This is a genomic window from Limosilactobacillus portuensis (genome assembly GCF_028607025.1).
Lineage (GTDB): Bacteria > Bacillota > Bacilli > Lactobacillales > Lactobacillaceae > Limosilactobacillus > Limosilactobacillus portuensis.
Window position 1 is genome coordinate 1 of record NZ_CP117297.1, and the last position, 57,111, is coordinate 57,111.

Here is a 57,111-nt window from a genome sequence, read left to right on the forward strand (position 1 = left end):
ATGACAAAATCAACAAATTTTAATTACTATGAAGCAGATAACGTATATGGAGCCTTATTTTTCCAGTTTCCTAAGGTATTAATGTATGGCGAGCAATATAAACATTTAAGCAGTGATGCTAAATTGGCTTATATGGTACTGAAAGACCGGCTCGAGTACTCTTTGCGCAACAACTGGGTTGATGAAGAAGGACACGTCTATTTTACTTTTACCAATCAAGAACTCGAAAATTTATTTAATTGCCATAATCAAAAAGTCGTCAAAATAAAAAAAGAACTCGAAACCTCTCATTTGCTGATGCAAAAACAACTGGGCTTTAACCCAAAGACTAAAAAGAATGAACCGAATCGCTTATATCTGTCCAAGCTCGATGTGAAAGCAACCGATGTCTATTTACGCGGTGAAGATAGCCCAAAAGTGTCTCAAACCCTTGCTACAAGCGGAAATGTGAAAATCACACTTCCGCAGGAGACCGCTCAAACCCTTGCTACAAGCGGAAATGTGAAAATCACACTTCCGCATAAGTCCGTTGACGAGACCGCTCAAACCCTTGCTACAAGCGGAAATGTGAAAATCACACACAATCTATATAAAGACTTTAAAAACATAGATACTAATAGATACGACATAGATACTCAAAAGTTGGACTTTTCCACAGCCAATTTTTCACCAGCTGAAATTGAAGCCCAAAATCGGGATTTAGTAAAACATGCTGATGAGTTTTTAACTGACGAAGATAATGGGTTGCCGGTCTTCTTAGAGCCAGAAACAGTGCAACTACTTAGCTTTTGGTGCCGTACCCCACAACAAATGCGGCGCTTTATTGGTATTATCTTAAACGCCAAATATGCTGTTGAAAAAGAACATAAGGATTTAGGCGTATGGATTCTATTAGATGACCCTGATTTAAAAAAAATGATGACCAAAACGTTAAGACGCTATTTTAATGCCCTAAGAAGCGATGAGAAACATATCAAGAATGTTGAGAACTACCTGTACGGCACTATGCAAAACCTATTTGATGTTTGGTGGAACCAACAAGCAGCTAGAGACTATGCGGCCAAGCACCCTAAAGAACAAAATATTGATAACGAGCGTTTTTGGAATTAAACGTCATATTAGCTCATTTAAGCCGTTTTAAGTGCTACATGCATAAATTATATTAAAATCGCTTAGAAGCAAAAATAGGCACCTTGAGTGGCTAAATTGGCGATGACTGAACTAAGGGAATGTGAAAGGAGCTTTTTAAATGACCAAATCCAGCAAAGAAGTCGAAACAATTGATCAATTGTTGGCTGACCCATGGACAGTCGATATTCAAGCCCTTTGGGAGCAAGCAGCCCATAATCCAGATCCTGATAAACGCAAGCTGTTTGACGCGTTACACACTTATGTTTTAGATAAACGCCAAGAAAGAATTATCAACGAAAAGCATTTTGTGAATTAACATGGTCAGGTCAAATAATCAGTGATTGAAATAAAAAGGAGGCACAAAATATGGCTAAGACACGAACATATATGGACAAGTATAAATTCACAGTTGCAGAAAACCAGCGGTTTGCCCGAGCAAATTTTACCAAGTTAGTGCATACTAATGCTCGCTTTGAAGGCGTAAATACCACTTTACCGCAAACACAAACCATTATGGACGGCATGAGTGTGGCGGGTGTTCCTGTTGAGGATATTTTGACAATTGTTAACTTAAAGCGTGGGTGGCAATATATCACTGCTCAAAATGCCCCTTTAACGTTAACCATGGAAAAACAAATCAATAAGATTGTGGCAGCGGAAGACGCCTTAGTACCAGGAGAATTACGGCAAGGGAAAGGGGGAGTTGATTTAGGCAGTGAAGACTTTTTTGAACCGCCTTTAATTAACGAAAAACAAGAACAATCCTTTTTACAAAAAATCTTGGCTGATCCACAAATGACGACCACTGATAAAGCATTGACTGTCATATATCATAATATGCGTCAACAAATTTTTTGGGACGGAAACAAGAGGACGGCAACTTTAAGTGCCAATAAAATTATGATTGACGGTGGTGCTGGCTTAATCAATGTCCCATTAGATAAGTGGGATCAATGGAACGAACTAATTGCCAATTATTATCGGACTAATGACATGACTAAAATTAAACAGTGGACATATGATAATGGTATTCAAGGATTACAAATTCGAGCAAACAAAAAATTAAGTGCTAATGAATTGAACCAGATGTACAAGCAACTAAAAAACGGATAAATTAGAACTTAAATTAGTTGAAGACGAGATTATTAAAAGAACCCAAAACCAGCTCAAAGACTTTGCTAAAAACAATCTATCGGAATGTTGATAACGAGCGCACTTGGGGTTAAAACGCCGTATAAGCTTATTTAAGACACTTTAAGCCAAATTGGCATAGATTATACTAGATTGTATTTTAAATTCGTCTCTGCACGTTTTAGAGGCCAAATATTAGATACTATTGAAAAAGGGTAACTAACATGTAGCTTTCGAAGACTTATACAATTGAAGTGGTACTCAAGAGGTAGTATGATGGTAGTAGTTAAGGGGGAGTGAGACGATCATGGCAGTTAAAGAAAAGAAACGGGTACAAGTTAAAATTGATAAAGACTTGGCTGATAATACGGAAGCAGTTTTAAACGAGTTGGGTCTAAATCCAACCACAGCGATTAACATGTTTTATAAGCGGATCGTAGCGGAAGCAGCGTTACCGTTTAAACCAGCTCTAAGCGAAGCGGAAAGAGCTAATTTACGCTTTTTAAAGGCGACCGAAGGGACGTCACCGAGTTAAAAGACGCTAAAGGAGTCAGCGATTGGCTCAATGATCCAGATGAAGACTAATGGCTTATCAGATTAAATAAATTAATAACTTGGGAGTGTGATTAACATGAAAGACACAATTACAATCAATGACTTTTTTGAAATCGCCAAAAAAATTGATTTGAAAGATTTACTTGATAAATCATTACATGAGCCAGATCCAGAAAAGCGTAAAGTATATGATGCTTTGTATACCTACTTTTTAGATAAAAGGCAAGATGAGGTTATTAAGCGAAAGGACTTTGTCCGTTGATAGATAAACCCCAATATATTATTGTTGCTGGTATTAACGGAGCAGGTAAGAGTACGCTGTACGATACATTTCCCATATTGTTTGATAAAACAATACGGATTAATGCTGATGAGATTTTACGACAAATGGGTGGCGATTGGCATAAAGACAGCGACAATTTAAAAGCCATGCGTGAAGAAATAAAGCAACTACACTATTCCTTAGATAACCGACAAAGTATTCATGTAGAAACGACACTTGCTGGAAGAGGTAAGGCTCAACTAAATTTGATTGATAAAGCGCATGAAAATGGCTTTGAAGTGACTTTATTGTATGTTGCCCTACGAGATGAAAATTTAGCTATTAAGAGAGTAGAGGATCGGGTACAAAAGGGTGGACATGGTGTGCCATCAGAAATAATCAAAAATGATTTGATCCATTTCCCTTGGATAAATCAAAATATTAATTGTTCAGAAAATGTGCAAAAACAGTTAAAAAATTTTGCAGATCATAACCCAGAAGTTAAGCTAAAAAATGATCCTGAAAACAAAAACGATCGGCCTAGTTATTAGGTTGATCGTTTTTGAATTTGTTCGGTTTATGGGCGTTAACGTAATTAGCAAATATTTTTAAAAGTTCTTCGGTTTGTTCGACTGATAAGTTATCAGCCTGAAAGTATTTTTCGAGTAAGGCTCCTTTTTGAATTAGTCGGCGAGAACGGGCTTTACGGGCTTGCCGATTTTCATAGTATTTAGATTGCCGTAATTTAAAATCTTCCCGCTCAATTTTTTGTTTTAAACGCGCTTGCTGCTCGACTAATTTTTCATATTGATTAGACATGGAATTTCCCCATCTCGTATGGCTAATGATCTACGGACTTTACCTTTAAAAATTCAGAAAATTGCTTAGCTAAAAGCTTAATCTGATCGTTAGACAAATTAGCATAATCTAAATTGGCTTGACTGATGATTTGTTTACCTAGCCGTTGTTCAATCTTATTTTTTTCGTCCTTAATTTTTTGATTAAGGGCTTTTAATTTAGCTTCTTGTTTTTCTAAGTTACTTTGAGACATAACGATCTCTCCAATCATATTAGAAATAATCACTGACACTATATCATAAGGGAAACGTTAAGTCAAAGTATAAAATTTGAAATAGCGAAGCGGAAGGCATACACTAAGTTAAAGTTAAGGGAATCAGAAGACCGAGTGAAACGAGGTCAATGCGCACTTACACCCCACTAAATACTTATGGGGTAAATCGTGCTAAAATCTTGTATCAGAAGTCGCCGTTGGCGACAACAAAATCAACCAATAGATCCAAAGAAAGACGGTGACTAGTATGGCAATTTTTCATATGAGTTTTAGTAATATTAGTGCTGGGAAAGGACGAAGTGCCATTGCCAGTGCCGCTTATCGAAGTGGTGAAAAATTATTTGATGATCAAGAAGGTCGCCACTATTTCTATGCTCGGTCAGTTATGCCAGAGAGTTTTATTTTAACTCCTAAAAATGCGCCAGCATGGGCAAGTGATCGAGAAAAATTATGGAACGAAGTAGAAAGAAAAGATCGGCGAGCAAATTCTCGGTATGCAAAAGAGTTTAACGTGGCTTTGCCAGTTGAACTAAGCGAAGATGAACAGAAAGAATTACTGACAAAATACGTGCAAGAGAATTTTGTTGATCAAGGCATGGTGGCTGATGTGGCAATTCATAGAGATCACCCAGACAATCCGCACGCACATGTGATGTTAACTAACCGACCATTTAACCCAGACGGGACATGGGGAATCAAGAGTAAAAAACAATATATTTTAGATGAGAATGGCAATAAAATGTATACCGGAACTAGCAAGTACCCTAAGAGTAGAAAGATACTGATGGTCGATTGGGATAAGAAAGAAAAAATAATTGAATGGCGTCATAATTGGGCAGTTAGCGTCAATCAGGTTTTAGAGCAAAAAAATATTCCGGATCGAATCAGTGAAAAATCCTTTGAAAATCAAGGAATAGATGAAATTCCAACTCAACATGAGGGAATCAATAGTAAGCGGCATGAAAGAAGAAAATTTAATCAACAAGTTAGCGCACAAAGAAGCGCCCAAGCTAAATATCATAATCTTGACGAAAAGATAAGAAATCATGAACATTTTGACGCGTTAACTGACGAGCTATCATTCTCTGAAAAACACACAATTAGTCATCTAAGTCAGCAATTGAAAGCCTATGTCGATTTAGAACATTTAGACGATAAACAGCGCATGCTATTTAATTGGAAAAACAGCTTATTAATTAAACACGCGGTTGGTGAAGATGTGACCAAGCAATTACTCACGATTGACCAGCAGACCACATCACTAGCACAAGCTAACCAGTTGTTAAATAAAGTGGTGGAACGAGTAACGAAACAGCTTTATCCGGAACTTAATTTTAAACAGACAACCGCAGCTGAACGACGGGAACTAATTAAAGAAACTAATAGTGAACAAACGATTTTTAAGGGTAGCGAATTGGCAGAACGGTTAGCGGATATTCGAAGTGACTTATTAACCCAGCAATTATTGACGTTTACCAAGCGGCCATATACCAGCTGGCAGTTAGTTAATCAGCAGGCCCAAACAATTGAGAAGCAATTAACCACGGTACTAGCCAAACATGGTCACCAGTTAGACGATTTGAGGCATACTGATCGGGGCATGCTAGCCGCTTATCAACCTAACGAACTCGAATTCATTTCGAAAGCGGTGAAAAATTTACGGGTCATGCGGGAAGTTAAAGCCGTAGTTCAAACCCAATACAACAGCATTCTAACGACTGCTTTTCCGGACAGTGACCTGGATAAGCTAGAGACGATTGATAAGGAGCAAATCTATACCGCTGTGGTTTACTATGACCCAGAATTAAAGCCATTAAGTGCCGATGATCTTAGGCAATTGCAACAGCAGCCACCGGTCGTCTTTACTAGTCAGCAACACCAAGCCGGTTTAAATTACCTGTTAGGTAAAATGGAATTAAAAGATATTCAGGATCATCGACTGCAACGGGTCTTAAAACATGATGGCACCCGGCAACTATTTATTGGCGAATGTGGCCAAGATCCTAAGTTGGATCACCAACAAATTGAAATGGTGCAAACCCGTTTGAAACAACAGACAATGCGCTTTGATCAATATAAGCAAGCTCAAGTTAAGGACTATCAGGCCATTAATTATTACCCAACTAGCCCGAAAAACTACCTGACTAATATTTTGGACGAAGCCTTAATGACCATTTTATATGCGAAAAATACGGACTATCTAAGAAAACAGCAACTACGCGGTTTAAAAGAGACCGAGTGGGCAATGACGAAAAAGCAGCGGCAACACCAAACCCGGAATCGGCATGAAGATGGGGGTATGCACTTGTAATTTAAATGTAAAATAAAAAAGCTATCAGCCCGAGCGCTTAATCAGTTATATCAAAGCTTGCAACAACAAGTTCAGCAAGCAAGGAACCCACAACAAAAATCAGAACTAAAAAATAAACTAAATGATATACACCATGAAATCAGTAAGCGAACACAAAAACAGCTGCAAGCATTTACTGAACAGAATCCGTCAATCAAACAACCCAAATCCGAACTGGATCAAAGTTTAAAGCGTTAGCCAGTTTTTAAAGGTCATGCTATAATATAAACAGAAAAGGAAGCCCCGCTAGAACAGGACTTCCCGCGCAAGCCGCTTCAAAGGCGGTGGCATTAGTTAACTAAACGATAATGTCGTCCCGTAACTCGCCAAAGTTATGATCGGGGCGGCTTTTTTATTTGTGGTGTTTGTCGATATAGCTGAGTAGCGCGATTAAAAACGTGCCAAACAGCAACATCAACGAGAGTGTCTGGAAGAAGCTCATTGACTGTGAAACCTTCCTGAAGATTATTCCATGTTCCCATGGGCCTCACCTCACAAGGGAAAAGACAGCCACCGCCCTTAAAACTTCTTGCTCAATCCATTATACAGGGAAATTAAAAATCAACCAAGAGCAATAAAACTGCTCTTGACAGCAAAGGAAAGCTACAACACTAGCAAGGTCAGCAAGCAAGGCTAATAGTACTGCTGCAATGGGAAATAACAAGTGTCCAGTAGGGCGGTCCAAGAGCGGGCACAAATCCTACCAGACAGTACGATTACAAAAGTAAAGAAGGTCATAAAATCAGCTACTAGAGGGAACTGTGGTAAAAGACGAATAAGATGGTTAAATGATGACTATAAAGTCAAGTCAGATAAACAGGTATTTGAGCATATAAATTGCTTTTGACATTTTACTTACTTATAATAAGTACAATAATAAATGACTAGTAAAAGGCGGGTAAAACAATGGATAAATTTAAAAATATTATTATTGGATTTGGTAAGGCGGGTAAGACATTAGCTAAGTACTTGGCGCAGCATGATGAGACCGTGCTTCTGATCGAACGGTCTAAACAAATGTACGGAGGAACTTGCATCAATGTTGGCTGCCTACCATCTAAAAATTTAATTTTTAATGGCCAACGTGGCGTGGACTTCACTACAGCAGTTAATAAGCGTGGTGAGATGACTAGACAGTTGCGAAACAAAAACTATCATATGGTGGCTGATGAGCCACTAGCAACGGTTTGGGATGGGTCAGCCCGTTTTATCGACAATTATGTTTTGGCAGTCGTAATGAGTGATGGAACGACTAAGAAGGTGAGAGGTGAACGTATCTTTATTAATACTGGAGCAGTTCCAAATTGGCCATCAATCCCAGGGTTAGAATTTAGTCAGCGGATTTTTACGTCTAAAGAAGCTATGGAATTGAAGAAACAACCGAAACGACTAGCAATTATTGGTGGCGGTTATATTGGCCTTGAATTTGCTGGAATGTTTAATTCCTTTGGTACGCATGTAACGATTTTCGACCAACATACCAGATTGTTAGAGCGCGAAGATCCTGATATTGCGACCGAGGTCGTAGCAGATCTGACTGACGCAGGGATCGAGATTAAACCGGCGACTCAACTAACTCAAGTAAAAGATAATGGTGAGAAGGTTACGTTATATTATCAACAAGGTGGTCAAACTAACACTGCGGAATTTGATGCGGTATTAGTTGCAGTCGGTCGGCGACCTAATATAAGTAGTTTAGGACTAGAAAATACTGATATTGCTTTAACCAATCGCGGTGCTATTCAGGTCGATGATCATTTAAGAACTACAGTACAAAACATTTGGGCTTTAGGTGACGTTAATGGTGGCCCTATGTTTACTTATGTCTCATTGGATGATTTTCGTATTATCATAGATCAATTGTTTGGTAAGGGGAATCGCTCAACGGCTGATCGATCGGTAATACCAACTGCTTCATTCCTAAATCCACCGCTGGCCAACGTTGGCTTAAATGAACGTCAGGCCAAGAGTGCAGGTTATAACTTTCAAACTTTCAAGCTATCAGTTAAGGCGATTCCAAAGGCCCGGGTCTTGGAGGATCAACGCGGGCTTTATAAGGTAATCGTTGATCAAAAAACACACCTTATTTTAGGGGCAACATTATATGCCGCTGAGGCTCATGAAACCACCAATCTAATTGCATTGGCAATGAAGGCCAAATTACCTTACGAAAGATTACGCGACATGATCTATACTCATCCAACAATGTCTGAAGCCTTGAATGATCTTTTTAAGACCCCGGTTGTGAAAAGCTAACTCCCTAGAAACACAAAGCCGACTAGTTAATCGAGGAAACAATCAAGAAATCACTGTTAAAATTATTACGCAATGTGATTAACAATGCCCTTAATCTAAAGGACCGGGTTTACCAGATCTTTGAGCATTGTGATCTACCTTTACACAATAACCACGATGAGCAAAAGATCCACTCTCCCACGCCGGTGCGAAAGAATAAGTCTGTTCACAAGACCAACGGCAGGCGCAAAGGCTAATACGATCTGGTTTGGTATTGTGCAAATGGAAAAAGTAAATAAACTGGACGTCTTTAAGTATTTTTAACCATTACTAACGGTTTACACGCAACGTAACACGCCAGATATTGAGGCTTATTTACCGGGGCCCAGAAATTCAGGCCATGTGTCGTGTTTAATAGAGAAACCAAAGCGGGCGACTAACGCAGAAAACTGCGTTGGTCGCCCGCTATTTTTGTTTGAACCCAGGGATCTGAGATACCATCAATGGTTAAGATTCAACCCGGTTCGTTGTGGAGTGCTTACGATCATTCAATCATGATCAAATAGTAAATCTACTTATAACTACTAAACCTAAGTTTAGCAATAACGTCACTAGTCCGATTAACATCATACCCATTGATGATTCATTACCTGTTTGAGGTAATTTACCTGTTTTTTCGTAGGTTTTACGGTCAAGTCCAAAATGTTGGTGTAAATTAAATTCCGCGAATTTATCATTTCACAAACTTAAGCTTACCGTCTTCTTCTGAGGTGGCATCTTTTTCAATCCTGTCATGACACTTTAGCTCAATGTTCAACTAAATTTAACATACTTTGGAAGGCTTTTCCAATTTACACAAAATTATTGACACTCTCAGAGCTTTCCCCAGCCACTAAAATTTAACTTGTAGCTGTGTTAATTTGATGGAGTTAACCTTCTCAGGATCTCTTTTTGAAAAAAGAAGCTAGCTGAGTGAATCCCAAGAACGAAACCATGGCTAACAAAATCGTCCCCAGCATCCTTTGCTTGGTATCTTTCTCGTCCCCAGTTTGAGGAAGGCGTTTTTCATTAGTTGGTTGGGTTACGGTAGAAGTCTGCCGTATCGCTTTTACAGGGCTAGGTTTTGTTGGCTCTGCTGGCTTGTTTGGTTCAGTTGGCTTATTTGGCTCCGCTGGCTTATCCGGCACCGTCTCTTTAGCAACCTTCACTACTTTGGCTAAATGCCACTCAGCACTTGGGACCTCGGGAGCTTGCGGTTTTTCACCCGGCTTCTCATGGTCAAATTCTGGTTTCGGTGCGGTTGGCGATTTAACAGTTTCCAATTTCGAAACCGTGAGCTGGTTGTATTCAACATTCGCAGTCGGCTTAACAGGTTGTGCCGGTGGATTACCAGGATCTTGCGGAACGGCAATCGATGAATTGATGTTAAACCAGTAAGAGGTGTTAAAGTCTGGCGTATTACCGCTGACATCAAATTCAATAGAGTCCCCGGTTAGCTTCATCGCCCCGGCCCCGTAGTACTTGTTTACCGGCCACTTGCCGTCGTTGACGCTTGGCACATCATCCCATCCAACGGTTTTCGACGCCGCAACCCAATTCTGGGCCCCGCCATGGGCTAAGATATATTTATTATTGGTAATGTCTGAATCAGAAGTGTAGAAGGTTTCGCCCGTCTGCTTGTTTACGTACCCATACATATCATCAGCATCAAACTTTGCACCTTCGGAAACCCTTTGGTTACTATTGACCGAGTAAACCCAGCCGTTCTCATTAAGGGTTACTGACGAACCAGGAATACCCACAAATTCATTATTACCAATGTTAACCCTTTCCAAGTGGTTCATCTGAATGGTTTCTTGCTGCCCACTATCGCTAATGTATGGAATGGTCGTGTAGTGGTTCAAGGATGCTAAGCTCAAAACGGCCTTCCCGTCTGAGGTATCAAACTTATTACCGTCGCTACCATAGAAGGCAATTGTCATCTTAACTCGTAAATGATTATTAGGGTCGGTGGAGTTGCTTCCCACCCAGATGGTTTCGGTTGGGTCGTGCATAATCTGAGCCATGACTTCATCTGTGCCGTCAGATGAGCTCTCCAGTTCATACTTATAAACGACATGATCAATCGGCTTCCCATTGTACGTCGCCCCGGTAAGGTTGTGGTAGGTGACGGTCACCGGCTGGCCCTTTTTTAAGACGATCCAAGTATTCTCGGCTTCTCCATGAGGATTGTTCTGCTGGTAAGCTGTTTTATTGCCACTGGCATCCTGCATGGCATCAAGAGCTGCTTTATCAAAACGGCTAATGACGTCTTTGCTATTAAGCTGATCCGATACTTCCTTCGTCATGTAGATATCGGCCCCTTCAATCGTCATCGTCGCATCCTTTTGCTGTTCAAAAACCAGGCCTTGCGCGGCCACTACTGCCCCGGCCCCTTGCGATTCCGCGGCTTGTTTTTGATATTCCTTAAAGGCCTTGTCCTCTTCATCCCACTTCTTTTTCTGATCAGCGTAGACGGCCATTTGCGCTTCATAGTTACTAAGTGCCTGCTGGTATTCAGTGATTGCCTTGTTGATCGCCTCTGTCATCGTGGCGTACTTGCTCAAAGCATCAGCACTACTATCAGCTTCGGATGAATCGTTCTGGTTAACAGTCATGCCCAGCTGCTGGGCTTCCTTAATAGCCTTCTCCAGTTCGGTTGGTAATTTAACCGTCGCGCTAGTTACCGTTTCTTCATTCCCATTACTGCTCGTAGTGGTTTGGGAAACATCGGTTAAATTACTATCGTTCTTAAAGTCAGCAAGGTTTTGAGCATTTCTTTCTTTGTAGCGCTGGTATTCCGCTTGCTCCTGATTGTACTTTGCTAACGCCTGTTCATATTCTTGCTTAGCAACCTGGTAGCTATTAACCGTATCGTTGTATTTCTTCAGTGAATTCTGGAAGGCTTGAACGGCTTGCTTATAATCACTGGTTGTCTTGTTAAGATTGTTAATTTGGTTAGCGTAGTCATTACCAGCCGCCTGAACATTGTCATACGTTTGGTCGGCGGTCTGGGTCGTCTTTACGCCGGCAGCATTGGCCTTATTAACTTCTGAATTAAGGGACGCCGCTTGATCATTGGTGGATAAATTGGTTTTGGGATCTAACGTTCCGGTCGTTGTCGTGGTGGTCGTTGTCCCCTGGCTATCCTTCGTGGTGGTTGTTGTGGTCGTCTTATCAATTAAGTTACCGTCACTTGCCTGATTACCGGCGACCCTGACATCATCCGTAGAAGCCGAAGACGACGCACTAGCCCCGCTGGTTTGAACACTGGCAGCGGGGCTAGTATTACTTTCCGAAGAGGTTGCGGCGTGGACTTGAGGCGAGCTCAATACAAAAGGAAACAGGGCAACCGACGCTACTCCAATGCTGAGCTTCCTAAGCGAGTAACGCGTAACCTGTTCCCGATACTTTTCCTCTTTTAAGCGATAATTCTTCTTCCCCATAATAATGTCTGCTCCTTTCTAAAAATCCGATTCTACATTGTCTAACTAATCAGCAACCGTAATACGTAATATATGATCAGTAGTGGAAAGGTTCTTGTTCTTTTTATCAGAATCAGTATTTGTTCAACTATATTTTATGATATTTTTTCATCAAGTTCTATCCAAAATAAGTTATTTTTAATTAAATTGGGTACACTCAAATTTAACAATTAATCCTATATGGTTTAATCAGGATCCACCGTATATTTGAAGAGGATTCTATGTATTTAGAGATAATTTATGTTACAATTTAAGTGTCTAAACTAAGTGTACCCTAAATGGATAATAAACATTATACTAGGAACATAGGGAAAAAACGAGATTCTATTGGGTATGGTAAGCGATTCTTGAATCTGTTAGAAAATGTCCAATTTGAGTGTCTAATCTATTACCAATAGCATAGGGTAAATTTTCGAGAGGAGAAGTAGTGATGAAAATTGGATATGCCAGGGTTAGTTCAACTGATCAGAATTTATCGCGTCAAATCAAATCACTTAAAAAAGCTAAGTGTGAAAAAGTATTCGAAGAAAAGCAATCGGGGAAATCAACCGAAAATCGACCAGAATTACAGGCCGCCATTGCGTATGTTCGGCAGGGTGATACATTAGTTATTTCGTCCTTGGATCGCTTGAGTCGTAACTATGATGATGCTAGTGATATCATCAAGCAGATCAGAGACAAACAAGTTAAAATGGAAGTCTTAGATGCGCCATTTCTGTCTATGCGAACCGGCGATTCAGATATGGATAAATTTATGTTTGACCTATTGACCAAGCTGCTAGCTTATATGGCCCAGACGGAGAGAAAGAAAATTCGCGAGCGTCAACGACAAGGAATTGAAATTGCCAAAGCCAATGGGAAATATCGGGGAACTCGTCCCGCCTATGCCGCAGACGCACCTAATCCACAAAAACGATTTATTTATCGTTGTATCGTTAATCAGTTAAAAAACAAAGCAGCTGGTGCTCCAATTAGCTATCGTGCGATTGCGGCTGAAACTGGTGTATCGGCGCAGACAGTGATTAATATTAAAAATAGGTTGGTATAGCTGTTAAATAAGTGCTATCCCTCACGATTAGATAGCATATGATCATAGGTTATATTGTTCCGCCACTTTCAGCTAATTTAAAGTACTAAAAAATAGCCCCTACTTAGCCACTTGGCTAAAGTAAGGGGTGTGTTTTGGCATTCTTAAGGTTCCATTTATCACATATGGTCCCTAAATTTAAAAGAGAGTCTTATTAGTAAAGGATAGAGTGTAATTTTTACAGATTACGTAGTAGTATACTTAAAAGGACAGTCTTCAATATGATCGTTAATTAGGCCTACCGCTTCAAGAAAGGAGTAGGTTGTTACCGGACTCATAAATTGAAAACCTATTTCTTTAAACTCTTTTGCTAGGTTTCGAGATAGTCTATTTTGGGTCGGTATGTCAGTAAACTGTTGAGGGTGGTTAATGATTGGCTGTGGAATTAAGGTTGTTAGTACTGTACACAATTGATGCCCTTCACGGTGCATTTTCGTCATTACACGGGCATTATTAATGGCGGCATCAATTTTTCGCTGATTACGAATGATTCCTCGGTTTTTCAGTAATTGCTTACGTTGATTACTGGTAAATTTTGCAACCCGCTCCACATTAAAGCCTGCAAAGGCTTGTCGAAAATTTTCTCGCTTATCCAAGACTAATTGCCAACTAAGTCCCGATTGAAAGGATTCTAGAACCATCATCTCATATAAGTAATGCTCGTTAAGGTTCAGCTTACCCCATTCATGGTCATGATACTTCGTAAGGAGTGGAGCATCATCGTTTTTCGGAAAGCAGCGTTTCATTTAATTCCTCCTAATAGTAATTTTGATCAATTAGAATTTGAACATAAAAAGGGCATCTGAAAAGATGCCCCATATTGTTGCTACTTTCTAAGAAGCAACCAAAAAAACTGATTAAGTACATTAACATTTCAGCAAAACAAATCAGTGCCTGTCGCGTGTGACAGGTGTTTTTGTTAGTCTTAGAGTTATTTGAAACTATTTTTATTTAGGGCAAAATCTAGAGCTATTGCAATTATAATTAAGCATCCTGCAGTAATCCAACCAAGTTTAATAGCTGTTACTAGTTCATGAGACCACATGTTTAAAAATACTGAACCTGTTGCTGTACCCATAGCAATAGCAACATTTTGAACCATTCGTTGGAGTGACCCAATAGTACCCTGTGAAGTGATATCAGTAGACTTCATAATTACAGATATGTTCGCCGGTTGGAAATAGCCACCACCCACACCATAAATAAACAAACAAATTGTAACTAAAATATATGGTAAAGATGTTTGATATAGACTCAAGAGTAGTAATGAACAAAGAATAATAGATAGTCCGACTTTAGAAAAGGAATTATCTTTCAAACCATTATTATGTGCACTAGATATTCTAGAAAATAAAACTAGACCTATAGGTGCACCTAGTACCAGTATACCCGTCAATCCTGAATTTAATTTAAAGACAGTTTCAAACAAATAAGGCGGCATAAGAAAGATTATGGCTGAAGCAAAGCCAAAGGCAATCGTTTCATATAGATATACCAGTAGCGATTTATTCTGAATAAGATTTATTACATTGACAACAGGAGTTTCTTTATTTCTTTCTACTTTAAACAAAATAATTGCAGCTATTAAACTAGCAATTATTAATGCTATCCCAATAATACTATGTGAGCTTAGCAATGACAATCCACTAATAAGCAGTATCACAAATAGTCCATTAGTAAGACTTCCAGGGTAATCAATGTGTTTAGCGTATTTATTCTCAGAGATATTTGTAATTAATTTGTGATTACAAATGAGTCCCAGAAGGACGAACGGAATGTTTAACCAGAATATTCCTCTCCAACTATTTAATGATAGTAGCAATCCACCTAATGAAGGACCAAGTACAGGACCGACACCAATCATAATTCCTAAAACTCCGATAGCAGAACTGGATTTTTCAGCTGAAACTAAGGTAGTAATTAAAGAGGCTGATGTTGCTTGTAATGCAGCTGCACCAATACCTTGGAAAATTCGAAACATAATTAGCATTTGAATATTAGCTGAAAGCCCGCAAAGTAATGAGCTAAGCCCAAAAATTATCAGTCCAATATACGAGAACGATAGTTTACCAAATTTATCACTAAGTAGTCCAAAAGGAAGAATAAAAACAGCAAGGCTAATAGTATAACCCGTAACTGCAATAGCAGCAATGTCTGCTGTAGTTTCAAAGTAAGATTTAAAAAATGGTAATGCAACATTGATAATCCCTGTATCTAATGTTGATAATAACATTCCTATGCCAGCAACTATAACGACTAAATCATCTTTAGTTCTTATATTCATAGCGTATTCTCCAGAAAGAATGAAAGTCTACCATCTTTTAATGTATCTGGGTCTGCTAATTTTAGATTTCGAACACCTATTCGAACTAACCGTTGTGCAAGTTGTCCTCCTATTCCACCAGTGCCTGCTATTCCAATTACAACATTTTTCAATTTTTCTTGTTTATTATGTTGTTCCTGTTTGGTGTCACCGAGCCAACCCAAACTACGATTTACCCTTTCCCAATACATCTCTTCGTTTGGGATTGCTGTGTATTTTAAGTGCTTTTTGTCGTGAATCATTATATTAATCCTCCTTGTTAGATTGTGCTAATTATGTTAATTTATATTCAATTAACAATCAATCGATTCAAGAAATATCGAATTAAAGAGGACAAAATGACTATTAAGATAAACTTTAGTAAATACTCTACTGTAACAGACGAGACACTAACTCAAAGATTTCAGTTTGTTTATTCACCACTGAATGAACTTCTTAGAAGTCTTCATGTCTTGATGAATCCTAGGCATCATGGGTTAGTTGTAGATTGGGCCTTAAAGACAATGGAACAATTAGATAAAGAGGATATTGATAATTTGTACTACTTTAGTCCTGTATATGAATTAGGTGTTCCTCCCACTGTACTTTGTAATTTTCAATACAATGCTAGTAATCTAAAGGATGAACTATCCATGCTTCGCGCTTTTCTTAGTAGGCAAAGTAATGTAAATGGACTAATTAATGAGTTATCCACCTTAAATCACGATAGAAGTAACACGTTCATTCCAAATTTAGCTAAAGGTCTTGAATGGCGGGATTTTTCTATTAACCGGAATTCATTACTTATAAAAGACCTTAGTGGCAACCCGCAAACTGTCATTAACCGTTTTTTTAAATTTATCGTTAAGTATAATGACAATGTTTTTTCTGCGGTTTGGGAAAAAAATAATATTAAAAAACTGTTATTTCAGGAAATCAAGATACGGGCGAACTCAATTAATATTCATGGTATTCGAAGTACTATAGATGAATTGCAAGTAGCCCGTATGCACTGGAAAAATGGTACTTTAATTATTAATAAGCCTTTTGAGAGAGAAATTGATCTTAAAGATACTGACACAATTATGCTCATACCAAGTTTTTTTACTTGGCCTCATCTATTCGTTGATACATTTAAAAATGGAGTGGTCATTACTTACGGACTACAAAAAAGAGCAGATCTAATTTATACACCAAAAGAACTATTATTAACTTTTAAGGCTCTTAGTGAACCAACCAGACTTCAGATCTTGAAAACCGTTTCGAAGTCACCTTGTACTACACAAGGACTGTCACAGCTTTTATCACTAGGTACCTCGACTGTATCCAGGCATTTACAAATATTAAAAGAAGCAAATTTACTAAGAACTACAAAACAAAAAAAGTTCGTTCTTTATCAAATAACAAATAGAATATTTGAGTTAATTCCTAATTTTTTAGATTTTATGAGAGATGATAACAAATGAGAGTTGTAAATAGTGCACTTACCTGTAATAAATGGTTGACTGTTAATGAACTGTCAAAAGTCTGCCATTTAAGCAGAGAAGAAGTAATAAGTCAACTTCAGTGTGATGAAACTATTATTTCATTACATTTTTACGGTAGATGGTATTACAAAAATAAAATGAGCTACAATGTAACGAAATTAGGTAATGCCAGTAATAACATGTTGGATAGTAGAAATACCATTAGTAATTTAGGAATTGCAAGAACCTGTTTACATCATCTTGGTGGAAAACTAGAGGTCACTATTTTTAGGTATGCTGAGCTTAAACATCTAATCTTTACTTCTGACAAAGTTAACTATTCTTTTACTGAAAAAGGGAAAAATATATTCAGTAAGTTTTGTAAAGTAAACCAAACCACTGTACCCTGTTGCTTAGATTTCTCGGAGCGAAATTTTCATTTTGGAGGAAGAATAGGAAATGATCTTCTAAATTACTTATTGGAAAACGATTTGTGTAAGTTAACCGAAAGTCGAAAAGTAGACCTTTGTAAAGAGCCATCTAGTATTGTTCAGTCGGTTTTTACCTAAGTTACGAAATAGGACTTTTAGTTTGGGTACTGTACCCTGTCAAGTTGACACATTAAATAATAAAAACTGGTTGGCCTTGCCGAAGCGGTATTCTGCTGCGGTAAGGTCATTTCTTTTGCCTGAAATAAAGGAATGCGTAAAGTAATCGATACCTTCTGTCACCAGCTGTTCTAAGTCTTCAAACGTTTGTGGTTGTGGTGAGTGTGCCAACCAGATAGATTTAAAATCAGCCCACCAGTGCTCTATCACCGCATTATCAGCTGGCGTTCCTGGGGCTGAGTAACTATGTTGGCTGTTATTACTAGCAAAGTAGTGGTTGAATGCTTTGGAAGTATATGCTGCTCCGCGATCAGTGTGGATTAGCGGTGCCAGACCTCCGGCTTTCTGCTTGGCCATTTGAAATACTTTAATAGCCCCAGTACTCGTTTCTGTAGGCGTAATAATCCAGCTAAGTGGGTATTGACCGTATAGATCCAGGACAACGTGTAGACGGACTTTGTACTTACGAATGTTGTAGGCAATTTCCGTCGTGTCCGTCACCCACACCTGATTTGCGGCAGCTTGTTCAAACTGGCGGTTCAGGGTATTCTGTGCTTCATAAGTTTCCTGCTCCTGCACACGTTTTCTCTTAGGCTGACGATAGTCCGCTTTAATACTGTGTTCCTTCGTAATGCGCATGACGCGCTTCTTGTTAACTGTGTATGATAATCTTTCCTGCTTTATCAAACGGGTCATCTTGTCATAACCAACGCAGTGTTTATGTTGTGCTTCTAACTGTTTAACGAGCTTTAGAATTTCTTGATCTTGAATATCATGAACCGTCGGTTCATGGGTAAGCCACTTGTAGTAAGCCTGCCGACTTACCCCGGCTGCTTTAACTAGATCAGATACCTTATACCCACTTTGGCTCATTTCCTGAATCGCTTGATATCGTCCGGCCGTTCCACCTCCCGATTGTGTATTTCGACCAATTTTTTTGCGAAGGCAATCTGTACCTCCCGTTCCTTCGCTTTAGCTTTCAGCTGCCTTACTTCTTGTCGTAATCTTTCCACTTCATTGGTTGGTGTTTTGCCTTTATGGCAACCCCGGTTATCCTGAAGGGATTCCCAATCGTGAGTTCTTTGGTACTTTCGTACCCATGAATAGACCCGTTGATAGCTGACATTAAATTTTTCTGCCGCGGCTTGATAGTTATACTCGTGATCAATTGTCCATTGAGTAATTTGGCCGTTTCTCCTCAAAAGTAACTTTTCGGCCCACTTTCCTAGCTCGCTTTCTTGTTGCATAAGCAACACTTAATTGTCCACTATTGTACCGGACAATCCATTGATGTAGTTGGGAAAGACTACGAATTTGATATCTATTGAGAATTGCTTGGCCTGACAGGGTACCTGAAAGGTAAGCTTTAACGGCTGATAGCTTGGTTTGAAGTGTGTACCTGTGATTGTGTTCAGGGCGAATCAATCCAGCCAAACCAGCCGTTAAAAATTATTTAATCCATCTGTTAAGGCTAGAGGTCCGCACCTGGTGATAACCCGCGTATACCCCGAGTGAGTAGTCTGAATCTTGGTAATTACTGAGTAACCTTAATTTTTCCGTCGTTGAATATGTTCTTATTCAAAACACCCCCTAGAGATGACACTTTTATTATTTAAAGTGTCAACCCTAAGGGGTATTGTACGGTTATAAAAGAGTATGGTTTTATTTTTAACTATACCTTCTATGTATCTTGGTGAGACTATCAGTTCCTCCTAGATATGAGCTAAGTATGTCAATTGCTTGGTCTACTTCGTTGGTACTAGGAACCTTTTTCTCTATAATCCGGTTGAATTTAATATTGATACTATTAATTTTTGGTATCAATTTTTTACCTTGAGATGTTAAACAAATTAGACTCACTCTTTTATCTTCTTTATTAACTTTTCTTTCTAATAATCCTCTTTTTATTAGTGACTGAACTAATCGACTAGGTGATTTCTTCTCACATATTAACAAATTTCCCAAGTCTTTTACAGACATTGCGCCATAGGCGTTAAGGATCGTTAGTACTTCGACCTGATTGGGGGTTAGACCTAAATCTTTAAGTAAATCATTGAAGATATGCAAAAATTCGCGCTCACAGCTTTTAATTAAAAATCTCAAAATTTCAATTTTTTTATCCATTTTTATATCACTCCGTAATAGCAATTAGTAATATTAATTGGATTATATTATAAAGTTCTAATTAATACTAGAAAAAACGTGACATGTAGTCTATTATAGTGAATACATGATATATCATGTATTTACTACAACGTATAAAATTATTTGAGAGGATGTTAATTAGATGATTGAATTTGAAAAAATTGATAAGGAATATCATGTTGGTGATCAAAGAGTTAAAGCTCTTCATAATGTAAGTTTCCATATTAAACCAGGTAATCTAACTATTATTTTAGGTCCCTCCGGTTCCGGGAAAAGTACTCTTTTGAACATTCTTGGTGGTATGGATCGGCCAACTCATGGCAAAGTTAGATTTGATAAAAGTTTAGTATCTGATCTAAATGATCACGAACTAACAAATTATCGTAGGGACAAAATCGGATTTGTCTTTCAATTCTACAATTTAATTCCTAGTTTAACCGCTTTAGAAAATGTTGCCATTGCCGCCCAATTGAGTGGTAATGGGCAACATGCTAAAGAGTATTTACAACAGGTCGGCCTAACTAAGCGATTAAATAATTTTCCTAATCAAATGTCGGGTGGTGAAATGCAACGAGTTTCAATCGCACGAGCACTATCTAAAAAGCCTAAATTACTTTTATGTGACGAGCCTACTGGTGCTTTAGATTCAAAGACAAGTATGAAAATTATGAAAATTCTCCAAGAGATCTCAAAGTCAACAGAAGCGGCTGTTGTAATGGTAACACATAATCCAAAATTTGAAGACTATGCTGACCGAGTTATCAGACTAAAAGATGGTCAGATTGAGGGAATTTATGATAATCAAAATCCAGCGGTTGTAGAGGAGGATTAATCATTGAAACTATTAAACCGAAAGCTTTTCCGTGATATTAAGCATAATTGGGCCCAATTCATGTCCGTCTTTTTAATGGCAATGCTCTCTATTATAGTGTTTGTTGGTTTGCAAGGTGCATGGCATGGATTACAAGTTAGCTTAAATAATTATCTAAATCAAAATCAATTACCAAACTATTGGATACAAAGCCAATATATTACTAATAATGATAAAAATAAATTACTGGCAACTCAGGGAATTAAAAAAGTTGCTACCGGAACTAGATTACAGGTTACACAAAATGACCATCATTTAATTATCGAATCTTATCAAAAACCAATAACTAGTTGGCATCAGATTAAGGGAGCTAAGTATAATAGTCAAAGTAGTAATGGTATCTGGCTTAATAAGGAATATGCAAAAGCTAATTCAATTAAAGTTGGTGATACGCTCCCAGTAACTTATAATAGCAATAAGGTTAACTTAAAAGTAAAGGGAATTATTCAAAGCCCTAACCATATCTATTTCACAGGAACACAAGATTTTATTGCTCCAAATTATTCCAATTATGGTTATGCGTATGTCTCGCCAAATACCCTTTATGGAAAGCTAGGTTATCAAGGACAGCAAAATATTGTAGAGATTACTGGCAAACACACAAACTTTAGGCAAGTAAGTGAAAAGATTTTTGGTAAGAGACTATTAACTTACTATAATCGACAAACTTTATCTGATATTTCAACGGCTACAGATCGAGTAATCGAAATTAGAAATCTATCATACCTTTTTTCATTTATCTTTGTTTTACTAGCAATTTTAGCCATGTATACAACTATTCAGCGACTAATTAAAAGTCAGATAGGTGAAATTGCGACATTCAAAGCACTAGGTTTTTCTAATATTCAGATTGAAAGTCATTATGCAAGTTTTGGACTTATTGTCGGTGTGCTCGGAACAATTGTTGGAATTATAGTAGCTCCATTAGTTTCTTGGTTTGTTCTAAATTCGCAAAGGAAAATGTTTTCGCTGCCAAGCTGGCAAATATCATATAATTTTTCTGCCCTGTTGGTAATGATTATTATAGTTTTAATCTGTGTATTCTCAGCTTACTTTGCAGCTAGAGGTGGCACTAAAGGGTTACCGGCTATTTATTTACATGGGACAACAGAGAATCAAGGAAGAGAGGTATGGCTTGAACATTGGCATGGATTATGGAAACACTTAACGTACACAAGTAGGTGGGGACTTAGAGATGTTTTTATTAATCGAACGCGAACATTGATGGGAATTGTTGGAGTAGCTGGTGGAATGATGCTTACAATTGCTGGTATTGGAATGCCACAATCAATGAACCATCTAATTAATAAAACATATAATAATAATTACTCGTATCATCAGCGCGTAAATGTCAATAATATTAATTCATTCAAGCAGTCACATCCACAAGCTAAACAATGGCTTCAAGTTAATCAAGCACATTTTAGTCCTGATGACGGTTATAACCGATCACTAATTATCGTTGACCGTGGACAATTTGTTAATGTCAAGACAACAGAGGGTAAGCATATTCAAGATGGTGGTTTATATGTTACTCACGGTTTTGCACAAAGAGCTAAGATTCATAAAGGTAATCACCTTAAAGTTAAGACGTTTGGAAGTGATAAACAGTATACTTTTAAAGTTAAGGGCATAGTTAATTCAGAGACCAATCAGGGTGCTTATATTACCGCTCATACCTGGCAAAAGGCTCACGGTTTTTATCAACCATCAATATTGCTAACTGATAAAAACTATCAACATAGTAAAGAAAATACCACTTCTATTGTTTCGATTAATGAACAAAAGAAGAATGCTCACAACTTTATTAATAGTTTAATGAGTATCTTTGCATTGATTATTTTCTTTGGAGCTTTGCTCATTATTATTGTCCTTTATAATCTTGGTTCATTAAGCTTTATTGAAAGAACAAGAGATTATGCTACTCTTCGTGTCCTCGGTATCCATAAAAAAGAATTACAGGAACTAACGTTAATTGAAAACCTCATTACGACTCTCATTGGTTGGGTTGTTGGTATTCCCGCGGGTATTTGGTTCTTAGGTCGATATGTAGATACTTTCTCGACAATTAATCTAGAGTACACCAGATATTATAACTGGCAAACAATCTTGCTTTCCTCGCTCTTTGTTTGGCTATGTTCACTATCAACAACACTCTTCATTAGCCGCAGGATTAAAAATATTGATATGGTACAGGCATTAAAAGGTGTGGAATGATTTTATATCTATATATTAGTAATTGATCTACAGTAATTCTCACTGTTATAGTTAAGTATAATCGTATTTAAGATAATTAAATTAATAGAGTCAGTGTAGACGATGAATAAGCGATCAAATAATACTAGTAAATGGATATTAGCGATAATCGGTGGAATAATTCTATTACCTATCGTGCTCACAGTGTTATTCACAATGTCTATTAGAATACATTCCTCTTACGTAGATTCGCTAATGTATAGATTTAAACAGGTTAGATATTATAATAAGAAATATCAGAGGAGGATTCAAAAGATATCTATAGAGAATGGTCTTAAAGGTAAAGTCAAGATAACAAATTACTATGCTGATCATACAGAAGCAGGTACTAATGTAGACATCCAGGTAACATATAGCAAGAAAATTAATAGTATAAGAAACTATTTCATTACCACATCCGTCTAAGATAGATGACAGATGTAGCTTTACCACTGCTAAGATGAAATTCACTGATATTAGTATACCATTTGGTATTGGACATCAATGCTAAAATGTCGTGATAAATTATATTTGGAAAAAGAAAGAACCGTTTAGAATTTCAAATGAAACTCTAAACGGTTCTTCTTCTTAGGAGGCTTATGTCATAAACCCTCTAATAAATTACCTATATTAGTCCACTAAAGGCCATCCAATCATGATCAGATAGTAAACCTGTTTATAACTACTAAACCTAAGCTTAATAGTAACATTACTATTCCAACGAACATCATACCTATTGATGATCTATCACCTGTTTGAGGTAATCTACTTGTTTTATCGTACGTTTTACCTTGAGTGAAATCTTTTGGTACTACCTTATTTCCATTATTAGGAACTTGAGGTTTCTTAGGCGTTGTCGGGTTATTAGGAACCTGGGGCTTCTTAGGTGTTGTCGGATTATGGGTATTAGTAATATTGTAACCATCGATAGTACTTGTGTACCCAGCAACTGCATCTTCCGTTACCGTGTAGGTAATCTTCTGACCATTAGCGTAAGCGGCTAAGTTGTCAAAACTGTATTGCCAGTTATCACTAGCACTAACCGTCTTACTTGCGACTTGCCGACCGTTAGCCAACAAGTTCACGGTGATTGAACTTGGGCGGATTCCATCTTGATTGTTGTTATCCTTCCAAGTCTTGGTTCCAGATACCTTGACGGTAGCAGGAGTGTGGCTGTTAGTTACGTTGTAACCATCAACAGTACTTGTGTACCCAGCAACTGCATTTTCCGTTACCGTGTAGGTAATCTTCTGACCATTAGCGTAAGCGGCTAAGTTGTCAAAACTGTATTGCCAGTTATCACTAGCACTAACCGTCTTACTTGCGACTTGCCGACCGTTAGCCAACAAGTTCACGGTGATTGAGCTTGGGCGGATTCCATCTTGATTGTTGTTATCCTTCCAAGTCTTCGTCCCTGAAACTGAGGTTTTCTCAATCTTATCGATAATTTTAATAACGGCCCCTTTTGAATCAAAATTTGTAGAAGTTACGATTACCGTATCTGCTAATTGATATCCCTTAGGTGCACTGACCTCTTTCAATTGGTAACTATCACGTAACAACCCATAGATAGTGCCCTGGCCTGAGGAATCTGTTGTGATAGTTCCTACAACTTCTCCAGTTGACTGTCGAATTACATCAAAGATAGCGTCATGTAATGGATTGCCAGATTCATCCACCTTTTTTATTGTTAAACTATAATTATATCCGTTTGCAGTACCATTTGCCTCTTGATAATATACTGTATTAGTAAACTCATTCATCTTATGGTCGTTATACGAATAACTTGATGAATTTTTAATTTGTTCTCCGTTAATCAACTTATGAGAAGGCTTTACCTTATAGGTGATAGAGAAACCCTGATTGATATTACCAAGATTCACAGAAAAAGATGAGCCATTGAATTCAGGGGTATATTTTTCAGTTACTTCTTTAGGGTTAGACAATGACCAATAGTTATTGGCGTCCTTAACCCAAGTTCCAGTTGCAATTTTTATGCTTGACTGTTCGTAATTAACTCCAGCAGAATTAAGAATATCCTTAATAATAACATTATTCCGTTTAGAATTAGTTGTGTTTATAGCAATATGGTATTTAAGTTCATTGTTATCATAATCCATCCATCCATATTTATAAAAATCAATATCACTATCACCTTTATTAACTTTATAGCTTATACCCGTGCTATCGATAGTAACTACATTCCCGTTTATTTTAATTGTTGCAGGGAGTATCGTGTCCTTTTTCACCTTTTCTGTGTCAGCCATTATTTGCATATTAATGTGGCCGGTAACATCATCATGTGTATTTACATAGTCCGTGTATGTTAAGACCAACGTCTTTTTTTCTTTATTAATAATTGCACTAGCAACCGTAGTCACCCCATCAGGAGCGTAGACATTAAATGATTGATCTCTAGTAAAATCCAACTCATTAGGAAGTGATATTGTCGTATAATCTCCGGATCTTACTGAATTAGGAACAGAAAAGTCAAAAGAGAATTCTGTAGTTCCTCCACCTGAGATCTCCTTAGTTGATGATCTCTGATTGGTAATTGTAATATCAACGCTAGTTCCTTTATTATATGCAGATGGGGAACTATTATTCTTAGAAATACTATTAACTGATGGACCCTGATTAGTATTAGCCCCACTATTAGAAGTCGAGTATTGACTATTACTTATATAATTACGGTCCTCCTGAACTGGCTGATTATTGTCAGTTGGTGCTCTCGGTTGTGCTTCTGTATTAGTAACTTGTTTCTGAGACGTCTGATCGTCCGAAGAACTAGTATTATCTGTGGTATTACTATTAACGGTACTTATCTGCGGTTCTTCCTGTTGATTAATAACAGTCCCGGACTCCGTACCGTTCTGGGTAATATTTGTCTTGCTATCAGCATATACGGTCATACCATTATTAGATGATATCCATATTGACCCTAATAACGAAAATAAGACTAGTCCCATCATAAATAAAAGTCGACGATGCCTAGATTTATTACTCATACTGTTGCCTCCTTCTTTGTTTTCTATGCGCAATACTAAAGATTATCACATACCCTTATATTATCATATTCTTATAGGAAATTTCACACTAACTTCACCAACCGTCAACAGTGATATCACTAGTATTAGCGTAGTTATCAAATATATGTTCCCGATGACATAACAAAGGCGCTGTATCGACAGTGAAAAAGCCGGCACAGCGCCTTTTGTTATATTCAAACTCTGGTCTCCCCTAAAGTTTCCCAATTTCATATTCATACATATTTTACAGGTCACGTTTGGGAGCCTTCCCTAAGGCCCTTACGAGTAAATACGATTCTACCCCCCTAAAACAAAAGTTTAAAGGAAACACTAAAGTAATAGCTCGACTGATTATACCATACTACATAAGGTGAACCCTCGGTCAATTATGAGCGATAAAGAAACGTTTGTCCAATAAAGTGAAAATTTGTTGAATATTTTTTAATAGCTTCTCACTACTTATGGATATAAAAAATGACACTAGCTAACAATCCCATTTTACCGGGGTTATGTATGAGCTGGTGTCAAAACTTAAAGTTATGAAGCAGAAATTGATTATGCTTTCCGTTTTAGAACGAACTGAATTAACAAAGATGCTACTAAGACATACAAAATTACATTGATTAAAAATGTCGCCTGAATAATCCCATTCCAATTTGAACCTAGATTAGAAATAATCATACCCATTATTGCGGTTCCAAATAAGCCACCAATTTGTTTATTTGCATTCAGTGTTGCCCCAGCGATACTTGAATATTGTTTGCCCGAAGCTTGCATTAATAATGTTGTACTTGATGGCACCACAACACCAATCCCAATACTCATAATTGCAAAATTAATAATAATAAGCCAAGCAGGCACTGGTTGAACTAAAAATGAGCTAATGAGCATTAATGCCGCTCCAAGTAGCGTCAATAATGTCGCATAAATGGCTAATTTTTTCGACCCAATTGTGTTGGCATATTTTGTATAAAATAAGTTCCCAATAATCAACACCGTCATACCCGGTAAAATCAATAAGCCAGCTAACATGGAAGAAAAGTGAAGTGCCATCTGATAGTAGAGGCCAAGTACTAAAACAATTCCGTATAGCGAAACGTTGGTTAAAAAGCCGACCAAGTTTGTTGCCGTGAACTCTGGGTTCACAAGCAGTTGCCTAGGAATAATCGGTGCAGAACTTCGACTAATTTTCAGAATAAACAATCCACCAAATATAAAGGTTGCAATTAAGAAAGTAAGAATTCGCCCACTATCATAACCAAACTGATTACCTTCTACTAAGAAGATAACCAAGCTAGAGATCGTCAAGACTAACAGTAAGTTGCTGATCACATCAATTTTACTATGATTAATGGGCTGATCATGGGCTACTGTCATCAAAATGTATGTAACCGTCACAATCCCAATGGGGACATTAATTAAGAATACACTTCGCCAGCCAAAGTACTGAATTAATGTTCCCCCAATAAAGGAACCCGTACCTGTCGCTACTGAAATAATCGTTGTCCAGATTCCGAGCATTTTTGGTAACTTTCCAGACGTTGAAAATGCCTGATATAAAATTGCCATTGAGGCAGGCATAAATAACGAAGCACCTAACCCTTGAATAAAGCGTAACAAAATCAGCAAATTAATATCTCCAGCGAATGAACATCCTAATGAAGCCAAAACAAATAGCGACATTCCAGTCACTAACATTCGGCGAGCACCAAATTTATTCGCCAAGTTCCCTGCTAATAGCAAAAAGGTTCCTAATGCTAACGTATAAGCATTGATAATCCAAATTGAATTGCTGATAGAAACCACTAAAAACTTCTTAATTTCCGGAACGGCCAAAACCACCCCGGTCGTATCTAAAACTGCCATTACAAACCCCAAGGATAGAATAACTAGCAAGGTGATTGATTTTCCCTTAGTTAATTGAGCTTCTTGTTTCATAGATCTATTGTCCTCCTAGCTTGGCAACCCATTTGGGATCAGATATTATCCCAGCAAATTGATTTATCACTCACAAATTCCACTTCCATCCTCAAATTTAAACATTCTATATTCTCTTTGGTAGAAAAACCCGCAAGAATAGGTTAAGATATGAAGGAGATATCTAATAGACCCGATTATTCAAAAAAGAAAGCATTCAGATCTATTAGAAACATTCTTTATCCCTAAATCGAATTTTATGGTTTTTAATATAAATGTATGTAAGGAGAATGTCAAGTGAAAATCTCATCAGGATTAGAGCAAAGTATCTATGTACTATTAATATTATCAAGAGTGCCGCAAGGGGAAACGTTAAGTTCCATTGTAATTAGTGAGCGACTAGATGTTTCACATTCTTACTTAAAGAAAATTGTTAAGTCACTTGTTCATGAAGGCTTAGTGAATTCAACCCCTGGGAAGAATGGAGGATTCTCTATTTCAAGGCCCTTAAATGAAATTAACTTATATCAGGTATTTACTGCGGTAGAAGGAAAAGGCAGCATCTTTAATAGTCAATACCTCATTAAAGATTTCATTGAAGGAACTGATAACGGAAATGAAAAAGAATGTGTCATCTCTCAGGTTATGGATACCGTTGAACAAAAGCTAAGAATATCATTACAGTCAGTTTTATTGTCTCAAATTCTAGCGAATATCAAAGATATTTACGATATTGATAAACTCGATCGTTGGATTAGTGATGTGGTTGCTGAACCGGCCAAATGAATATAAATCTTATCATCACTTGGCCGATCAAGATCCCAATTAGCCCCATAAGATTTTGGAAAACGGCAGCGCACGTTAGCTACCTTCCTTACTACATTTTATGGATGGGGGGGGTTACGCCTAATCTTCCTAGAGGATATTTGAATTTTTAATCGGTAACACTAATTTTGACATCTTGACGATCTCCCGCGTTATTTTTTGGTCACTGGGTCCTTGTAACCATTAATACAGATAAATCGATGATCGATAATACAGATAAATCCCAGTTGATTTATTTAAATCACTTTGTTAAATGTGGTACAACTAGAGATGTTCAGCTTCACTAAGGACCACTAATGGGACTTTTAAGGGGTTAAGTCCCCGGGCAACGGCTTCGCAACTAGCATAAGACTTGTTATCAATTAAGAAGATCACGCCATGGGGTTCATCATCAGTAAACAATTTCATCATTTCCGTTAGCTTTTACCTGTATTGTAGCACAGAAGGCAAACGTGTGTTCCCTAAAAGCTGCTAGGAAGCTGATTAAAAATAGTCGAAAATCAGTTATAGTCATGCTATAATGTAGACAGAAAAAGGAAGCCCCGCTAGAACAGGACTTCCCATGCAAGCCGCTTCAAAGGCGGTGGCGAAGTTAATAAGACAGCATTAAGCTACCCTGTAACTGGCCAAAGTTACGCAGGGTGGCTTTTTATTTGTGGTGCTTGTCGATATAGCTGAGTAGCGCGATTAAAAATGTGCCAAACAGCAACATCAACGAGAGTGTCTGGAAGACGCTCATTGACTGTGAAACCTTCCTGAAGATTATTCCATGTTCCCATGGGCCTCACCTCGCAAGGGAAAAGACAGCCACCGCCCTTAAAACTTCTTGCGAAGTTTATTATACAAAGAAACTCGCAACAACATCAAGCAGATCGAAGTACTAGATTTTGTTTAACGTAGTAACAAAACAAAGGAGAGGCTACCAATGTGTGTACCTAATTTATTGCAGTTTGTACCTAATGATTATATTGCAAATAATTATTTAAAAACTAATTTTTATTTAAAAGATGTTCTATGCTATAGAAAATTGGTCTCCTTCCATTCATGCTGATGTTCCATTAGTAAAAGTCTTAGTGTCATGCTTTTCTTATTGATTAGCATGGCTTTTCTTTTGCCTATTCTCAAAAAACCCGCTACCTTCCCAATGAGTGAAGTGCAACAAAAAAGTTAGACAAAATTGATTATTTAAGCTACCAAGGTATGATTTCGGTATTCAACCGGAGTCATACCTTTTGTTTTTAAGGAGATACGTTGGTAATTAAAGTAATGAATGTATTGAGCTGAGAGTGATTTTAATTCAGCTAAGTCTTTACATGGTGGGAAACCATCTAATAACTCTGTCTTAAACAGGTGAAAGAAACTCTCCATTGGTGCGTTATCATGACAATTTCCCTTACGGGACATACTTTGAATAAAGTGATTATCAGCTAACTTTTGGGTATAGTACCCCAGTTGATAGTGCCACCCCTGATCAGAATGAATAATTGGTTGAGCATTATCAGGCAGCTTTGTACATAGCTCGTTGAGAGTAGCGGTAATCAACTGTCGATCAGGATGTTGACTCAATTGGAAGGCTAAAACTTCCTTACTGGCTTCATCGATAATTGAGGAAATATAAGCCCAACTGTGATTAGCTAAGCGAACTTGAGAAACATCTGTGTGGAGGACTTGATAAGGAATGGTGGCCTGAAATTGTTGTTTTAGTAGATTATCCGCAACTGTGCCCACATTACCTTCATAAGATGAGTATTTACCACTACGGTGGCGATTATACAGTGCCACTTGAACATCTAATTTCGCCATCAACTTGTTCACCGTCATGTCCGCCAAATGAATGCCCATTGCCCGCAGTTTTTGGTTCACGCGACGATAACCGTAGGTCCATCGTCCGCGGACTTGCCCTTCTTTAGCCACGCTAAGAATCACTTGCTTAACACTCGCATATTTATCATGATGGTTAGCGATGCGCTTGCGCTCATCATGGTAAGTAGCCTTAGGAAGGTTGATTTTATGGAGAATGTCACCAATCTTATAGCGATATTTCTTCGGTAGCGATGCTTGATCTGCCCTGATCTGATCAACTATTTGCGTTTTCTCTTTGCCTTGGAGGGTCCGAACAGGGCCAACGATTTTTTTAAGATGTCACGTTCCAATTTTGTGTCATAGAGTTCTTGGCTTTTCTTGGCAAGTTCTTCTTTTAAACGTTCCACTTCAGTCTTATTAGTAAGACGACGAAGTCGTTTCTTAGTATGTTTCACCTTTGACGGCCTACCTTTCGGGTGAGGTTTCAAGGCTTCAATACCATCTCGCTTGAACTGTGACCGCCAAAGTGAAATTTGGCACGCTTGCACGTCAAATCGAGCCGCTACTTTAACCATCGATTCCTCATGAGTTTGGTAGTAGTCTATCACACTCAACTTAAAATCTGCGGTAAGGGTTCGTGGATGACGACGCCGTTTCAAGGCGTCTATCCCACTTAAGCGATATCTTTGAATCCATTTCCTGATCAGTCGGCTACTGATACTGTATTTGCGCCCCAAGGCTCGAGAACTTTGTGGAGTAGTCAGATATTCGTGGACAATTTTAGCTTTAAAGTCAGGTTTGTATTTAGTCATAAAAAGTGCCTCACAATCGTTAGAACTTTTGTCTAACAATTATGAGGCACTTCAGAGGTAACGGGCCTTTTGGTATAACACTGTTAGTAACTTCAGCCCTGTTACTAAAAGTGTTATATCACGTGAACCATATAATTTCCTATCCAAATAGTCCAGCTTTCTTCCAGCCACATTGTTTCAAATAATCTCGAATCGACTTTTTAATGATTGAAGTATCTAACTTAGATTCAACAATTCCAACTTTACCGCTCTTCTTGTCCTGTCCAATGCCAAAAGAAATACTTTTCTGATAAGTCTTTCCCTTAGAAAAGGAGATGTCTTTACTGAAAGATAGTTTACCGTTATGCATCCTAATACTTGATGTCTTACTAGAAGTGCTATCAACTTCCTTCCATTTCCCGTTATCTTTCAAAGTAACTGTAAAAGTAAACTCTTTGTCCTCATCGGAGATTCCACCCTCAGTGAAAAACCGGGCATCCATCCATTTCCATGTACCAATAATCGAATCTCCTTCAACAGTAACTTCCCAAGGATTGTTATCAGAATTTAGAACCTTTGGTGCATCGCTTAAAACTTTTTCTTTCTCAATCATAAGAAATCATCTCCTTCTTTTGATAATCATTATTAAACATAACTAATCTTATAATACCAAGACCAGTCATATCGCCAGTAGTAAACCTGATCATACTATAACCGTAGTATACAATATCAATGATTCTAGATATAGCAAGAAGCAAAAATTGATCGATTGTCCGGCCAATTTTATTAACTAGGGGCGATGTATCATGTAGAAATGATAAGCCGACGTCCATATGGAGCCATGATGATGGGATTTTCACCAGATTAAAGCCATATTGGCCAATCGACAAGACATCGACGGCTTTGGCACAATTCACCTTTAACAGCTCCTCGACTGACATGGCATACTTATAGGCAATCGTCCACCAAGTATCGCCGGGCGTCACCTGATAGTAATCATTTAACTTCAACTGTTCTTTGGTCGGTTTATCTAAGTCCGATCCCGTAATCCAATTAATGAACCATAAAATAGCTTCGATTGCTAAGTAAGCACAGAAAAGCCGCCGAAGTATTCTTAGAAACACCGCAAGCCTTAGCTTCGGGTGACGTGGCTAAAATGAGTCCACCATTAGTATTTTCAGCTTCACTAAGGACCACTAATGGGACTTTTAAGGGGTTAAGTCCCCGGGCAACGGTCTCGCAACTAGCATAAAAGGACTTGTTATCAATTAAGAAAAACATGCCATGCGGTTCACCATCAAGAAATATTTTCATCACTTCCGTTAGCTTTTACCTGGATTGTAGCACATAAAGCAAACATATGTTCCCTTAAGTTGCTAGGAAGCTGATTAAAAATAGTCGAAAATCAGTTATAGTCATGCTATAATGTAGACAGAAAAAGGAAGCCCCGCTGGAACAGGACTTCCCATGTAGAGCCGTTAAAGACGGTGGCAGATTTTAACGATATTTAATAACCGCTAGCTGACCAGAGCTAAGGCGGCTATTTTTTTTGCTGACTTTTGATCAGCTCAACAATTAATGCAATTAAGGCCACGATAAAAGTACCGAAAGCCAGCATTAATTGTAAAGCGTCCGCAACGGACACTTAGGCTACTCCTTTCATTAGGATTTATGGGCTTTAAAGGCTTAACACCATAAGCACCACCTCCGATCGGAAATAGCCACCGCCTTAACTTCTCTACAAAGAACTATTATACAGGGAAATCAAAAACTTGAAACGATCTTGTTATGGCTTTGCCAATCAAAATTTCTTCTTCCTAAGAATTGACTGTATATTTGTATAAAAAAAGTCCCCCACATTCCTGTGGAGGACTCAGATATTAATCAATACCAGTTGACTAATACCCAGAATATCGAAATATGGTTTTAAACAGAGCTAATTAATAATACGTCCCAAATTTGGGGTTCATATCACCTTTCATATTCAATTTTTACGCTTTTTAAGGTTCTTGAACTATCATGGTCCTTTTTTATGCCTAGAACTTGCTCATAGTCATCAAAGGAAACTAGAATCATAGGACCATCTTTATAAAATTCATCCCGTGTATCTTCACCAATACGTAGTTCTCGTTTGTTATTTACCGTAATGTCCATAGCATATGATCCACCACCGACAGCATTTGGTCTATCTAATTTGCCAACTTTTAACTCATTAACACCCGAATAATTTTGTACCAACCATAAGGCCGCCTTCTCTTGCGCTCATCTTTCTTCATTCGCCGCATTTGCCTGACTTTGTTTAACAGTTACGTACCTCACTGCAATACCTCCCACTAACAAGATCATGAGGATTGTGAAGATTAACCAGCCTTTCTTACGCTTATTCATTATCGTCCCACCTCATGATTAATTTGGCGCGTGTGATTTGCCATCCTACAAAGACATTTAATTCATCTTCCCCCACGATTGATTTGTGGTACTGTCCATCAGCCTTGATTAATTGTTGGTCCATGATCTGGGAACTAATGGCCCCGCCGGAATATTCTTCTTCAAGGCCTTGGTTAAATTATTAAACGCCCGTGTAAACTCAAGCTGGTTCGTCTGTCGTTCACGCTTTACTTTTTCAATGATCGGAATTGTTAGAAAGCTGATTAAAGATAGTCGAAAGTCAGTTATAGTCATGCTATAATGTAGACAGAAAAAGGAAGTCCCGCTGGAACAGGGCTTCCCACGCAAGCCGCTTCAAAGGCGGTTGCAGAAAGTTAACTAAACGATAATGTCGTCCCCGTAACTCGCCAAAGTTATGATCGGGGCGGCTTTTTTATTTGTCATCAATACTAAACAATAATTTGTACAAAGTGATTATTTCTTCTAGTTCTTCACGCGATACATGATCGACAATAGCTTCGTCAGCAACATGTCTTGCCCGCAAATCTAAAGCTATTGTTTGATCTAACAATACTTTTCCATATACTGTTTGACTACTAGTTAGTCGATGATACATTGGAAAATTCCGCTCGGTACTGCTAATTGGAGCCACAATCGTCATGTTACTTGTTTGGTAGACTAGATCATTGCTTAGAGCAATGGCTGGCCGCCTATTCATCTGTTCATGACCACGGCTTGGATTAAAGTTAACATAGAATATATCGCCCTGACTTACCATTGAAGTTCATTACCTTCTGACTTTCCCCAATCAAGCTCGTGATCACGTTTCCCGTCATCTTGCCAGTTCTTAAATAGTTCGTGAATATTAGTCGGATTCTTTTTTATTGGTGTTAAAACAATCGATCCATTTTCAATTGTTATTGTCATATCTTGGTTATCATCTAATTTCAATTGTCTAATAATCTGGCTAGGAATTCTAGCAGCTTTCGAGTTGCCCCACTTTGCCAGGCGTGTTTGTTCTTTAATAAGTTCCATAATTTTGCCTCCTAATTCGTTGTTCTGGTTTTAGTATATCCCACATAGATACGAAAATGCAAATGTTCTTACTGGAGGTCATTTATATGCAACCTGATAATCCGGCTAAAGTCGCCGAGTTCTTTGAGAACTTCTTTAAAGATAACCAAGAATTAAGGCATCTTTTCCATGTAGTCGTCGATGATGGTAACTATCAAGCTGAGTGGGCCGTTGCTGGGCGTAAACGTAGTGGAAAAATATTTGCATTTCATGGTTTTGACACCTACCAATTTGACCAGCAAAACAAAATAAGCTTCTTAAAAGTTAAACTTGAAAAATAGAAACAAAAAAGGCCAATAGGGTACACCCTATTGGTCTTTTTTATTTCTGTGCTATACTAGGAATTGCAAGTGTTCATTAGAACTGTCCAAAAGGAGAATTGAAAATGGCTAAAATCGGTTATGCGCGTGTGAGTTCCAAGGAGCAACATTTAGATCGACAGTTAGCGGCTTTAAAAGACGTTGATAAATTATTTACGGATAAATTAAGTGGGGCTAACACTAATCGGCCAGAACTGCAAAAAATGCTGGCCTATATTCGTGAGGGTGATATTGTCCTGGTCACTGAATTAGATCGCTTAGGCAGAAACAACCAGGATTTAACTAAGATTATGAACACCATTCAAAATAAAGGCGCCACCTTAGATGTGTTAAATTTACCGTCCATGACAGGGATTGCTGATCCTAACTTGCGTCAACTGATGACTAACCTCATCATTGAACTGTATAAGTATCAGGCGGAAAGCGAACGTAAGCGGATCATCGAACGTCAGCAACAAGGGATTGCCTTAGCTAAGCAGCAGGGTAAATATCATGGGCGCAAACCCCAATACACCCAAGACGATCCCCGCTTGCAACATGCTTTTAAGCTTTACCAGGCAGGCATGAGTGACATTGATGTGGCTCGAAATACTGGGATTAAACGGACGACCTTTATCAGATATCGCAAAAAGCTTAATATAAAAAGATGAGACTTATATGTCAGGTAAATTAAAAACCGTTTTTTATGAGCAGCAAAATTATTTTGAAAAAATGATGGGAATTAAGTTAGAGTGATATCATTTATTAATCAGAATGCAAACAACTGTGCTCAACATAGTTCTGGAAGTGTTTGTTGTTCCATTCTTCGATTGCATGCTTAGTAGCTTTCGATTCATCGTACACGTTTTTATTTTCAAGATTGTATTTGAAAATAAAATGTTACCTTTTACCCTAGAAAGGTAACACCAAAAGAAAAATTCCCAATGTATTTAGCAAAGGGAATTTTTTGTAATTAATTCGTGGTTTTTTTGATAATCATTTGAAAGTGAATTATCGAATTGTGGCCCCTAATACGTTTTTAAAATGATTCATCGCCCATTCGGCACCAGCTGGTGAGAACGTGGCCACGGCTGCTTGTGGAATCACAATGTGGTAATCCAGGTTGTAGGCACTGATTGCGGTGTGGAGGACACAAATATCAGTGCAGACACCAGCAATCCAGACTTCATCAATCCGCCGTTCCCGCAGGTAGTTATCCAAATTGGTGTTTTGGAAGGAGGAGTAACGGTTCTTATTGAATTTGTAGACATGGGAGTCGTCATGATGTTGATCAAACCAGCTGCCGACTTGGCCGTATAGTTTCTGACCGGTCGTCCCAATAATATTATGGGCCGGATATAGTTTGGTTTCTGGATTGAATGGGTCATTAAGCCGGTGACCATCAGTAGGAAAGATCACATAATCATGCTGGCTTAAGAATTGATCGGCTAACCGCATAATTTCTGGGGCCAACGTCTGCGCTGGCTTGCCAACCGTTAGTGATCCCTTATCAGCCACAAAGTCGTTTGTATAGTCAATAATTAAGAGCGCTTTAGCCATCTTAATGTTCCTCCGTAAATTGAGCTTTAGTAATTAACTGTTCTTGCAATTCAGCCAATGTAGCTGTTAAGTAAACTGGGTACCGATCGGGGTTAACTAACCGTTTTGTGGCTTCTGGTAATTCTGCCACTTGATCCATTGAGAATTGCTGAATCTTAAAGAGATCATTTTCGATTGAGGAAGCATTGGAACCCAGATATTCTTGCATCAATGGCTTAGCATTAAAGCTAGTCAGAACTTGGCTGGCGTGCGTGGCTGCCGAATTAGCATTAACCACTTTCAATGGAGCCGTGATGTGCTCATCAGCCAGGGCAATCACATCGGCGATCGCTTGGTGAAGGTTATCTTGCCGATAAATCCGGTAAACTTGCTTATTACCAGGCAGGGTGATCTTTTCTCTGCTATCACTAACCTTAATTTTTGGGATCAATTGATCATTAATCTTTTCCTCGGCGAGCTTATAAACGCCACTTAATACCGGACTGGAGGAACTGGTAATTAAACGTTCCCCAATCCCAAAGTTATCAATTGGAGCTCCTTCATCCAATAACGACTTAACTACATGCGCATCAAGGGCATTTGAAGCTGTAATCTTCGCCTTGGGGAAGCCAGCATCATCGAGCATCTTCCGGGCTTTGATGGCTAATTGAGAAATGTCACCGGAATCGATCCGGATCCCGACTGGTTGGTGCCCTTGAGCGCTAACTTGCTTGAAGACCCGAATCGCGTTCGGCACTCCTGACTTCAAGACATCATAAGTATCAACGAGCAAGGAAACTTTGTCAGGATAAACCTTGGCCCAAGCTTGAAAGGCACTTAATTCATCAGAGAAGCTTTCGACCCAGGCATGTGCCATTGTGCCGGCCGCGGGAATATTAAATTGACTGGCTGCTTGTAAGTTCGACGTGCTGGTACAACCGCCGATCACCGCGGCTCGCGCCCCATACGTGGCGGCATCAGGGCCTTGCGCCCGCCGCGCGCCAAATTCCATAATTGGTCGGCCTTGAGCGGCATGGTTGATTTGCCAAGACTTCGTCGCAATTAATGATTGATGGTTAATGATGTTTAGAATAAAGGTTTCTAACAGCTGGGCTTCAATCAACGGTCCACTAATTGAAATAATTGGTTCCCGTGGGAAAACAGGGGTTCCTTCTGGTAAAGCCTTAATCGAGCAGTGATTTTTAATCTCGCTCAGGTAATCCAAAAACTCGGGAGTAAATTCATTCAGGGAGGTCAGGTATTCAATATTCTCCTTAGTGAAATGCCAATTTTGAACTTGTTCTACCACTTGCTGGAGACCAGCGACAATGACAAAACTACCGTTGTCGGGAACCCGGCGATAAAAGACGTCGAAGCGAGCTTGTCGATCATGGGGTAGGGTAGCGTAGTACCCATTGGCCATGGAAAATTCATATAAGTCGGTTAATAGTTGTAGATTCATCTTAAACGCTTCCTTTTAAGTAAAAATTACTTTAATTTGGCTAAAAATAAAAGTATGGTTGACTTTTATTTACGTCTAGTATAAATACTTTGCAGCAAAATGCAAATGATGCCCTTTAGTTAAGTTGGTAGAGCTTTGGTGGCCGCCCAGAATGGTTCAAAGTGGCGGCCCCGACTTCTTTGAAGAGGTGGTTATGAGTTTTCTTAAAGTTGGAATTATCAATCTTGTCAATTGTCGTACCTAAGAAAGCCGCAAAGACTTCGCGCGCTTGGCGCAGGGTAAAGGTATTACCTAAGATCCGAAGAATTTGGGGTTGATAGTCCAGCTTGTTTTTAATCCGATTAATGGCGGTGGTAATGATTTGAATATGATCAAAGACCTGGTGACCGGCGGGGCTTAGGATAATCTCCTGTTGGTCATGGGTGATCACATAGTTGCCCTGATCTTTATCAAGCACGAACCATTGGGCATCTGTGGCCCCATACCCTGGATGCAATTTTGGGGTTGATGGTAAATAGGTCATATAGGCGAGTGCTAGTGCCCGAGTTCCCGTAACCCGCTTGGGATCTGTAAAGGTGGCCAGTTGTTCGGTTGAATTCATCGGAACTTGCAGGCCAATTTTATCGTCAATTAGACGAATGCAGGCCGCGTCGGCACTCTCTTTACTCCGCAAGAAGGTTTCGGGGAGGGCCCAATGTCCCTTTAGAGGTTCATCCGCCCGCTTAATCAGTAGTAATTGTGGTCGGTGTAATTCAGTATTAAAACTCCAAATGACGTTGGTGATGGTCACCAATGGCCGGGCAATAATTTCACTATCCAATTGACGCTCCTCCCTTCATAATTATTAACTCAACTCTATTTTAGCATTTCTCGGCCACTAGTAATTGCCCAGTTGCTTTAAATCATGTTTGACGAGGATTGCTAAATTTTGAATGGTGATCGACGTCGGCTGGGCTAACCATAAGCAAAAAGTATTCCAGAAAATACCGACGGCAATGCGGGTCATATATTCAACTTTGGTATCGTTAGTGACATCGACGTGTCAAGCAACACTGGGGTGGCGGAGATGGAAACGCCGAAAGAAAACCGGCATCGTTTGGTTAGCATTATCCAAGATCTTATAGCTTAAACCAGCTTTAACTAACAAAGCCAATTTAGCTGAGTGAGCTGGCCAGTAAGTAAAGAAGTCATCGATGACTTCTTTATAGGTTTGGGGGTTAACTTGCAAGATCCAATCAGTGTATTTCTTTAGTAAGGAAATAACATACTGATTAATCACATCGTCTTTGCTTTTGAAATTCCGGTAAAAAGTCCGCCGGGAAATATGGGCTTGGTTACTAATATCGATCACGAAAATTTCTTGGTACGGTTTGACGGTTAATAATTTTTTACAGGCTCAAACCAAAGAATTATCAGCTTTTATTGAGCTACTTAAACAGCAGTTAGAGGTTAAGGACGAACAGATTGCAACGACTAATAGGATTGCCGATCAAGCACAACAATTAGATTTAACTACACACAAACAATCACAACCATCATTACCTCAACAAACCGAATCTGAACACCCGCACAATAAAAAGTATGGATTGTTATGGTGAATAACACATTAATCAACAAATTTGATCAGCTGATTACTTATACGAACAGGCGGAGTGTCTGAAAAGATACTCTTTTTTATACTGGTTTTTAAGTTAGGATCCATTTTATAAATAACCCCTCAAGAATCCTGAAAAATATGAAGTGCCTCATAATTGTTAGACAAAAGTTCTAACGATTGTGAGGCACTTTTTATGACTAAATACAAACCTGACTTTAAAGCTAAAATTGTCCACGAATATCTGACTACTCCACAAAGTTCTCGAGCCTTGGGGCGCAAATACAGTATCAGTAGCCGACTGATCAGGAAATGGATTCAAAGATATCGCTTAAGTGGGATAGACGCCTTGAAACGGCGTCGTCATCCACGAACCCTTACCGCAGATTTTAAGTTGAGTGTGATAGACTACTACCAAACTCATGAGGAATCGATGGTTAAAGTAGCGGCTCGATTTGACGTGCAAGCGTGCCAAATTTCACTTTGGCGGTCACAGTTCAAGCGAGATGGTATTGAAGCCTTGAAACCTCACCCGAAAGGTAGGCCGTCAAAGGTGAAACATACTAAGAAACGACTTCGTCGTCTTACTAATAAGACTGAAGTGGAACGTTTAAAAGAAGAACTTGCCAAGAAAAGCCAAGAACTCTATGACACAAAATTGGAACGTGACATCTTAAAAAAATCGTTGGCCCTGTTCGGACCCTCCAAGGCAAAGAGAAAACGCAAATAGTTGATCAGATCAGGGCAGATCAAGCATCGCTACCGAAGAAATATCGCTATAAGATTGGTGACATTCTCCATAAAATCAACCTTCCTAAGGCTACTTACCATGATGAGCGCAAGCGCATCGCTAACCATCATGATAAATATGCGAGTGTTAAGCAAGTGATTCTTAGCGTGGCTAAAGAAGGGCAAGTCCGCGGACGATGGACCTACGGTTATCGTCGCGTGAACCAAAAACTGCGGGCAATGGGCATTCATTTGGCGGACATGACGGTGAACAAGTTGATGGCGAAATTAGATGTTCAAGTGGCACTGTATAATCGCCACCGTAGTGGTAAATACTCATCTTATGAAGGTAATGTGGGCACAGTTGCGGATAATCTACTAAAACAACAATTTCAGGCCACCATTCCTTATCAAGTCCTCCACACAGATGTTTCTCAAGTTCGCTTAGCTAATCACAGTTGGGCTTATATTTCCTCAATTATCGATGAAGCCAGTAAGGAAGTTTTAGCCTTCCAATTGAGTCAACATCCTGATCGACAGTTGATTACCGCTACTCTCAACGAGCTATGTACAAAGCTGCCTGATAATGCTCAACCAATTATTCATTCTGATCAGGGGTGGCACTATCAACTGGGGTACTATACCCAAAAGTTAGCTGATAATCACTTTATTCAAAGTATGTCCCGTAAGGGAAATTGTCATGATAACGCACCAATGGAGAGTTTCTTTCACCTGTTTAAGACAGAGTTATTAGATGGTTTCCCACCATGTAAAGACTTAGCTGAATTAAAATCACTCTCAGCTCAATACATTCATTACTTTAATTACCAACGTATCTCCTTAAAAACAAAAGGTATGACTCCGGTTGAATACCGAAATCATACCTTGGTAGCTTAAATAATCAATTTTGTCTAACTTTTTTGTTGCACTTCAATAAACCCTAATGTCTAGTTAGGGGTTATTATTTTAATATATGTGATTATTCACCTTGATTTTGCGGGTTAAAAGTCACTGACAAGATGTAATTAGCCAGTTGATGGTTGGCAATATCTTGAACCTTAAACAGTGTCCACACCCGTTCATCAGGTTGGGTATCTTGTAAGTACTGTCGAATGGCCGCCAAGTACGGTTTAATTCGTTGAATATCCAAAAATAGGATCCCCGTATTCAACAAACATCGCCGCTCAGCGTCATCAAGCTGCATACCGGCTTGTAATTGTAAGTCTTCGTCCGTTTCCGTAATGATTTCCCGATTATTTTTGAGCATAGTAATAGCCTGCAAGATTTATTTTTTGTCACAAATCCTGTTCGGCGCTCGTGAGCGCCTTTAGTAAAAACCATCCTTAACTCAAGAGACTTCTGCTGCCATGATATAATTAAAGGGCTGTCACATTCTCACTTAGAATCCACTTTCTAATGTTGGGAGGTGAGAACCAATGAATTTTCTGATAACCTATCTTTTACACTATTTATCACAATTATCCCTCGTGGTAGTTCCCGTTTACCTGGCGTATTGGTTAAACCATCGTAAGTGATAATAGTCAGTGACAGCATCTAACCCACAATTAAAGCCCCTTGGTAATTATGGCGGATTACCGAGGGGCTTTTGTGTTAGTGAGAACCAAATGCATAATCCTCACCTATCCTTTACATTTATATTATAACATGAATCAACCAAAGGACAATTAACATGAAACAACTAGTTTTACCCATCAAGGATTCCAATATTCTGCACAAAGTCGAGGATACTTTGCTCAATAACTTCAAAGCTGGCCGTCGCAGCTACACGATTTTCCAAGTTGGCAAGGCGACCCTGCTCAGAGTGAGTGATGTATTAGTGCTCAGACGCACTGAAATTTTCAATGATGATGAGACGGTCGTTAAAAATGCGTACATTCGGGATAAAAAGACCGGTAAGCCCAATATTTTGTACCTAAAACCTGTTAAACAGGACTTATTAACCTATTTTCAATGGTTAAACCAACAAAATCTCCACTCTGACTGGCTTTTTCCCTCCATTCAGCACCCTAATCGGCACATTACTGAGAAACAATTCTACAAAATTATAGCCAAAACCGGCGATTTACTCGGTATTGACTACTTGGGCACCCACATCATGCGGAAAACGGGGGCTTATCGGGTTTACACGCAAAACCATTACAATATCGGTCTGGTCATATCACTACTTAATCACTCCTCCGAAGCCATGACCCTCAAATATTTAGGACTAGATCAAGTTAGTCGGGAATAAGTGCTCAATGAAGTTAAGTTCGATTAGGCACTATCTCCCAATTTCACTCGTTAATCAGGTTAGGTTTAGCCATAAACCGGTCTGATTAACGAGTCTAGCAAGCGATAGCGCGGTAGTTTACATTTATTTGTATTTTAATAGTATGGTATACTAACATACAAATAGAGGTGATTTAGATGAAAAGAACACCAACTACAATTCGTCTTGACGATAAGCTCAAGAAGGAGTTAAATAAGGAACTCAAATCTATGGGATTAAGCATTAATGGGTACTTCAACTTAGCTGCTCGTCAATTAATCATTCAGAAAAAGGTTCCCTTTGAAGTGCTGGCTGAAACTGATGAACCAACCGAAACGACTAAGAAAGCCTTAGTCACTGCCCAAGCGAAGGAACTCGGCATTATTCCCGATGATTCCCCTAGCTTCGACAATGTAGACGAGTTAAAGAACTACTTGGATAAAGAATAATGTATCAATTAAAAGCGGTTATGTCCGTATAATTGGTGTAAATTCTAAATAGGACTTTGTGAAATCTGAAAGGAACTTCATTATGCCAAAGGTTGAATTAAATCTAGAAGATGACGAACTAAAGGAACTATTACTAGGTGATCGGGATAAGGCCATGCAATCAATTATGGCCAAGATTCTTGATGAAATTCTTAAGTCCGAAGCGACTGAGCAGATTAAAGCTAGGGCTTATGAACGTTCGGATGAACGTACCAATTCACGGAATGGTTATCGAGTTCGTCAGCTTACCACACGAGTAGGGACACTTGAACTACACGTTCCTAAACTCCGTCATGGTAATTTTTCAACGCAACTGTTCAAACGCTATCAGCGTAGTGAACAGGCTTTTGATTTGGCATTAATGGAAATGGTAATCCAAGGTGTTTCAACTCGTAAAGTAGCTGAGATTACTAAGAAGTTATGTGGGACAACCTTTTCTAAAAGTACGGTCTCGGCTTTATGCAGTAATTTGGACGACCAAGTGCTAGACTTTAACCGACGTCCCCTTACGCAAAAGTATGCTTTTGTGTATGCCGACGCAACTTTATTTAAGGTTCACCGTGGTCATGTTGTGACGAGTAATAGTTTACTCGTTGCGATTGGAATCGACCCTAGCGGTCGTCGAGAAGTGCTCGGTTTTGATAGCGGGTTAATCAAGAAATCCGGCGTCGTGACCGTGTAATCCGGATATTCCCGAATGATCTAAGTGTCTTGCGACTAATGGGGGCACTACTGATTGAACGGAATGAAAAATGGGCTGCTGGTCCACGATACTTAAACATGACCGTTTACCACGGGATTGAAAAAGATGCCGACTCAGAAGAAGTCGGTAAGCTTAAGCTTGTGAAATGATAAATTCGCGGAATTTAATTTACACCAACATTTTGGACTTGACCCTTTTATAGTAAGATATTTATAGCTCATACCGGATACCTCGAATTGTTTGATTTGGTCGTTAAACGTACAATAGCCTTAAAAGTTGTCACTTTTTATTTCTCAAAGTGACAACTTTTAAGGCTATTGTACGCCCACGAGGTAACGGGCCTTTTGATATTATTCAATAGTAACTTTAGTCCTGTTGTTAACAGTATTATATCACGTGAACCATATAATTTCCTATCCAAATAGTCCAGCTTTCTTCCAGCCACATTGTTTCAAATAATCTCGAATCGACTTTTTAATGATTGAAGTATCTAACTTAGATTCAACAATTCCAACTTTACCGCTCTTCTTGTCCTGTCCAATACCAAAAGAAATACTTTTCTGATAAGTCTTTCCCTTAGAAAAGGAGATGTCTTTACTGAAAGATAGTTTACCGTTATGCATCCTAATACTTGATGTCTTACTAGAAGTGCTATCAACTTCCTTCCATTTCCCGTTATCTTTCAAAGTAACTGTAAAAGTAAACTCTTTGTCCTCATCGGAGATTCCACCCTCAGTGAAAAACCGGGCATCCATCCATTTCCATGTACCAATAATCGAATCTCCTTCAACAGTAACTTCCCAAGGATTGTTATCAGAATTTAGAACCTTTGGTGCATCGCTTAAAACTTTTTCTTTCTCAATCATAAGAAATCATCTCCTTCTTTTGATAATCATTATTAAACATAACTAACCTTATAATACCAAGACCAGTCATATCGCCAGTAGTAAACCTGATCATACTATAACCGTAGTACACAATATAACTGTAAACTCTGGCGATATGGATAGGACAAGTGATTTTGATTTAATAAAACATAACCTGACAGATGTAATTGAATTCACCAAAATTATCATTGATTATGACGGATTCAACCCAACCACAGATTTTTGGCAACCCCTAGTAACAACATACTTTAAATTAATTGATCTCCCGACCGATCACGACCCCCATGACGGGAGCCATCCAATCCGGGGCGGGCGTCCCCTGGGAGTAGGTAGAGCCAGTGGCGAAAATCATGGAAGCCCTCCTTTCATTCTTGCGTATCTTCGGAAAGCCGGAAGGTATCGACGAACTGCTTGTATTCCGAGCTGGAAGTTCCAAAGGATTCGAGGCCATAGAGGCCAGCGGACGAGTAAACGACCTCTCGACGCATGATCACCGAGGAGTCCTCGCTATCGTGACCGGTGTAGGAAATGGCCATATGCCCGTCCACGGTGGTGAAGGAATACTTGTCAATCTGCAGAAGACGAGCGACATTGGTCAAGACCTTACGTTTCTGCGCGTCATTGAACCCCTTGGAGTCCTCGACTTGCTTCCGAGTGAATTTGGTGACGGACACAGCGTAGTTGATGTGATCCTTGTCATTGACCGTCGAATAGCGGGCATAAGCGCCGGTGGGATCCTTATAGGTGTCCTTCTCCGGAACGCCCGGGAAATAGACGGAATAGCCCAGATCCTTGGACGTGAACTTCTTCCAGCCCTGGGGGGCAGTGACGGAGGAAGTGGCTTTGTTCGCCGATGGGGCAGTCGACTGGGAGGAACCGCAGGCGGCCAGACCTGTCGTGAAAGCCATCGTTGCTATGACAGCGGAAATCCGCCTGAAAAACCTTTTCATATCAAACCTATTTTTCTTTCTTGTCATTTCTTGCTTTTCCATTGTAACACCTTCTAAAGTATGCAGATAAAAATAATCTGGAATGGTTTTATCTTCAATTAAACACTGAACAATATATTTCCAAGGACTCCGCTTTTGATCATCAAGCTCTTGAGGTAGTGAACTTTTAAATATTGAACGCCACTTGGGGTCTTGGCGCCGCTTTTTGAACTGTTTTTTAAAAGCTTTGGTATATTTAATTACTCTTGCCGTTTATTTTGAAGACTCCAATGCGTCATCGGAGCTAAGCAATTGATCTAATTCTTTAAGGTTACGGGCTTCGGGTAGCTTTTCTTTTCCAGATAGAGCATCAATAACTTCTTGAATCTAATTTTTTAACTGCCAATTAGGGATTGAATAATATTTAGGTAAACCATCATGAGCAACTGTTGTTAATGTCATGCGCATAAAATCAGAAATTGTTAGACCATGATTAGCCAATACGTCTTTGGCTTTACTTTTAATAATTCCGTCAATTCGAGCTTCAATTCTTGCCATTCTCATCACCTCAGTAATATTGTACGTTATCTGGCGTACAAATCCAACCATATTTAACTAGGTTAAACTCTTTACAGAACGAGCAAAGATTCTTACATTAAAGACAACCATACAGTCAGAAAGCCGGGAGCAAGCTGCTTTTTTAGTATTTCTTATGATATACTTAAATTAAAAGTCGAGGTGGCCTTTATGTTTTTATTAAAACTACATGATTTAATCAAGCATAATTATGAAAATGGCTTGGATTCCAAAGATTACAGCTATAGGTCTAATAATTCTAATAGCCTATCAGACTTTGATAAAGGAAAGTTTCAAGCTCAGACTGATTATCAAAGTGGAAAAGCGATCAAACACTATCCTAAATTACTATTTGAATTTTTAAATTTTGTTTTTTTACGAAAGATGCAGGAAATCGTAAATTTCATAAATGGATATAACTATGAAATGAGAAAACTGCAAAAAATGGATAAAAATTAGATTAGCTAATTATTCAAACCAGTGGTAGGGTTTCTGCAAGGTTAATATTCACTTTTGATATATCAGAAAGGAGCTAAATAATAACTAAACCTTATAAAGAGGCTCTTTATAATATAAGCCAACTGAAACTTGAAAGCGCAGAATAGCGGGTTTAACCCGTCATTCTGCGCTTTCAAGTTTCAGTTAAACATCTAATCCTCACTTCTGATAAAGTTAACTATTCTTTTGCTGAAAAAGGGAAAAATATATTCAGCAATTTTTGTAAAGTAAATCAAATCACTGTACCCTGTTGCTTAGATTTCTCGGAGCGAAATTTCCACTTTGGAGGAAGAATAGGAAATGATCTTCTAAATTATTTATTGGAAGACGATTTGTGTAAGTTAACCAAAAGTCGAAAAGTAGACCTTTGTAAAGAGCCTGCTAGTATTGTTCAATCGGTTTTTACCTAAGTTAAGTTACGAAATAGGACTTTTAGTTTGATCGTTTAAGCGCATTTGTACAATTTTAACGTTCCAAATTGAAAATTGTTTACCAAATAAAATAACGATAACTAGATAAGAAATAGGAAGCAAACATTACTTATGGTGGTAATGTTTACTCCCTTGTTTATTTTGCAAAGGCATTTTATGATCAGCAATTATTCCTTTAGATAGTTTCCCTTGATCTTTTATGATAGATAACCCTTTAGCTCGTAAAAGGATAAGCATTTCACGTTCTTTTATAGTAAGATGTTTATAGCTCATACCGGATATCTCGAATTGTTTGATTTGGTCGTTAAACATATTCTACCCGGTATGGGTTTATTTTTTACTTTGTGTTGTATTTCAATTGTAAATTCGCCATCATACCAGCGTCACCAAGTGCAGGGTTCAATTCTTACAGTAGACCAGCTTTGCAGAAGTAATTTTGCAAGATTTATTTTGTTAATTAAAATAAAATTAAGAGATTTTGCCCAATTAGAAATTTCTTCAAAAATGCCATCAAATCAGCATTTATAACTCACTTATAATATTTAACCGCGCTATTACAATAACACGATCTTCAAAAAATAGTTTGACAATCAAAATAAATTCATTATAATTTGACTATCGAATATTTTGATATTCGAAATACTTTTGCAAGGCAGATGACGTAATTGGCAATAATGGACTCCCAAGAAATCATGGACCTAATCCCGAATCGTTACCCGATTTGTTACATTGATTATGTCGATGAACTGACTCCTGGCGAAGAGATTGTAGCGACAAAGAACGTGACCATCAACGAGTCCTTCTTTCGGGGCCACTTCCCCGGCAATCCAGTGATGCCTGGTGTACTGATTATTGAAACACTGGCCCAAGCGGCATCAATCTTAATTCTTAAATCGCCAGAATTCTTCAAAAAGACTGCTTACCTAGGCGCCATCCACAATGGAAAGTTTCGACAAATGGTCCGCCCTGGAGACGTTCTTAAGCTACACATCAAGATGGTTAAGAAACGCCGACAGATGGGAATTGTCGATGCGGTAGCAACGGTAGCGGGCAACCGCGTTTGCAGCGCAGAATTAGTTTTTATCGTTGCTAACCGTGACGCTAAGCTATGATGAATGATTTCGGCTATAATGTATTTTGAAAGTAAAAATATTTGATACAGCAAAATAACCAAAGGAGAAATACATTATGGCGGATGAATATCAAAGAATTAACCATGCCCTAATCAAGATTTACAACGGTATTTTATGGATCGAAGAGAAAAAGCTTCGGGAGAGTACCTTCAGCGATCTGACCATCAAGGAGATGCACGCAATTGACGCAATCTCCATGTATGACCACCAGACTGCCAGTCAGGTCGCAAAAAAACTGCACCTGTCCCCTGGCACGATGACTGCAACTGCTAACCGGTTGATTGCTAAGGGTTACGCTGAACGTTTCCGCGACCAGGAAGACCGGCGGATAATTCGTTTGGGTCTCACTCACAAGGGCCGGGTCCTTTACCGGGCTCACCGTGCCTTTCATAACATGATGGTCAAGCGTTTCTTGAAGGGAATGAATGATGAAGAGCAGTGGACAATCCGCAAGGCTCTCCGCAACCTGGAAGATTTCTTGGAAGAAAATTCTTAAAATTTAAGGAAGAAACACATGAATAATTGGCAAATCGTTACAACGGCAAGCTATGTACCGCAAATGACAGTATCCAACGACCGGTTAAGTACCATAATGGATACTTCCGACGAGTGGATTCGAACACGGACCGGAATTAGACAACGCCATATCAGTCAAGGGGAAAATACAGCGGACCTCGCCACTCAGGTTGGCCAACGGCTATTAGCCAAGGCTCACTGGGCGCCAACCAGTCTTGACCTAATCATTATTGCGACCATGTCACCAGATTCCTATACCCCATCGACCGCGGCAATTGTTCAAGGACTCTTAGGCGCAACTGCTGCCCGAGCGTTCGATGTTTCAGCTGCCTGTTCTGGTTTCGTCTACGCTCTCGATATTGCCAGTCGCTTCATCGGTTCGGAATGTCATCGCGTCATGGTGATCGGCAGTGAGGTGCTCTCAAAGATCACCAACTGGCAGGACCGGACCACCGCAGTGCTTTTTGGTGATGGGGCAGGAGGTGTCTTAATCGAGACTGATCCAGAACCCCACCTGTTGGGTCAACACCTCGCTACGTTTGGGGACCGCGGTAACCAGCTTGTTGCTGGGCAGACCCGGGTTAACCACCAATTTCCCCCTACCATTACCGACGTGAGTCCCTTTCAGATGAATGGACGAGCCGTATATCGGTTTGCAACCCATGCGGTCCCAATATCAATTCAGACGGCCTTACAGAATGCTGGATTGACCGCTGATCAAGTGGATCGTTTCATCCTTCACCAGGCCAATATACGCATCATCCAACAGGTTGCCCGGCGTCTGGTTCAACCGATGACTAAGTTTCCCACCAACATTGATCAATACGGCAACACCTCAGCCGCTAGCGAACCAATTCTTCTAGACGAGTGTGTCCGACAAGGACTAATTCGTCGCGGCGACTTGGTAGTCCTTAGTGGCTTTGGTGGTGGCCTGACCGTTGGAACAATGATTATTAAATACTAAATTACATTAATAAATATAAGAGAGGTTTTTATTATGACTAAAGAAGAAATTTTTGAAACTGTTCAATCAATTGCTGCTGATGAATTGGACACTGACGCAGACAAAATTAGCATGGACACCAGCATTCAAAACGACCTGAACGCGGACAGTCTGGACGTTTTCGAAATCATGAACGAACTGGAAGACAAGTTTGATATCGAACTAGATGGCGACAACGCCAAGGCGGAAACAATCAGCGACGTAGTGGACCTGGTTGCCAAGCAACTGGCCGCAAAGGATAACTAATGAAAATCGGGATTCTTTTTAGCGGCCAGGGTGCCCAGAAACCGGGGATGGGGCTTGATCTGCTGGTCGATCCCCTCTTTGCCCAGACGGTCGCTGAAGCAAGTGCCGCCACTGGTTTAGACATCACCACGATCCTTCGCAGTGAACATGGCGAACTCGACCAGACAGCAAACGTACAGCCAGCCCTGGTAACCGTCAGCTACGGTCTTTACCGAATGCTGCGCCGGGACCTGCCGAAGCTGCCAGTTGCTGGATTGGTTGGCCTTTCGCTCGGTGAATATGCCGCCCTGTTAGCTGCTAAGGCAGTCTCGGCCGCAGACGGTTTTAAGCTGCTGACTGACCGTGGCCGTTACATGCAGACCGACGCTGATGCCCAAGCTAGTGGGTTAGCCGCTCTGGTTGACCCCCAGGAAAAGGTGGTTGACCAGGTGTTGGCCACATCAGCAGTACAGGTTGCCAATTACAACTCCCCCCACCAACTAGTAATCGGGGGGCCTGTTGCTGAACTAAAAACGGCTGTTTCGCAGCTCAAGACGGCCAAGGCAGCAAAGAAAATCGTTATTCTGCGAGTTAGTGGGGCTTTTCATACCCCACTATTTAATAATGCACGGCAAAAGATGCATGATCGCCTAGCAACGGTCACTTTTGCCACACCACAGGTTCCTGTCATCAGTAATACGACGGTTTACCCGTTCACCGCTGATAACCTTTCCGAAATTTTGGAACGACAGTTAGCCGTCCCGACCCACTTTGGAGAGGATCTGCAATACTTGATCGACCACGAAAAGATCGATCAGACGCTCGAAATTGGTCCGGGGAAGGCCCTTTCGCACTTTGCTCGGCAGGTTGATCGCAATCTTCAGCGGGCAAATATTGCTACCATGACGGATTACGAAAATTACGTTAAGGAGCATCAGGAATGGATTTAAAAGATAAAGTCGTGCTCGTTACCGGGAGCACACGCGGCATCGGAGCAGCCACAGCCCTAGCCTTTGCAAAAGCGGGTAGTCGGGTCATTCTGCATGGTCGACACCCCCTTGGCGAAGACATCAAGGACCGGCTGACAGCAGTCAATGCCAGGTACGCCTTTCTTACGGCTGACCTGGCAAACCCGACAGCCCTCAAGCAGTTTGCCAAGGACGCCTGGGACCAATACGGCCAAATCGATGTCGTAGTTAACAATGCCGGAATTAATAATGATAAGTTGCTGGTCAGCATGAATCAAGCCGACTTTGATTCCGTAATCAACGTCAACCTTCGGAGTCCTTTCTTGCTAACTCAGGCCCTACTTAAAAAGATGTACAAACAACAGCACGGTTGCATCATCAACCTCGCCAGCGTGGTCGGGCTTCATGGTAATATCGGCCAAGCCAATTACGCCGCTAGCAAAGCAGGGATCATCGGCCTGACAAAGACCACCGCGCGGGAAGGGGCGCTTCGCGGAATCCGGTGCAACGCTATCGCTCCGGGAATGATTCAAAGCGACATGACCGCAGCACTCTCATCCCGCGCTCAGCAACAGATTCTCAACCAAATTCCCGCCAACCGTTTCGGTACCGTTAATGAGGTCGCTCAAACCGCCGTTTTCCTGGCACAGAACGATTACATTACGGGTCAGACAATTGTAGTTGATGGCGGAATGACCATTTAGAGGTGAAAAAATGAATCGGGTAGTAATTACTGGAATGGGCGTAATCGCCCCCAATGGGAATGGCCTCGACGCTTTTGTTGCCAACACATTAGCAGGTAAGGTCGGAATTAAGAAAATTAGTAAGTTTGATGCCCATGACACCGGAATTACGGTGGCTGGGGAGATCGACGATTTCGATCCGCGGGCCGTGGTTGGTAAAAAAGCCGCTCGCCGAATGGACCTTTATTCCCAGTACGCCGTTCAAACTGCGGCTGAAGCAGTCGAGATGGCTGGCATCAACGCCAACAACACCAATCCCGAAGAAATGGGGGTCATTTATGGCTCAGGGATTGGTGGTTTAACCACCATTCAGGAACAAGTTATCAAGATGCATGACAAGGGTCCCCGGCGGGTATCACCGCTCTTCGTCCCGATGGCCATCTCAAACATGGCTGCCGGTAACATTGCCATCCGCTTTGATGCTCAGAACATCTGCAGTTCCGTTACCACCGCTTGTGCGACTGGAACGAATGCCATTGGCGAAGCCTACCGGCAAATTCAAGATGGCCGGGCTACAGTGATGATCGCTGGCGGGGCCGAGGCATCAGTCAACGAAATTGGGATTTCTGGCTTTGCAGCTCTCAGTGCCCTCTCCACGAGCACTGATCCCCAAGCCGCCTCCCTGCCTTTCGACCGCGACCGGAACGGTTTTGTACTCGGCGAAGGTGCTGGAACCCTAGTCCTTGAAAGCCTAGAACACGCCCAACATCGCGGCGCCCGTATTCTCGGTGAAGTGGTCGGCTACGGCGCAACTGGGGACGCATATCACATTACTGCACCAGATCCTGAAGGAAAAGGTGCTGCCCGGGCCATGCAACAGGCCATTGCTGAGGCTGGTATCCAGCCCCAGGCAGTTGACTACATTAACGCGCACGGGACAGCCACCCACGCCAACGACAGCGGTGAGTCCCTGGCTATCAACAAGGTTTTTGGACCGGATAACCAGGTTCTGGTCAGTTCCACCAAGGGGATGACCGGTCACCTGCTCGGTGCGGCAGGAGCCATTGAAGCTGTGATTACCGTTGCCGCCTTAAAGCGTGGACAACTGCCCCAAAACGTGGGCTGTTTCCACCAGGATCCCGAATGCAATATTAATTTGGTTAGTGAGGATAATCAGGCGGCCCCAGAGGCCCAGTATGCCCTAAGTAATTCCTTCGGCTTCGGTGGTCATAACGCCGTCCTCGCTTTTCGGAAATGGGGGTAACAATTAATTGCAATTTGATGAACTGCAAAAATTAATACATGAGTTTGAGCAATCCTCGGCCCGTGAATTAAAGATTGACGATCATGATTTTCATTTATATCTAAGCAAAAATCAGCAATCGATCCAGCAGCCAACTGCCGGCGCCCCGACAGTCAACAATCAAACTGGATCGACGACTCCCGCAACGGCTGACACAGCTTCTGACAACCGTCATCAGATCAAGGCCCCCCTCGTCGGAACGGTCTATCTCCAGGCTAAGCCTAAGCAGCCACCGTACGTCACGGTCGGCCAGCATATCCATAAAGGAGATATCGTCTGCGTAGTTGAAGCAATGAAAATGATGACCGAAATTAAGAGCGATGTCGACGGGGTCGTCACATCAATCGACGTTGATAACGGCGAACTGGTTGAATGTGACCAGTCTCTTTTCACAATAACGGAGGCAAAGTAGTATGACAAAAGTTAATTGGGGGTCTGAAAAGATCCAACAAATTATCCCACACCGCTACCCAATGCTATTGATTGACCAGGTCGAAGAAGTGGTCCCGGGGGAGATGGCCATTGCCAAGCGTAACATAACTGTTCACGAAGAAGTCTTCAACGGTCACTTCCCGCACAATCCAGTCCTACCAGGCGCACTGATCGTCGAATCACTGGCCCAGACTGGCGCGGTGGCTTTGCTATCTGCCCCACAATTTAAAGGAAAGACCGCTTACTTCGGCGGGATCCAGTCTGCCGAATTTCGCCGAGTTGTTCGGCCTGGCGACACGATGAAGCTGTCGGTTCATTTGACCAAGATTCGTCACAACATTGGAATTGGCAAGGCCGAGGCCACCGTTGATGGTGAACGGGCTTGTTCGGCCGAATTAACATTCTTTATTGGTTAGGATGTGAGACGCATATGTTCACAAAAGTCTTAGTTGCTAATCGTGGTGAAATCGCCGTTCGTATTATCCGTTCACTGCATGAACTTGGAATCAAGTCGGTTGCCATCTACTCCACGGTTGATCGCGAAAGTCTCCACGTCCAGCTTGCGGACGAGGCCGTCTGTGTTGGCGGTCCCCGTCCCCAGGATTCTTATCTCAACATGCAGAATATCCTGGCGGCCGCGGTTGGTACGGGGGTCCAAGCAATCCATCCCGGCTTTGGCTTTCTTTCGGAAAATAGTCAATTTGCCGAAATGTGCCAGGAGTGTGGCATCACCTTCATCGGTCCTCAAGCCCAAACGATCGACCTGATGGGCAATAAGGAACATGCTCGTCAACAGATGAAAAAGATCGGTGTTCCAGTCATCCCAGGCAGTGATAGCTATATTAATAATGTGAACGAGGCCATCGAGGTTGCCGATCGAATTGGTTATCCAGTTCTAATCAAGGCAGCTGCCGGTGGCGGTGGCAAGGGAATCCGCCGAGTTACGGATGCTCAGGAAATGAAGGCGGCCTTTCACGAAGCACAGAGTGAGGCCCGCCTTTCTTTCGATAACGACCAAATGTATATCGAAAAGATCATGGAAAATGTTAAGCACATCGAGATGCAGATTTTCCGGGACCGGTTTGGCCACAGTGTCTATTTCCCTGAACGGGACTGCTCGCTTCAGATTAACAAGCAAAAGGTCCTGGAAGAGAGCCCCTGCAAGCTAATCACTCCCACAGAGCGGAAAGAGCTGGGGCAGATCGCGCTCCGAGCAGTCAATGGGATTGACTATCTCAATACTGGGACTCTCGAATTTCTGATGGATCAGGACCATCATTTCTACTTCATGGAGATGAATACCCGGATTCAAGTTGAGCACACAGTCACCGAGATGGTCACTGGTATCGATATCGTCAAGGCTCAAGTCAGGGTAGCGGCTGGTGCTCCCCTCCCCTTTGACCAATCAGATATCCAATTGCAGGGCGCGGCAATCGAGTGTCGGATCAACGCTGAGGATGCGGAACACGGTTTTATTCCTTCGACCGGCCAGGTTAAGTACCTTTATCTGCCCGTCGGCAACCTTGGGATGCGGATCGATACCGCCCTTTACCAGGGCGCAACCGTCACCCCCTTCTATGATTCCATGATTGCAAAGGTCATCGCCCTCGGCCATAACCGGGAAGAAGCAATCGAAAAGATTAAGCGGTTATTGAACGAAATGGTCATTGTCGGAATCAATACCAATCAGACCTTTCAACAGGCCCTGCTCACCGATCCGAATTTTATTAGCGGCCAGTTTTCAACTGCTTATCTTGAAAAACAGTTCCTACCTCTTTGGAAAGAAAGGATAAGTCAAGATGAACCTGTACGATCAAAATAATACGCTCAGTACCCACCACATAAAGGCCGACCAGCAGGCAGATGCTAAGGTGCCAGATGGACTTTGGCGAAAGTGCCCAAAGTGCGGAACAGCAATCATCACTAAGCACCTTGACCAGTACAACACTTGTCCTCATTGCCACTTTGGCTTTCGAATTGGTGCCCGGCAACGGCTTGCTTGGTTAGTCGACGACTTTACCGAAACTGATCAGGACCTGTTGAGCCAGGATCCGCTGAACTTCCCCGACTACCAGCAAAAGCTTGCGACCTGTCGGCAGAAAACGACATTAAATGACTCTGTACTTACCGGAACTGCCCAGATTGGCGACCAGCACTTTGGACTAGGAATTATGGATCCCTACTTCATCATGGGGTCCCTCGGAACAGTTACTGGGGAAAAGATCACCCGCCTATTTGAACGGGCTACCCAAGATCGGCTCCCTGTCATATTGTTTACGGCTTCTGGCGGTGCTCGAATGCAGGAAGGCATCTTGTCCTTAATGCAAATGGCCAAGATCAGTACGGCCATCAAGGAACATTCTACGGCAGGGCTGCTTTACATTACCGTCTTGACCGATCCCACCACCGGTGGGGTCACGGCCAGCTTTGCCATGCAAGGAGATATCATCCTGGCCGAACCTCACTCCTTAGTCGGCTTTGCGGGGCGCCGGGTGATTGAACAAACCATGCATCAGCGGATACCCAAGGACCTGCAGGATGCAGAAACGCTGCTGAAAAATGGTTTCATTGATCGGATCGTGGAACGGCAGGAAGAGAAATCAGCCCTGCAATGGTTATTAAAGTATGGAGGGTAGCAAAGTGAAAAGACAAGCTGGACAAGTTGTGGCAGCGGCCCGTGATCTGCATAAGGTCACAGGACCCGAGATTATCCACTCATTGATCAACCACTTTACGGAGCTGCATGGTGACCGCCTCGGTGAAGACGATCCCGCCATCATCGGCGGCATAGGCCTATTTCATGATCTGCCTGTGACCGTGATCACGACTGACCGGGGACAATCAGCTGCCGAGCGGATTGCCAAACATTTCGGCTGCCCCACTCCGGCAGGCTATCGCAAGTCTTTACGGCTGATCAAACAGGCGGCCAAGTTCCACCGCCCCGTCATCTGCCTCGTTAATACTCCCGGCGCCTATCCGGGACAATCAGCAGAGGAACATGGTCAGGGGGCGGCAATCGCACAAAACCTGTTGGAAATCAGTCAGGTCCCGACTCCAATCATCACGATTATTCTTGGTGAAGGAGGTAGCGGAGGAGCTCTTGCCCTGGCCTGCGGTGACCAGATCTGGATGTTGGAAAATAGTACCTATTCCATCCTCTCGCCGGAGGGCTTTGCTTCAATCCTCTGGAAGGACAGCAGTCGTGCCGATGAGGCTGCCGCAATTATGCAGCTGATTCCCGAAGACCTGCTCCGCAAGAAGGTCATTGATGGCATCATTGAAGAACCCACCGACCATGCCGCGGTGCTTAGCAACATTGACAAGATTCTCCAATATGAAATTTTCCACCTGCAAAAATTAAGCACCACTGACTTATTACGGCAGCGACATGATCGTTATCGACAATTTTAATGGAGGTTAGTTTTAAATTGGCAGGAATTTTAACAGACAAAAAGATTATTGTAATGGGTGTGGCAAATAAACACTCCATTGCCTGGGGATGTGCCCAAGCAATGGCGGCCCAGGGAGCAACAATTATCTACACTTACCAAAACGAGCGGCTCAAGCGTAGCGTTAGCCGTCTCGTCAAGGCAACGGACAACCTGGTCGAGTGTGATGTTGCCGACGATAACAGTATCCAGGA

General features: G+C 40.6%; 62 protein-coding genes and 8 pseudogenes (1 of these 70 only partly in view). 38 read left to right on the forward strand and 32 right to left on the reverse strand.

The genetic code is table 11. The features are described from left to right. The 6 genes and pseudogenes from PRK60_RS09680 (at position 1) to PRK60_RS09705 (ending at position 3,630) form a co-directional block, all read left to right on the forward strand. Entirely contained in the window at positions 1-1,110 is a 1,110-nt protein-coding gene (locus tag PRK60_RS09680; RefSeq protein WP_273646476.1) for a replication initiator protein A, read from the forward strand. Between the two features lie 139 nt (positions 1,111-1,249). Then, positions 1,250-1,447: a hypothetical protein gene (locus PRK60_RS09685; protein ID WP_273646477.1), complete on the forward strand. Its 198-nt coding sequence runs from the start codon at positions 1,250-1,252 to the stop codon at positions 1,445-1,447. Between the two features lie 50 nt (positions 1,448-1,497). Beyond that, positions 1,498-2,244 carry a Fic family protein gene (locus tag PRK60_RS09690; protein WP_273646478.1) on the forward strand — a complete coding sequence of 249 codons (747 nt, stop codon included), beginning with the start codon at positions 1,498-1,500 and terminating at the stop codon, positions 2,242-2,244. Between the two features lie 325 nt (positions 2,245-2,569). After that, positions 2,570-2,847 (forward strand): annotated as a pseudogene (locus tag PRK60_RS09695) (type II toxin-antitoxin system RelB/DinJ family antitoxin). 46 nt (positions 2,848-2,893) lie between these two features. Further along, on the forward strand, positions 2,894-3,079 hold the full coding sequence (locus PRK60_RS09700) for a hypothetical protein (RefSeq protein ID WP_049174165.1): 186 nt from the start codon (positions 2,894-2,896) through the stop codon (positions 3,077-3,079). Continuing rightward, positions 3,076-3,630, forward strand: coding sequence for a zeta toxin family protein (locus PRK60_RS09705; protein ID WP_273646479.1), 555 nt, complete (start codon positions 3,076-3,078; stop codon positions 3,628-3,630). Before PRK60_RS09700 ends, PRK60_RS09705 begins: the two co-directional genes overlap by 4 nt. On the opposite strand, the gene PRK60_RS09710 is transcribed toward PRK60_RS09705, so the two are convergent. Both PRK60_RS09710 and PRK60_RS09715 read right to left on the reverse strand, forming a co-directional pair. Continuing rightward, complete coding sequence (locus PRK60_RS09710; RefSeq protein ID WP_003649842.1) at positions 3,620-3,898, reverse strand: hypothetical protein; 279 nt, start codon at positions 3,896-3,898, stop codon at positions 3,620-3,622. The genes PRK60_RS09705 and PRK60_RS09710 overlap by 11 nt on opposite strands. Before the next feature lie 22 nt (positions 3,899-3,920). Beyond that, entirely contained in the window at positions 3,921-4,148 is a 228-nt protein-coding gene (locus tag PRK60_RS09715) for a hypothetical protein (RefSeq protein WP_082232462.1), read from the reverse strand. A gap of 250 nt (positions 4,149-4,398) precedes the next feature. Here PRK60_RS09715 and mobQ point away from each other — a divergent pair, with 250 nt between their 5' ends. Further along, complete coding sequence (gene mobQ, locus PRK60_RS09720; protein ID WP_273646480.1) at positions 4,399-6,462, forward strand: MobQ family relaxase; 2,064 nt, start codon at positions 4,399-4,401, stop codon at positions 6,460-6,462. Positions 6,463-6,474: 12 nt separating this feature from the next. After that, a pseudogene (locus tag PRK60_RS10085) lies at positions 6,475-6,699 on the forward strand (hypothetical protein); the annotation flags it as partial. A 154-nt stretch (positions 6,700-6,853) separates the two neighbouring features. Here the strand turns inward: PRK60_RS10085 and PRK60_RS09725 are convergent. Next, a complete protein-coding gene (locus tag PRK60_RS09725; RefSeq protein WP_316243100.1) occupies positions 6,854-6,943 on the reverse strand; it encodes a putative holin-like toxin in 90 nt (29 codons plus the stop codon). Between the two features lie 464 nt (positions 6,944-7,407). Between PRK60_RS09725 and PRK60_RS09730 the strand changes: the two genes are divergently transcribed. Both PRK60_RS09730 and PRK60_RS10130 read left to right on the forward strand, forming a co-directional pair. Next, the gene (locus PRK60_RS09730) at positions 7,408-8,757 is read left to right on the forward strand and encodes an FAD-dependent oxidoreductase (RefSeq protein ID WP_273646481.1); all 1,350 of its coding nucleotides are present in this window, start codon (positions 7,408-7,410) and stop codon (positions 8,755-8,757) included. 74 nt (positions 8,758-8,831) lie between these two features. After that, positions 8,832-8,993 carry a hypothetical protein gene (locus PRK60_RS10130; protein WP_392391059.1) on the forward strand — a complete coding sequence of 54 codons (162 nt, stop codon included), beginning with the start codon at positions 8,832-8,834 and terminating at the stop codon, positions 8,991-8,993. A gap of 301 nt (positions 8,994-9,294) precedes the next feature. Here the strand turns inward: PRK60_RS10130 and PRK60_RS10135 are convergent. Continuing rightward, a pseudogene (locus tag PRK60_RS10135) lies at positions 9,295-9,423 on the reverse strand (LPXTG cell wall anchor domain-containing protein); the annotation flags it as partial. A gap of 251 nt (positions 9,424-9,674) precedes the next feature. Then, entirely contained in the window at positions 9,675-12,221 is a 2,547-nt protein-coding gene (locus tag PRK60_RS09740) for a GbpC/Spa domain-containing protein (protein ID WP_273646482.1), read from the reverse strand. Between the two features lie 469 nt (positions 12,222-12,690). Here PRK60_RS09740 and PRK60_RS09745 point away from each other — a divergent pair, with 469 nt between their 5' ends. Next, a complete protein-coding gene (locus PRK60_RS09745) occupies positions 12,691-13,308 on the forward strand; it encodes a recombinase family protein (protein WP_273646483.1) in 618 nt (205 codons plus the stop codon). Between the two features lie 224 nt (positions 13,309-13,532). On the opposite strand, the gene PRK60_RS09750 is transcribed toward PRK60_RS09745, so the two are convergent. From PRK60_RS09750 to PRK60_RS09760, 3 genes and pseudogenes are all read right to left on the reverse strand, one after another. Further along, positions 13,533-14,093: a DNA-3-methyladenine glycosylase I gene (locus PRK60_RS09750; RefSeq protein ID WP_273646484.1), complete on the reverse strand. Its 561-nt coding sequence runs from the start codon at positions 14,091-14,093 to the stop codon at positions 13,533-13,535. Between the two features lie 185 nt (positions 14,094-14,278). Continuing rightward, on the reverse strand, positions 14,279-15,631 hold the full coding sequence (locus tag PRK60_RS09755) for an MFS transporter (protein WP_273646485.1): 1,353 nt from the start codon (positions 15,629-15,631) through the stop codon (positions 14,279-14,281). Between the two features lie 41 nt (positions 15,632-15,672). Beyond that, positions 15,673-15,912 (reverse strand): annotated as a pseudogene (locus tag PRK60_RS09760) (ThiF family adenylyltransferase); the annotation flags it as partial. A gap of 96 nt (positions 15,913-16,008) precedes the next feature. On the opposite strand from PRK60_RS09760, the gene PRK60_RS09765 reads away from it, so the two are divergent. Continuing rightward, complete coding sequence (locus PRK60_RS09765) at positions 16,009-17,115, forward strand: ArsR/SmtB family transcription factor (protein WP_273646486.1); 1,107 nt, start codon at positions 16,009-16,011, stop codon at positions 17,113-17,115. After that, positions 17,112-17,684, forward strand: a complete 573-nt coding sequence (locus tag PRK60_RS09770; RefSeq protein ID WP_273646487.1) for a hypothetical protein — start codon at positions 17,112-17,114, stop codon at positions 17,682-17,684. The genes PRK60_RS09765 and PRK60_RS09770 overlap by 4 nt, the downstream gene beginning before the upstream one ends. Positions 17,685-17,723: 39 nt before the next feature. Here the strand turns inward: PRK60_RS09770 and PRK60_RS09775 are convergent, their stop codons facing one another. The 3 genes and pseudogenes from PRK60_RS09775 to PRK60_RS09785 all read right to left on the reverse strand — a co-directional run bounded on the left by PRK60_RS09775 (position 17,724) and on the right by PRK60_RS09785 (position 19,847). Continuing rightward, a complete protein-coding gene (locus PRK60_RS09775) occupies positions 17,724-18,596 on the reverse strand; it encodes an IS3 family transposase (protein ID WP_273646488.1) in 873 nt (290 codons plus the stop codon). Further along, positions 18,593-19,157, reverse strand: a pseudogene (locus PRK60_RS09780) (transposase). Before PRK60_RS09780 ends, PRK60_RS09775 begins: the two are co-directional and overlap by 4 nt. 234 nt (positions 19,158-19,391) lie before the next feature. Then, entirely contained in the window at positions 19,392-19,847 is a 456-nt protein-coding gene (locus PRK60_RS09785) for a MarR family winged helix-turn-helix transcriptional regulator (protein ID WP_065169810.1), read from the reverse strand. 163 nt (positions 19,848-20,010) lie between these two features. Here PRK60_RS09785 and PRK60_RS09790 point away from each other — a divergent pair, with 163 nt between their 5' ends. Then, positions 20,011-20,700 carry an ABC transporter ATP-binding protein gene (locus tag PRK60_RS09790; RefSeq protein ID WP_065169809.1) on the forward strand — a complete coding sequence of 230 codons (690 nt, stop codon included), beginning with the start codon at positions 20,011-20,013 and terminating at the stop codon, positions 20,698-20,700. A 3-nt stretch (positions 20,701-20,703) separates the two neighbouring features. Beyond that, positions 20,704-22,956 (forward strand): ABC transporter permease, encoded by a 2,253-nt coding sequence (locus tag PRK60_RS09795; RefSeq protein ID WP_273646489.1) that lies wholly within the window; start codon positions 20,704-20,706, stop codon positions 22,954-22,956. A 677-nt stretch (positions 22,957-23,633) separates the two neighbouring features. On the opposite strand, the gene PRK60_RS09800 is transcribed toward PRK60_RS09795, so the two are convergent. Further along, the gene (locus PRK60_RS09800; protein ID WP_273646490.1) at positions 23,634-25,982 is read right to left on the reverse strand and encodes a Cna B-type domain-containing protein; all 2,349 of its coding nucleotides are present in this window, start codon (positions 25,980-25,982) and stop codon (positions 23,634-23,636) included. 576 nt (positions 25,983-26,558) lie between these two features. Next, entirely contained in the window at positions 26,559-27,941 is a 1,383-nt protein-coding gene (locus PRK60_RS09805) for an MFS transporter (protein WP_273646491.1), read from the reverse strand. A gap of 276 nt (positions 27,942-28,217) precedes the next feature. Between PRK60_RS09805 and PRK60_RS09810 the strand changes: the two genes are divergently transcribed. Next, a complete protein-coding gene (locus tag PRK60_RS09810) occupies positions 28,218-28,706 on the forward strand; it encodes an Rrf2 family transcriptional regulator (RefSeq protein WP_195235839.1) in 489 nt (162 codons plus the stop codon). Between the two features lie 309 nt (positions 28,707-29,015). Here the strand turns inward: PRK60_RS09810 and PRK60_RS09815 are convergent. From PRK60_RS09815 to PRK60_RS09865, 11 genes and pseudogenes are all read right to left on the reverse strand, one after another. Further along, positions 29,016-29,153: pseudogene (locus PRK60_RS09815) on the reverse strand (UV-resistance); the annotation flags it as partial. A gap of 241 nt (positions 29,154-29,394) precedes the next feature. Then, complete coding sequence (locus PRK60_RS09820; protein ID WP_021353390.1) at positions 29,395-29,484, reverse strand: putative holin-like toxin; 90 nt, start codon at positions 29,482-29,484, stop codon at positions 29,395-29,397. 446 nt (positions 29,485-29,930) lie between these two features. Next, positions 29,931-30,875: an IS3 family transposase gene (locus tag PRK60_RS09825; protein ID WP_144356498.1), complete on the reverse strand. Its 945-nt coding sequence runs from the start codon at positions 30,873-30,875 to the stop codon at positions 29,931-29,933. Further along, positions 30,827-31,360 (reverse strand): helix-turn-helix domain-containing protein, encoded by a 534-nt coding sequence (locus PRK60_RS09830; protein WP_102169382.1) that lies wholly within the window; start codon positions 31,358-31,360, stop codon positions 30,827-30,829. The genes PRK60_RS09825 and PRK60_RS09830 overlap by 49 nt, the downstream gene beginning before the upstream one ends. 139 nt (positions 31,361-31,499) lie before the next feature. Then, on the reverse strand, positions 31,500-31,952 hold the full coding sequence (locus PRK60_RS09835; RefSeq protein ID WP_054193997.1) for a hypothetical protein: 453 nt from the start codon (positions 31,950-31,952) through the stop codon (positions 31,500-31,502). Further along, a complete protein-coding gene (locus tag PRK60_RS09840; RefSeq protein WP_273646450.1) occupies positions 31,945-32,463 on the reverse strand; it encodes a LysM peptidoglycan-binding domain-containing protein in 519 nt (172 codons plus the stop codon). The genes PRK60_RS09835 and PRK60_RS09840 overlap by 8 nt, the downstream gene beginning before the upstream one ends. Positions 32,464-32,470: 7 nt before the next feature. Continuing rightward, a pseudogene (locus PRK60_RS09845) lies at positions 32,471-32,653 on the reverse strand (hypothetical protein); the annotation flags it as partial. A gap of 226 nt (positions 32,654-32,879) precedes the next feature. After that, positions 32,880-32,984 (reverse strand): putative holin-like toxin, encoded by a 105-nt coding sequence (locus PRK60_RS10090; protein ID WP_016378676.1) that lies wholly within the window; start codon positions 32,982-32,984, stop codon positions 32,880-32,882. Between the two features lie 326 nt (positions 32,985-33,310). Then, positions 33,311-33,577, reverse strand: coding sequence for a hypothetical protein (locus tag PRK60_RS09855; RefSeq protein WP_273646451.1), 267 nt, complete (start codon positions 33,575-33,577; stop codon positions 33,311-33,313). 583 nt (positions 33,578-34,160) lie between these two features. Continuing rightward, the gene (locus PRK60_RS09860) at positions 34,161-34,505 is read right to left on the reverse strand and encodes a type II toxin-antitoxin system PemK/MazF family toxin (RefSeq protein ID WP_273646452.1); all 345 of its coding nucleotides are present in this window, start codon (positions 34,503-34,505) and stop codon (positions 34,161-34,163) included. Next, a complete protein-coding gene (locus PRK60_RS09865; protein WP_273646453.1) occupies positions 34,499-34,762 on the reverse strand; it encodes an AbrB/MazE/SpoVT family DNA-binding domain-containing protein in 264 nt (87 codons plus the stop codon). The genes PRK60_RS09860 and PRK60_RS09865 overlap by 7 nt, the downstream gene beginning before the upstream one ends. Before the next feature lie 86 nt (positions 34,763-34,848). On the opposite strand from PRK60_RS09865, the gene PRK60_RS09870 reads away from it, so the two are divergent. Next, positions 34,849-35,082 carry a nuclear transport factor 2-like protein gene (locus tag PRK60_RS09870; RefSeq protein WP_023192324.1) on the forward strand — a complete coding sequence of 78 codons (234 nt, stop codon included), beginning with the start codon at positions 34,849-34,851 and terminating at the stop codon, positions 35,080-35,082. 104 nt (positions 35,083-35,186) lie between these two features. Beyond that, positions 35,187-35,771, forward strand: coding sequence for a recombinase family protein (locus PRK60_RS09875; protein WP_273646454.1), 585 nt, complete (start codon positions 35,187-35,189; stop codon positions 35,769-35,771). 340 nt (positions 35,772-36,111) lie between these two features. Here PRK60_RS09875 and PRK60_RS09880 read toward each other — a convergent pair whose 3' ends face one another. From PRK60_RS09880 to PRK60_RS09895, 4 genes are all read right to left on the reverse strand, one after another. Next, positions 36,112-36,660, reverse strand: coding sequence for a cysteine hydrolase family protein (locus PRK60_RS09880; protein ID WP_003712348.1), 549 nt, complete (start codon positions 36,658-36,660; stop codon positions 36,112-36,114). Position 36,661: 1 nt separating this feature from the next. Further along, entirely contained in the window at positions 36,662-38,101 is a 1,440-nt protein-coding gene (locus tag PRK60_RS09885; protein WP_273646455.1) for a nicotinate phosphoribosyltransferase, read from the reverse strand. A gap of 115 nt (positions 38,102-38,216) precedes the next feature. Further along, complete coding sequence (locus PRK60_RS09890; RefSeq protein WP_273646456.1) at positions 38,217-38,921, reverse strand: NUDIX hydrolase; 705 nt, start codon at positions 38,919-38,921, stop codon at positions 38,217-38,219. Positions 38,922-39,143: 222 nt separating this feature from the next. Beyond that, positions 39,144-39,452 (reverse strand): TetR/AcrR family transcriptional regulator, encoded by a 309-nt coding sequence (locus tag PRK60_RS09895; RefSeq protein WP_060463328.1) that lies wholly within the window; start codon positions 39,450-39,452, stop codon positions 39,144-39,146. A gap of 19 nt (positions 39,453-39,471) precedes the next feature. Here PRK60_RS09895 and PRK60_RS09900 point away from each other — a divergent pair, with 19 nt between their 5' ends. The 3 genes from PRK60_RS09900 (at position 39,472) to PRK60_RS09910 (ending at position 41,321) form a co-directional block, all read left to right on the forward strand. Next, positions 39,472-39,699: a DUF536 domain-containing protein gene (locus PRK60_RS09900; protein WP_273646457.1), complete on the forward strand. Its 228-nt coding sequence runs from the start codon at positions 39,472-39,474 to the stop codon at positions 39,697-39,699. A gap of 192 nt (positions 39,700-39,891) precedes the next feature. Then, the gene (locus PRK60_RS09905) at positions 39,892-40,425 is read left to right on the forward strand and encodes a helix-turn-helix domain-containing protein (protein ID WP_102169382.1); all 534 of its coding nucleotides are present in this window, start codon (positions 39,892-39,894) and stop codon (positions 40,423-40,425) included. A gap of 8 nt (positions 40,426-40,433) precedes the next feature. After that, positions 40,434-41,321: an IS3 family transposase gene (locus tag PRK60_RS09910; protein ID WP_260846181.1), complete on the forward strand. Its 888-nt coding sequence runs from the start codon at positions 40,434-40,436 to the stop codon at positions 41,319-41,321. Positions 41,322-41,403: 82 nt separating this feature from the next. Here the strand turns inward: PRK60_RS09910 and PRK60_RS09915 are convergent, their stop codons facing one another. After that, positions 41,404-41,691, reverse strand: coding sequence for a hypothetical protein (locus PRK60_RS09915; RefSeq protein WP_273646458.1), 288 nt, complete (start codon positions 41,689-41,691; stop codon positions 41,404-41,406). A 423-nt stretch (positions 41,692-42,114) separates the two neighbouring features. Here PRK60_RS09915 and PRK60_RS09920 point away from each other — a divergent pair, with 423 nt between their 5' ends. The 3 genes and pseudogenes from PRK60_RS09920 to PRK60_RS09930 all read left to right on the forward strand — a co-directional run bounded on the left by PRK60_RS09920 (position 42,115) and on the right by PRK60_RS09930 (position 44,033). Beyond that, on the forward strand, positions 42,115-42,675 hold the full coding sequence (locus PRK60_RS09920; RefSeq protein WP_273646459.1) for a tyrosine-type recombinase/integrase: 561 nt from the start codon (positions 42,115-42,117) through the stop codon (positions 42,673-42,675). A 176-nt stretch (positions 42,676-42,851) separates the two neighbouring features. Further along, a complete protein-coding gene (locus tag PRK60_RS09925) occupies positions 42,852-43,142 on the forward strand; it encodes a type II toxin-antitoxin system RelB/DinJ family antitoxin (protein ID WP_003714205.1) in 291 nt (96 codons plus the stop codon). A gap of 82 nt (positions 43,143-43,224) precedes the next feature. Continuing rightward, positions 43,225-44,033, forward strand: a pseudogene (locus PRK60_RS09930) (IS256 family transposase). A 264-nt stretch (positions 44,034-44,297) separates the two neighbouring features. Here PRK60_RS09930 and PRK60_RS09935 read toward each other — a convergent pair. From PRK60_RS09935 to PRK60_RS09945, 3 genes are all read right to left on the reverse strand, one after another. Further along, on the reverse strand, positions 44,298-44,750 hold the full coding sequence (locus PRK60_RS09935) for a hypothetical protein (protein ID WP_054193997.1): 453 nt from the start codon (positions 44,748-44,750) through the stop codon (positions 44,298-44,300). 386 nt (positions 44,751-45,136) lie between these two features. Then, positions 45,137-45,763 carry a hypothetical protein gene (locus PRK60_RS09940; RefSeq protein WP_273646460.1) on the reverse strand — a complete coding sequence of 209 codons (627 nt, stop codon included), beginning with the start codon at positions 45,761-45,763 and terminating at the stop codon, positions 45,137-45,139. Between the two features lie 324 nt (positions 45,764-46,087). Continuing rightward, on the reverse strand, positions 46,088-46,258 hold the full coding sequence (locus PRK60_RS09945; protein WP_273646461.1) for a type II toxin-antitoxin system RelB/DinJ family antitoxin: 171 nt from the start codon (positions 46,256-46,258) through the stop codon (positions 46,088-46,090). A 189-nt stretch (positions 46,259-46,447) separates the two neighbouring features. On the opposite strand from PRK60_RS09945, the gene PRK60_RS09950 reads away from it, so the two are divergent. The 14 genes from PRK60_RS09950 to fabI form a co-directional block, all read left to right on the forward strand. Continuing rightward, positions 46,448-46,735, forward strand: coding sequence for a hypothetical protein (locus PRK60_RS09950; RefSeq protein ID WP_273646462.1), 288 nt, complete (start codon positions 46,448-46,450; stop codon positions 46,733-46,735). 1,135 nt (positions 46,736-47,870) lie between these two features. Next, a complete protein-coding gene (gene fabZ / locus PRK60_RS09960) occupies positions 47,871-48,317 on the forward strand; it encodes a 3-hydroxyacyl-ACP dehydratase FabZ (RefSeq protein WP_273646463.1) in 447 nt (148 codons plus the stop codon). Positions 48,318-48,393: 76 nt separating this feature from the next. Continuing rightward, positions 48,394-48,834, forward strand: a complete 441-nt coding sequence (locus PRK60_RS09965) for a MarR family winged helix-turn-helix transcriptional regulator (protein WP_273646464.1) — start codon at positions 48,394-48,396, stop codon at positions 48,832-48,834. An 18-nt stretch (positions 48,835-48,852) separates the two neighbouring features. Continuing rightward, positions 48,853-49,818: a beta-ketoacyl-ACP synthase III gene (locus PRK60_RS09970; protein ID WP_273646465.1), complete on the forward strand. Its 966-nt coding sequence runs from the start codon at positions 48,853-48,855 to the stop codon at positions 49,816-49,818. A 33-nt stretch (positions 49,819-49,851) separates the two neighbouring features. Next, on the forward strand, positions 49,852-50,103 hold the full coding sequence (locus PRK60_RS09975) for an acyl carrier protein (protein ID WP_273646466.1): 252 nt from the start codon (positions 49,852-49,854) through the stop codon (positions 50,101-50,103). Then, the gene (locus tag PRK60_RS09980) at positions 50,103-51,032 is read left to right on the forward strand and encodes an ACP S-malonyltransferase (RefSeq protein ID WP_273646467.1); all 930 of its coding nucleotides are present in this window, start codon (positions 50,103-50,105) and stop codon (positions 51,030-51,032) included. The genes PRK60_RS09975 and PRK60_RS09980 overlap by 1 nt, the downstream gene beginning before the upstream one ends. Continuing rightward, a complete protein-coding gene (locus tag PRK60_RS09985; RefSeq protein WP_273646468.1) occupies positions 51,023-51,754 on the forward strand; it encodes a 3-oxoacyl-ACP reductase family protein in 732 nt (243 codons plus the stop codon). Before PRK60_RS09980 ends, PRK60_RS09985 begins: the two co-directional genes overlap by 10 nt. Before the next feature lie 10 nt (positions 51,755-51,764). Beyond that, positions 51,765-52,997: a beta-ketoacyl-ACP synthase II gene (gene fabF / locus PRK60_RS09990; RefSeq protein WP_273646469.1), complete on the forward strand. Its 1,233-nt coding sequence runs from the start codon at positions 51,765-51,767 to the stop codon at positions 52,995-52,997. A 7-nt stretch (positions 52,998-53,004) separates the two neighbouring features. Next, a complete protein-coding gene (gene accB / locus PRK60_RS09995) occupies positions 53,005-53,448 on the forward strand; it encodes an acetyl-CoA carboxylase biotin carboxyl carrier protein (RefSeq protein WP_003714183.1) in 444 nt (147 codons plus the stop codon). Position 53,449: 1 nt separating this feature from the next. After that, a complete protein-coding gene (gene fabZ, locus PRK60_RS10000) occupies positions 53,450-53,884 on the forward strand; it encodes a 3-hydroxyacyl-ACP dehydratase FabZ (protein ID WP_273646470.1) in 435 nt (144 codons plus the stop codon). Positions 53,885-53,898: 14 nt separating this feature from the next. After that, the gene (gene accC / locus PRK60_RS10005; RefSeq protein WP_273646471.1) at positions 53,899-55,290 is read left to right on the forward strand and encodes an acetyl-CoA carboxylase biotin carboxylase subunit; all 1,392 of its coding nucleotides are present in this window, start codon (positions 53,899-53,901) and stop codon (positions 55,288-55,290) included. Further along, positions 55,268-56,104, forward strand: a complete 837-nt coding sequence (gene accD, locus PRK60_RS10010) for an acetyl-CoA carboxylase, carboxyltransferase subunit beta (RefSeq protein WP_124031311.1) — start codon at positions 55,268-55,270, stop codon at positions 56,102-56,104. Before accC ends, accD begins: the two co-directional genes overlap by 23 nt. Continuing rightward, positions 56,094-56,879 (forward strand): acetyl-CoA carboxylase carboxyltransferase subunit alpha, encoded by a 786-nt coding sequence (accA, locus tag PRK60_RS10015; RefSeq protein ID WP_273646472.1) that lies wholly within the window; start codon positions 56,094-56,096, stop codon positions 56,877-56,879. The genes accD and accA overlap by 11 nt, the downstream gene beginning before the upstream one ends. A gap of 17 nt (positions 56,880-56,896) precedes the next feature. Continuing rightward, positions 56,897-57,111, forward strand: partial view of an enoyl-ACP reductase FabI gene (gene fabI, locus PRK60_RS10020; RefSeq protein ID WP_273646473.1) — the start only. 550 nt of this gene lie beyond the right edge of the window; 215 of the gene's 765 nt are visible here — the first part of the coding sequence; the start codon lies at positions 56,897-56,899; the stop codon falls past the right edge of the window.

Excerpts from the sequence above, each read along its gene's own strand:
- PRK60_RS09680 (WP_273646476.1), top strand. The coding sequence starts at position 1 with ATGACAAAATCAACAAATTTTAATTACTATGAAGCAGATAACGTATAT.
- PRK60_RS09685 (WP_273646477.1), top strand. The coding sequence starts at position 1,250 with ATGACCAAATCCAGCAAAGAAGTCGAAACAATTGATCAATTGTTGGCT.
- PRK60_RS09690 (WP_273646478.1), top strand. The coding sequence starts at position 1,498 with ATGGCTAAGACACGAACATATATGGACAAGTATAAATTCACAGTTGCA.
- PRK60_RS09700 (WP_049174165.1), top strand. The coding sequence starts at position 2,894 with ATGAAAGACACAATTACAATCAATGACTTTTTTGAAATCGCCAAAAAA.
- PRK60_RS09710 (WP_003649842.1), bottom strand. The coding sequence starts at position 3,898 with ATGTCTAATCAATATGAAAAATTAGTCGAGCAGCAAGCGCGTTTAAAA.
- PRK60_RS09715 (WP_082232462.1), bottom strand. The coding sequence starts at position 4,148 with ATGATTGGAGAGATCGTTATGTCTCAAAGTAACTTAGAAAAACAAGAA.
- mobQ (WP_273646480.1), top strand. The coding sequence starts at position 4,399 with ATGGCAATTTTTCATATGAGTTTTAGTAATATTAGTGCTGGGAAAGGA.
- PRK60_RS09725 (WP_316243100.1), bottom strand. The coding sequence starts at position 6,943 with ATGAGCTTCTTCCAGACACTCTCGTTGATGTTGCTGTTTGGCACGTTT.
- PRK60_RS09730 (WP_273646481.1), top strand. The coding sequence starts at position 7,408 with ATGGATAAATTTAAAAATATTATTATTGGATTTGGTAAGGCGGGTAAG.
- PRK60_RS09740 (WP_273646482.1), bottom strand. The coding sequence starts at position 12,221 with ATGGGGAAGAAGAATTATCGCTTAAAAGAGGAAAAGTATCGGGAACAG.
- PRK60_RS09745 (WP_273646483.1), top strand. The coding sequence starts at position 12,691 with ATGAAAATTGGATATGCCAGGGTTAGTTCAACTGATCAGAATTTATCG.
- PRK60_RS09750 (WP_273646484.1), bottom strand. The coding sequence starts at position 14,093 with ATGAAACGCTGCTTTCCGAAAAACGATGATGCTCCACTCCTTACGAAG.
- PRK60_RS09755 (WP_273646485.1), bottom strand. The coding sequence starts at position 15,631 with ATGAATATAAGAACTAAAGATGATTTAGTCGTTATAGTTGCTGGCATA.
- PRK60_RS09765 (WP_273646486.1), top strand. The coding sequence starts at position 16,009 with ATGACTATTAAGATAAACTTTAGTAAATACTCTACTGTAACAGACGAG.
- PRK60_RS09770 (WP_273646487.1), top strand. The coding sequence starts at position 17,112 with ATGAGAGTTGTAAATAGTGCACTTACCTGTAATAAATGGTTGACTGTT.
- PRK60_RS09775 (WP_273646488.1), bottom strand. The coding sequence starts at position 18,596 with ATGAGCCAAAGTGGGTATAAGGTATCTGATCTAGTTAAAGCAGCCGGG.
- PRK60_RS09785 (WP_065169810.1), bottom strand. The coding sequence starts at position 19,847 with ATGGATAAAAAAATTGAAATTTTGAGATTTTTAATTAAAAGCTGTGAG.
- PRK60_RS09790 (WP_065169809.1), top strand. The coding sequence starts at position 20,011 with ATGATTGAATTTGAAAAAATTGATAAGGAATATCATGTTGGTGATCAA.
- PRK60_RS09800 (WP_273646490.1), bottom strand. The coding sequence starts at position 25,982 with ATGAGTAATAAATCTAGGCATCGTCGACTTTTATTTATGATGGGACTA.
- PRK60_RS09805 (WP_273646491.1), bottom strand. The coding sequence starts at position 27,941 with ATGAAACAAGAAGCTCAATTAACTAAGGGAAAATCAATCACCTTGCTA.
- PRK60_RS09820 (WP_021353390.1), bottom strand. The coding sequence starts at position 29,484 with ATGAGCGTCTTCCAGACACTCTCGTTGATGTTGCTGTTTGGCACATTT.
- PRK60_RS09830 (WP_102169382.1), bottom strand. The coding sequence starts at position 31,360 with ATGACTAAATACAAACCTGACTTTAAAGCTAAAATTGTCCACGAATAT.
- PRK60_RS09835 (WP_054193997.1), bottom strand. The coding sequence starts at position 31,952 with ATGATTGAGAAAGAAAAAGTTTTAAGCGATGCACCAAAGGTTCTAAAT.
- PRK60_RS09860 (WP_273646452.1), bottom strand. The coding sequence starts at position 34,505 with ATGGTAAGTCAGGGCGATATATTCTATGTTAACTTTAATCCAAGCCGT.
- PRK60_RS09865 (WP_273646453.1), bottom strand. The coding sequence starts at position 34,762 with ATGGAACTTATTAAAGAACAAACACGCCTGGCAAAGTGGGGCAACTCG.
- PRK60_RS09870 (WP_023192324.1), top strand. The coding sequence starts at position 34,849 with ATGCAACCTGATAATCCGGCTAAAGTCGCCGAGTTCTTTGAGAACTTC.
- PRK60_RS09875 (WP_273646454.1), top strand. The coding sequence starts at position 35,187 with ATGGCTAAAATCGGTTATGCGCGTGTGAGTTCCAAGGAGCAACATTTA.
- PRK60_RS09880 (WP_003712348.1), bottom strand. The coding sequence starts at position 36,660 with ATGGCTAAAGCGCTCTTAATTATTGACTATACAAACGACTTTGTGGCT.
- PRK60_RS09885 (WP_273646455.1), bottom strand. The coding sequence starts at position 38,101 with ATGAATCTACAACTATTAACCGACTTATATGAATTTTCCATGGCCAAT.
- PRK60_RS09905 (WP_102169382.1), top strand. The coding sequence starts at position 39,892 with ATGACTAAATACAAACCTGACTTTAAAGCTAAAATTGTCCACGAATAT.
- PRK60_RS09915 (WP_273646458.1), bottom strand. The coding sequence starts at position 41,691 with ATGCTCAAAAATAATCGGGAAATCATTACGGAAACGGACGAAGACTTA.
- PRK60_RS09920 (WP_273646459.1), top strand. The coding sequence starts at position 42,115 with ATGAAACAACTAGTTTTACCCATCAAGGATTCCAATATTCTGCACAAA.
- PRK60_RS09925 (WP_003714205.1), top strand. The coding sequence starts at position 42,852 with ATGAAAAGAACACCAACTACAATTCGTCTTGACGATAAGCTCAAGAAG.
- PRK60_RS09935 (WP_054193997.1), bottom strand. The coding sequence starts at position 44,750 with ATGATTGAGAAAGAAAAAGTTTTAAGCGATGCACCAAAGGTTCTAAAT.
- PRK60_RS09940 (WP_273646460.1), bottom strand. The coding sequence starts at position 45,763 with ATGGAAAAGCAAGAAATGACAAGAAAGAAAAATAGGTTTGATATGAAA.
- PRK60_RS09945 (WP_273646461.1), bottom strand. The coding sequence starts at position 46,258 with ATGGCAAGAATTGAAGCTCGAATTGACGGAATTATTAAAAGTAAAGCC.
- PRK60_RS09950 (WP_273646462.1), top strand. The coding sequence starts at position 46,448 with ATGTTTTTATTAAAACTACATGATTTAATCAAGCATAATTATGAAAAT.
- PRK60_RS09965 (WP_273646464.1), top strand. The coding sequence starts at position 48,394 with ATGGCGGATGAATATCAAAGAATTAACCATGCCCTAATCAAGATTTAC.
- PRK60_RS09970 (WP_273646465.1), top strand. The coding sequence starts at position 48,853 with ATGAATAATTGGCAAATCGTTACAACGGCAAGCTATGTACCGCAAATG.
- PRK60_RS09975 (WP_273646466.1), top strand. The coding sequence starts at position 49,852 with ATGACTAAAGAAGAAATTTTTGAAACTGTTCAATCAATTGCTGCTGAT.
- PRK60_RS09980 (WP_273646467.1), top strand. The coding sequence starts at position 50,103 with ATGAAAATCGGGATTCTTTTTAGCGGCCAGGGTGCCCAGAAACCGGGG.
- PRK60_RS09985 (WP_273646468.1), top strand. The coding sequence starts at position 51,023 with ATGGATTTAAAAGATAAAGTCGTGCTCGTTACCGGGAGCACACGCGGC.
- fabF (WP_273646469.1), top strand. The coding sequence starts at position 51,765 with ATGAATCGGGTAGTAATTACTGGAATGGGCGTAATCGCCCCCAATGGG.
- fabZ (WP_273646470.1), top strand. The coding sequence starts at position 53,450 with ATGACAAAAGTTAATTGGGGGTCTGAAAAGATCCAACAAATTATCCCA.
- accC (WP_273646471.1), top strand. The coding sequence starts at position 53,899 with ATGTTCACAAAAGTCTTAGTTGCTAATCGTGGTGAAATCGCCGTTCGT.
- accD (WP_124031311.1), top strand. The coding sequence starts at position 55,268 with ATGAACCTGTACGATCAAAATAATACGCTCAGTACCCACCACATAAAG.
- accA (WP_273646472.1), top strand. The coding sequence starts at position 56,094 with ATGGAGGGTAGCAAAGTGAAAAGACAAGCTGGACAAGTTGTGGCAGCG.